This window comes from Blautia sp. AF32-4BH (assembly GCF_003460565.1).
In the GTDB taxonomy this organism is placed as follows: domain Bacteria; phylum Bacillota; class Clostridia; order Lachnospirales; family Lachnospiraceae; genus Fusicatenibacter; species Fusicatenibacter saccharivorans.
This window is the reverse complement of sequence record NZ_QTVL01000008.1, coordinates 172686-217630: the sequence shown is the minus strand read 5'-3', so window position 1 is coordinate 217630 and position 44945 is coordinate 172686. Positions and strand designations below refer to the sequence as shown.

Genomic DNA, 44945 nt, shown 5'->3' with positions numbered 1-44945 from the left:
CATGTGTTAAGCACGCCGCCAGCGTTCATCCTGAGCCAGGATCAAACTCTCTGATAAAAGATTTGTTCCAAGTTCAAAATCAACATACTAGCTAATTTATCCCTTTTACTGTTTTAAAGAATCTTTCGATCGTTTTGAATTACTTATTCAGAACTTTCGAGGATGTGTTTCATTGTTTAATTATCAAGGTTCTTCACTGTTCTCTCGGTCAGCAACTCGTTTATTTTATCAAACTCATTTGCATTTGTCAAGAACTTTTTTCAACTTTTTTTCAAAGTCGAGCGGAGAAGGAGGGATTTGAACCCTCGCGCCGCTATTAACGACCTACTCCCTTTCCAGGGGAGCCCCTTCAGCCAGCTTGGGTACTTCTCCATAGTTTGCCTGATTCATAATCAGATATTCAATTAACTGAGTTTTGAGCGGAGAGGGTGGGATTCGAACCCACGCGCCCTTTCGGACAAACGGTTTTCAAGACCGCCTCGTTATGACCGCTTCGATACCTCTCCGTGTGTGAATTCAAATCTCGGTAACTCCCGAAATCATCTCAGTTTTTGGCTTGTCAGCTTTGCGTTTTTATCTCTCTCGCTCAGCGACATTCGTTATTATATCAGCAGTGTTTCAGAATGTCAACCACTTTTTTGAATTTTTTTTACATTTTTTTCAATTTCTTTTTCGTTTTCGCTGTTTTTCCCCGTTTTGCAATTCACACATTTATTTTTATCTATTTATAGTTTGCTTTCTGTATTTTGCTTTTTTCTATTTTTCTGCCAGAAAGCTCTCTGCAACGAGCAGATCCTCCGGTGTTGTGATTTTTATATTTTCATAGCCGCCTTTTACCATCACTGATGCGATTCCCATCTCCTGCTCCACAACCATGGCATCGTCGGTGATTCCTTCTGTGGAATGCTGCATCAGTTTTTCGAATGCCGGAAACAGAAGCTCTGCTGCAAAGGCCTGCGGGGTCTGTGCCTGCCATACGAGATCTCTTCGCGGGCTTTCCCTGATTTTTCCGTTTTCATCGGTAAGCTTGATGGTATCCTTGACCGGCATGCCAAGGACACAGGCTTTTTCTTCTTTTACACATGCGCAGAGACGTTCCAGCATTTCCTGGTTTAAAAACGGGCGGGCGCCATCGTGAATCAGAACGTAATCGGTCTTCTGCTCCTGTTCGCTTTCCAGGCTTTTCAGCGTCTGCAATGCTTTCCAGACAGATTCATACCGTTCCCTTCCGCCTGCGCATACGGAAACAGTTTTCTTAATTCCATATTTTTCGATAATCTCTTTCTGACAGTATTCTATTTTATCCGCACCTGTCACAAGAATGATCTGGTCAATCTCCGGCGAATGTTCAAAAACCTCCAGCGCGTAAACCACGACTGGTTTTCCTCCGATTTCCAGAAACTGTTTTGCTACGCTTCCGCCCATCCGGGTTCCCTTTCCGGCTGCCAGGACAACCACAGTGTATTTTTCTTTCTTCTCGCTCATCTTTTCCTCCGTTTTCTACAAATGCAAAAACTCCGCAGCAGATCTCTCTTCTCCGTTCTGCTGCGGAAGTTTCTTTTTCTTATCGTTCTCCAAGCTTCAGGTTCGGTACGGCATTCAGGTCCCAGCCGTGGCGGGTTCCCTTCTGGTACTCGTAGTAAGCTGCCACACCGATCATGGCCGCATTGTCGGTACAGAAGATCGGGGACGGACGGTAAAAGCGGATGCCCTCTTTTTCACATGCTGCTTCCATCGCCGCGCGGAGTGCCCCGTTCGATGCAACGCCGCCGGCGATCGCCAGACGGTCCATATGGTAATCTTTGGCCGCACGGATGGCATTATCCACCAGAACGTCCACAACGGCCTGCTGGAAGGACGCAGCGATGTCTGCTTCGACAATTGGTTCGCCTGTCATCCGGCATTTGTTCAGATGGTTTAAAACGGCAGATTTTACGCCGCTGAAGCTGAAGTCATACGGCGCATCCTCCATGTGGGCACGCGGGAAGTCGATGGCGTGCGGGTTTCCTTCTTTTGCCAGCTTGTCGATCTTCGGTCCGCCCGGATAGCCGAGTCCGATGGCACGGGCTACCTTGTCGAAGGCTTCTCCGGCTGCGTCGTCTCTCGTTCTTCCGAGGATTTCGAAAGAACCGTAATCTTTTACAATGACAAGATGGGTATGGCCTCCGGAGATGATTTCACACAGGAACGGCGGCTCCAGATCCGGGTGTTCGATATAGTTCGCCGAGACGTGGCCTTCAATATGGTGAACGCCGACCAGCGGTTTCTTTTTTGCATAGGCGATCGCTTTTGCCTCTGCCACGCCGACGAGAAGTGCGCCGACAAGACCAGGGCCGTACGTAACACCGATCGCATCGATATCATCCAGAGTGACATCGGCTTCTTTTAAGGCCGCTTCTACAACCTGGTTGATTTTTTCGATATGTTTTCTGGATGCAATTTCCGGCACAACGCCGCCATACAGGGTATGGATGGCGATCTGGGATGAAATAATGTTAGACAGCACACATCTTCCGTTTTTCACGACGGAGGCTGCGGTTTCATCGCAGGAGCTCTCAATTGCAAGAATCAGGGTATCTTTTTCACTCATTTTTCGTTTCCTCTTCAAATAACAGTTCTACTGATCTTCCGTCTTTTCCAAGCTCTGCGGCCGGGAAAATCTTCTGTACCTCATCCATGTACCGCTGCGGGCCGACGAGCGACGGGGAAAAGTGGGTCAGCCACATTTCGGCAACCTCGGCATCTTTTGCCAGTTTTGCCGCCTCGTAGAAGGTCATATGCTTAAATTCTTTTGCTTTTGCCTGTTTTTCCGGCTCGCCGTACATTCCCTCGCAGATGAAAAGGTCGGAGCCTTTCGCATGTTCGGAGATCGACGGAATCGGGCGGGTATCGGTGCAGTAGGTCACCTTCAGTCCCTTTCTGGCAGGGCCGAGGACCATGTCCGGCGTATACGTCTTTCCATCCAGGGTGACAGTCTCGCCTTTCTGCAGCGGATTCCAGCATTTAATCGGAATTTCCTGTGCTTTAGCGCGCTCCACATCGAATTTTCCCTTGCGGGAGATTTCCAGCGAATAGCCGTAGCAGGTGATATTGTGCTGCACGCGGAAGGCTGTGATTTTGTAGCCGTTCATCTCGATCACTTCCTCCGGCGCTGTCACCTCGTGAAATACAATCGGGAACGGCAGCTCCGGGCAGATGACGCGCAGCGAATTGACGACGCGCTCCAGGCCTTTTGGGCCGATCATGGTCAGCGGTTCTCTCCGGTCAGTGTTTCCCATCGTCAGGAGAAGTCCTGGAAGGCCGCTGATGTGGTCTGCGTGGTAATGGGTGAAGCAGATGGCATCAATCGGCTTAAAGGTCCAGCCTTTTTCCTTGATGGCAACCTGGGTTCCCTCGCCGCAGTCGATCAGAAGGCTGCTTCCGTTGTATCGGGTCATCAGGGCGGTCAGGCGTCTGCCTGGCAGAGGCATCATACCGCCTGTTCCCAGTAAACATACATCTAACACGTTTTTCCTCCATATTCTATCCGGCTTTTTCGAAAGCCGGTCAGGTATTTTACGTTGAAAAAGCGTGTCCAAAACGGTTTGTTTCAGACACGCTCTCATCTTAACACAGTTTTTTCAAACACGCAATGACGCGGGTTTTATTTATTTGCTGTCATGACAGCTTCCTTCATCATGCGGACATACGTATAGATGTGCTGCTCCGCATGAGTGCCGTACTTCGCAATCATTTTGACGATAGCGCTTCCGACGATGACACCGTCCGCAATTTTTGCAATGTTGGCCGCCTGATCGGTCGTGTTGATGCCGAAGCCTACGGCTACCGGAATATCGGTTACTTTGCGGATTGCGGCGATCATGGAATCGAGGTCTGTCTTGATCTCGCTTCTGACACCGGTAACGCCCAGAGACGATACGAGGTAGATAAAACCTTCGGCGTCTGCGGCAATTTTCTGGATGCGCTGCTCAGACGTCGGCGCAATCAGGGAAATGACATCTACCTGATGGCTGCGCGCAATATCGTTTAATTCGCCTTTTTCCTCATACGGCATATCCGGGATGATGATGCCATTGATGCCGACTTCCTCGCATTTTGTAAAGAACGGCTCGTATCCGTAATGGAACACCGGGTTTAAGTAGGTCATAAACACCAGCGGAATGTCTGTTTTTTTGCGCACGGAGGCTACCATATCGAAAATTTTATCGGTGGTGGTTCCGGCTTTTAAGGAACGGAGGTCTGCCTCCTGGATGACAACGCCCTCGGCGATCGGATCGGAAAACGGGATTCCGATCTCGATCAGGTCTGCGCCTGCTTTTTCGAGCTCCAGAATATAATTCTCTGTTTTTTCAATGTTCGGATCTCCGGCTGTCAGAAACGGAATGAATGCTTTGCCGTTTGAAAATGCTTCTGTTACTTTACTCATGAAGGTCCCTCCCTCTGTATCTTGCAATGGCTGCTACGTCTTTGTCTCCGCGTCCGGACAGGCAGATGATGATGGAGTCTTCCGGATCAAATTCTTTTGCGATCTTCATCGCATGGGCTACTGCATGGGCACTCTCGATCGCACAGATGATACCCTCGGTTCTTGCGAGGTATTCAAAAGCTTCTACTGCCTCATCGTCCGTTACCGGAACGTATTCGGCGCGGCCGATGTCATGCAGATATGCATGCTCCGGTCCAATGCCCGGGTAGTCAAGGCCTGCGGAAATCGAGTAAACCGGTGCGATCTGACCGTATTTATCCTGGCAGAAGTAGGATTTCATACCGTGGAAGACGCCGAGTGTTCCGGTTGCAATGGTTGCTGCAGTCTCTGCGGTGTTGACGCCACGTCCTGCTGCCTCGCATCCAATCAGGCGGACATTTTTGTCATTGATGAAGTTATAGAACATACCCATCGCATTGCTTCCGCCGCCGACGCATGCCATGACGGCTTTCGGGAGTTTTCCTTCTTTTTCGAGGATCTGCTCTCTTGCCTCTTTGCTGATGACAGCCTGGAAATCGCGGACGATGGTCGGGAACGGATGCGGGCCCATAACGGAACCGAGAACGTAGTGGGTGTCATCGACACGTGATACCCACTCGCGCATCGCCTCATTGACGGCATCTTTTAAGGTCATAGTTCCGGTGGTAACGGCATTTACTTTTGCACCGAGAAGCTCCATCCGGTATACATTGAGGGCCTGACGGTCAGTGTCTTCTTTTCCCATGAAGATCTCACACTCAAGTCCCATCAGCGCTGCTGCCGTTGCGGTTGCCACACCGTGCTGGCCGGCTCCGGTCTCTGCGATGACACGGGTTTTTCCCATTCTTTTTGCGAGGAGGCACTGTCCGAGCACGTTGTTGATTTTGTGGGCTCCGGTGTGGTTCAGATCCTCTCGTTTGAGGTAAATTTTTGCTCCGCCGAGATCCTTTGTCATTTTCTCTGCGTAGTAGAGAAGGGACGGGCGGCCCGCGTAATTTTTCAGCAGGTCATCGAGTTCCTGGCAGAACTCCGGATCGTTTTTATAATAATTGTACTGTTTTTCCAGATTGATAATTTCATTCATCAGAGTTTCCGGTATGTACTGGCCTCCGTGAATACCAAATCTTCCGTCAGACATGTCTTATCCTCCTTATGCATTCTGTGATTTTTTTCGGGTCCTTTACGCCGTCTGTCTCGACACCGCTGCTGATGTCGACGGCGAAGGGATGTGTCTGTAAAATCGCCTGTTCCACATTTTCGGCGTTCAGGCCTCCCGCAAGGAAATACGGGCGGTCCATGTTTCTGATCAGTGACCAGTCGAACGATTCGCCGGTACCGCCTTTTCCGTGGTCGAGAAGGATGTAATCGGCGCTGCTTTTTTTCGCCTTTTCGACGTCCTCCCTGGTTTTGATGGAAAATGCCTTGATCAGTTCCCCGCCGGTGCGAAACCGGAGCGAATGGATATATTCTTCACTCTCATTTCCGTGGAGCTGTGCCAGATCGATGACGCCCTCTTCGAGGTATCCTGCGACAATCGCCGGAAGCTCGTTCACAAAGACGCCGACCGCCTGGATTTCGGGATCCAGATAGCGCCGCAGCGTCACGGCATGTTCTTTTGTAATCTGTCTGCGGCTTTTTGCAAAGACAAAGCCGACATATTCGGGCTTCAGCTCATTCACCGCATCGATGTCTTCCAGCCGTGTGAGCCCGCAGATTTTGATTCTGGTCTGTTCTTCCATAACGTTTGACTCCCCGTGCGCTCTGTTTTGTTTTGCGCACTTACGTTACCACTTTAACACATTGAAGAGAGTTTTTCAAGCTCTGCTTTTTTGTTGCTGCTCCGCATCAGCGTTTCGCCGATCAGAACGGCATCGGTTTTATTCTGATACAGTCTTCCGACATCCTCCGGCGTTTTGATGCCGCTCTCGGATACGAAAACAATGTTTTCCGGGACAAGCTCCCGCAGCCGCTCACTGTTGTGGATATCGACCGTGAAATCTTTTAAGTTGCGGTTGTTGACGCCGATGATCCTTGCTCCGGCGCGCATGGCCCGTGCAACCTCCGCCTCATCGTGGGCTTCCACAAGAGCGGAAAGGCCGAGGGAATGCGCTGTTTCCAGATATTCTTTTAAGGTTTCCTCCGGCAGCAGCGCACAGATCAGAAGGACAGCGGTGGCTCCGAGCACCTTTGCCTCGTAGATCATATAGGGATCCACGGTAAAATCTTTCCGCAGAACCGGGATGGATACGGTTTCTGCAATTTTTTTTAAATAACGCTTGTCGCCTTTGAAGTATTCCGGCTCGGTCAGGCAGGAAATGGCGGAGGCACCGGCCGTTTCATATTCCTTTGCGATCTCCAGATAGGGGAAATCTTCTGCGATGATGCCCTTCGATGGGGAGGCTTTTTTTACCTCGCAGATAAAGGACATGCCCGGCTTTTTCAGCGCCTGTTCAAATGGGAATCCGGTGTCCGGGTTCATCGCCGTTGCTTTTTCTTTCATTTCTGCAAGAGAACACTTCTCTTTTTCTGCAGCGACACGTTTTCTTGTGGCTTCTGCAATCGTTTCCAGTATCATATGTTTATTCCTCTTCTGCCAATTTGTTGGTGAGTGACACAAACTCTTCGAGTTTTTTCTGTGCTTTTCCGCTGTCGATCAGCTCCTCTGCCAGTTTTACAGCATCCTGCATCGGGATTTCTTTTGCTGCATGAAGGGCTGCGGCGGCATTCAGGACAACAGCGTCTCTTGCCGGGCCTTTCTTTCCTGCAAGAATTTCTTTCGTAATTTCAGCATTCTCCTGCGGAGTTCCGCCGACCAGCTCTTCTTTGGTGCAGCGGGTCATGCCGAACTCTTCCGGTGTGATGACGTATTCCTCAAACGTTCCGTCCTTGATCTCGCAGACGCTTGTCGGTGCGCTTAAGGAAATTTCATCGAGGCAGTCCTGGCCGTAGACAACCATGCCGCGTTTGACACCAAGATTGAAGAGAACTTCTGCCATCGGGCGGACAAGTGCTTCCTCGTAGACACCCATCACCTGCATCGTGGCTGCTGCCGGGTTGGTCAGCGGTCCGAGGATGTTGAAAATGGTCCGGATGCCGAGCATCTTGCGGACCGGTGCCACGTATTTCATGGACATGTGGTATTTCTGTGCGAACAGGAAACAGATTCCAAGTTTTTCCAGAACTTCTTTGTTTTTCTCCGGTTCCAGGTCGATTTTGACGCCGAGCGCTTCGAGACAGTCGGCTGCGCCGGATTTGCTCGATGCGGCGCGGTTTCCGTGTTTTGCAACTGCGACGCCGCCTGCAGAGATCACAAGGGATGCTGTTGTGGAGATGTTGAAGGAATTGGATTTATCTCCGCCGGTTCCGACGATTTCCAGAACATCCTTGTCATGTTCCATATGAACACCGTGCTTTCTCATGCCGTTGGCACATGCGGTGATCTCTTCGATTGTCTCGCCTTTCATCGTCATGGCAGTTAAAAATGCGCTGATCTGGATCGGATCGGCTTTTCCTCCCATGATTTCATCCATGGCGCCCTCTGCCATCTCGTAGGTTAAGTTCTCTTTATTTACCAGTTTTACAATCGCTTCCCGAATCATATTCTGTTCCTCTCTTTCTTTGCTGTCCTGTGATCTATCTTGTAATTTTTAAGAAGTTTTCTACCATCTGTCTGCCCTGCGGGGTCAGAATGGATTCCGGATGAAACTGGACTCCGTAGATCTTTTTCTCACTGTCCTCGACTGCCATGACCTCGCCGTCTGCAGTTCTTGCCGTTACCTTTAAGGTTTCCGGCAGTGTCGCTTCATCAGCTGCGAGGGAATGGTATCTTGCAACCGGAACGGTTTCCGGCAGCCCCTGGAATAATTCCGAGGTAAGATCCAGCGTTGTCTCGGACTGTTTGCCGTGCATCAGCTGTTTCGCATAGGTGACGGTCGCGCCGTACGCGGCACAGATTGCCTGATGGCCGAGGCAGACACCGAGGATCGGGATCTCGCCGCCTAATTTTTCTACAATCTCCATGCATCGGCCTGCCTGCTCCGGACGGCCCGGTCCAGGAGATAAAATGATGGATGCCGGTGCCAGTGCGCAGATTTCGTCGATCGTCATCTCATCGTTCCGGATGACCTTCATGTCCGGATTGATCGAACCGGCGAGCTGATACAGGTTATAGGAAAAACTGTCATAATTATCTACCAGCAGTATCATAAGTTACTTCCTCCTTCTGCCTCTGCAAGTGCGACCATCACGGCCTTTGCTTTGTTGATGCATTCCTGATACTCTTTTTCCGGTACGCTGTCGGCTACAATGCCGGCGCCGGAGCGGACGAACACTTTTCCGTTTTTCTTAAACGCAAGCCGGATTGCGATGCAGGTGTCCATATTTCCGGTGAAATCCAGATAGCCGATCGCACCGCCGTAAATGCCGCGCTTGTTGTTTTCCAGCTCGTTGATGATCTGGCAGGCACGGAGCTTTGGTGCACCGGAGAGGGTTCCGGCCGGGAGAACGGAATCGATGGCATCGACTGCGGTCTTGTCTTTCCGAAGCTGTCCTTTTACAGTGGAACCGATGTGCATGACGTGGGAGTAACGCTCGATTGACATGTATTTTTCTACTTCCACGGTTCCGAAATCACAGATCTTTCCGAGATCGTTTCTTCCCAGATCAACCAGCATGTTGTGCTCGGCACGCTCTTTTTCATCGGCGAGGAGTTCTTTTTCCAGCCGCTGGTCTTCTTCATAGCTCTTTCCTCTCGGCCGCGTTCCGGCAAGCGGGAAGGTCCGGACCTCTCCGTCCTCGACTTTTACGAGAGTTTCCGGGGATGCACCGGCGATCTCGACATCATCACTCGAGAAGTAGAACATGTACGGCGACGGATTCGTCGTGCGGAGAACGCGGTACGTATCGAGGAGGCTTCCCTCAAAATCAGCTTCGAGCCGGTTGGAGAGAACGAGCTGGAAGAGGTCTCCCTCGTGGATATAATGTTTGACCTGCTCGACTTTCTCACAGTACGCTTTCTCATCGAAGAGCGGGCGGAACTCGGATTTCAGGTGGCCGGCTTTCGTCTCGGCCGGTTTTCCGAAGCGGATCAGCTCTTCCATTTTTTCGAGTTCCTGTACGGCTTTTTCGTAATTTTCTTCGAGATTTTCGGTTTCGATATTAATCATCAGTACGATTTTCTGACGGTAATTATCATAGGCGATGACCTTATCGAACAGCATCAGGTCAACATCTTTGAAATGTTCCTGATCTTCTGCGTCCAGCTTTAAGGTCGGCTCGCTGTACTTGATGTAATCGTAAGAGAAGTATCCGACGAGGCCGCCAGTGAAGGTCGGCAGTGTCGCGATCTTCGGACTTTTATTTTTCTCAATCAGGGTTTTGATGACGGCTCCCGGATGGGCTGTCTTTGCGGTCAGCCGGATCTGTCCGGTCGGAAGCTGTTCTTTGCGGCTTTCCGGAATATCTTCTACTTTTTTCATCTCTGCCGCATCGGCGGTGATTGTCAGGTTTCCGTTGACACAGGTGAGTTCCAGCGACGGATCGTAGCCGAGAAAGGTGTATCTTCCCCACTGTTTTTTATCCTCCACGCTTTCGAGCATGTAGCAGTGGCTGCTGACGCCCTGCAGGACTTTCAGTGTTTCTACTGGTGTACGGATATCCGAATAAATTTCTCTGCTTACCGGGATTTTCCGAAAAGCTCCCGATGCGGCTGCTTTTGAAATTTCTTCTAACGTCATCTGTTTCATCTTGTTATCTCCTCTCCTTGTGTCTGCAAAGGCTGTCATCAACACTGGTCCTCAGAACCAATTTCTGATATACAAAAAACCGCCCCCGGCAAAGAATCACTTTGTTCTTTGCCAAGGGCGGGTATATTTTTATACTCGTGGTGCCACCTTGTTTTGCGATTGCTCACACGCTCTGCAGAATACGATCATATTCCTGGCAACTAACGTATGCCTGCACGTTACAGAATACTCAGACGGTTTCCCGCTTTTCCCTGTACCCTCCGTGGTCCATTTGCTGATCCGCTTTCTGTCCGGCTTCCACCTGCCCGGGCTCTCTGTGAGTGCGCTTCCAACGTTATCTCCACTTCATCGGTTTCGAAGTATTTATTTTTTTCTTATGGGCCGTATTATAGTCCCATTCTTTTTTGCTGTCAAGTAATTTTTTTGTTCTTTTTGTTCAAAGTCCGGTATTTTTATGATATTCCCGTGTCCACGCCGCAAGAGCTTCGTCCAGATCGCGCGGGAGCTCGACCTGCATTGCCTCGGTGATCTGGCGGTCCATCTCCCGTTTCGTCTCGGCATCCACTTTCCGCTCGGTGCACATCTGCTCATAGGCGTCCTGTCCTTTGCTCATGTAGACCGCAAACAGCCAGCTCTTTAACGATGCTTTCGTGTGCAGCTCTTCATTTGCTTTCTGAAAGCACATAAGTGCTTCATTCATCTGGAACAGACTTGCGTAGGCACAGCCCATGTTGTTGTAAATACTTCCGGTGAACTGGCTTCCCATGTTGGTTTCGTTTTCCTCGGTATCTTTCAGCGTTTCCTGGTAAACCTGGATCGCATTGATATATTTTTCGTGGTCGACAAGGTAATCTCCCTTGATTTTTTTCCGCACAATCTCCGGCTGCTCCTCGAACCGTTTCAGGCGCTCATTCATCTCACGGAACTGATCGTGGGAAAGATAATTGATCTCCTTAAAGATCGGCAGGATAAACTCACCGATGTTCTTTTTCTCCTCCAGAAGGACGTAGAGACGCTGGTACAGTCTTCTTAAGTGGAGTTCTTCTTTCATCCACACCAGCAGCTGCTCGTTAATGATGGTCTCGTCCAGCAGATAGATGTTGTGGTACAGATAATAGCACAGTTCCTCGATGGAATATATATTTGTGCTGATGTTGGAAATATAATACGGATTTTTCGCCCGTTTGACCTGACATAAAATATAACCGCTCATCGTTTACACCTCCCCCATCGTCTCGTGCCAGATTTTGTGACTTGCCGGGAACATATCGCCAAAACCTAAATCCTCTGCGGTGATCTGACACGTAACCGGAGAATCATACTCCAGACGCAGACGGATCCGTGTTGTCTTCGGCGGCCGTTTGGGCAGCCCGTCCAGCTTCATGGTATAGCGGTTTCGTTTTCCGCTTTCCATGGAACTTACAACAAATTCCAGCTCCTCCGTTCCGTCGAGGATCAGCTCACATTCTTTTTCTGCTTCATACCAGTTCACACCGGCTGCAATCAGCGCATAGTATGCCGGAGAACCATTGATCGTCATCTCCATGCCGATGTTGTAGCGCACGAGGTCATTTCCGAGGAAGAGATAGCCCTTTAAGCGGCGCTCCTCCACTTTTTCGCGCGCGGAAAAGCAGGCGCCCTGTGCAAACAGGTTCGTTCCGCCGAAGATTCTTCTCTGGTTTTTCTTTAACTGACGCAGAGAGTTGTCGGCCCAGGCAAGGTCGAACTCCTCGCTCACCAGAAATACGCTGGAATAAATTTCATTCCCCATCGCTTCTCCCATCAGATGGCAGAAATCGCGGTCGCGCTCCATCGGCTCGATCGAAAGTGCGGCTTTTGGCCCCCGTTTTACGGCCACAGTTGCCGGCTTCGTTTTACGGCTGATGGAAAGTTCAGAAAACGATGCTTCCTCATCTTTCAGGAAAAACAGACCGACTTTACGGCTCCAGAGCTCCGGCTTCTGGTTCAGCACATGGCAGTAAAAGCTCTCGTCATGCTCCTGCAGGTAGGCTCTGCCGCGCGGCAGTCCGATTATCTTGTATGCTTCACGCACATTTTCCACAAATGGACGGGTCAGATGGCCCGTGGTGATCATCATCGCCTGGATCTGCTGGTCCGGGCGCTCGATGCCGATCATCTTCAATGCTTCGCGAAGGAACGTGCCAAGGACTTCTCCCGGCGTATAATCCCGGTTTTCGATCTGGCAGATGCGGGATCCCATGCAGATCTCGTACAGATTGTCCAGCCAGATGCCGTTTTCCGCGTGAGCAGATTTTTCTGCATCCGGTCCTGTTTTCCACGTTTCCTCATTCCGTTTTTTGGCAATGGCGGTCGGAAATTCCACCGCCTCTTCTCCTTCTTTTACCGGGATGGAGACGGCCGTATGGGTTCCCCTGTCATAGCAGCAGAACTGGGAATATTTCTCTCCAAAATCAAATCCTAAAATTAAATTTTTCTGTTCCATGTCGTATCCTCCTGCTGCTTCTTTTCATCCACAAGTGCAAAACAGTTCCGAACCAGAGCCTCCTGCTGCAGATACTTTTGGAATGCTTCTTCTGCTTTTTCCGAATCTCCTGCCGCGCGCGCTGCTTTCATCTGATTCAAAAGCTGGTACCGCGTCTTTCCTGCTTTTGGTTCGCCGGTCATGGAGACGGTTTTCACCTCTGTTTTTCCCTCACCCTGACGGTTCGTAAAGGTCAGGTAATACTCCATTTTCTCGCCGTAGAACAGCAGAAACTCTTTCACAAAAATGCCCTGATACATATTGCGCATCGGTTCGCTCTTCCATGTTTCTTCGGCGTTTGTCCGGTAATGAATCGTCACCTTTGCCTCCGCTCTCTGGCGCTCCTCGATGAACATGCGGTCGCCGATCTGGAAGCCTTCGGTCAGGTGCTCCGGCAGATCCTTGTAGAAGGCAAAGCGGAGTCCCTGTTTCGTAAACGCCAGAAGCAGGGTATGCGCCTCTTTTTCTTCCTCCTCAGAAAGCTGCGGCTTCGTGGAAAGATGTTTCAACATCGCAAGATGGCAGATCTCGTCCAGCTCCCAGCCCTGTTTCCAGGCGCGGTCCAAGTAGTCAAACATCTGATCCGAAAGCGGTTTTCCGTCCATAAAATAGCCGATCGCAAGATACGTCAGGTATGCCAGAATGACATGCTCTTTTCCGCTCTGACGGATGTAGCTCTCCAGCATTTCCTGCTCCCACTTCGGGTGGCTGCGCACAAAGACGGACCAGGTCAGAATGCGCTCCTCCAGCTTGTCGCTCTCCATCTGGAAGCCGCGGATTTTATCCCATAAACTGCACATATCCTCAATAGAACCGGTGAAATAATCTCTCAGATAGCACAATACAATTTCATCGTAGATGCCCTGTTTTACCACGTAGGATGCCAGATAGAGAAGCTCCTCGTCCTCTGTAAACTCTTTTTCCAGAATCATCGCATGCGCCAGACGGAAGAGACACGACACCGGGATCTTTTCGTAGCCGTACCGATCCGTCAGGGCAAAGGCGCGGCTGTAACAGCCGTAGCGTACCAGAAGCTCGATCGTAGAAATACGGTCCACCTTTGCGTAAGCGCTGTCCTCCAGCTCTGCAACAGCCGCCTCAGTCTCACGCTCATCCGGATGGGCAAGATAGTATTCCAGCAGTTTCTGACGCACTGTTTTCCGGTAAGCACTGGAAAATGCGCTCGTGCGCGCTGCCTGCTGATACCAGGCAAGATTTTCTGCGGTAAGCTGCATCTCCTCTTCCTGCTCCCCGCACAGGTGCAGCAGCAGACCCGGATTTTCAATGGCAAAACCGCCGCAGGCACGGGCAAGCTCTTCATCCGTAAACAATGGCTCTACGCGGCAGGTTTCTGTCACCGCATATCTTCTGCGCTGCTCATCTTCGAGAAGAATCCGCGCTTTTTTGCCGTACAGACGGATATAAGCACCCCGTTCCGTCATCGGATAGGACGTTTCGCCCGCCATCGCCGGATGGCAGACGATCACACGCGTGATTTTCGGATTTTCACACGTTACATGATGGGTAAACAGCACATTTGCGATCGCTTTTGCGCTGTCGGGATCTTCCGGTTTTTTCAGAAAAGTCCGGTACAGTGCGGCGTATTCGCGGTTCATGCGGCCTTTCTGGATCTGTCTTGCCGTGAAAACCTCCATCGCCGGGCGGTAGCTCTGGAATGTATGGCGGTCTTTTTCGCGGTTTTTAATCACGTTGGCGTAGATCAGCGCTTTCTTCTGGCCTGCCAGTGTGTTGCTGTAGGAGAAATACATCCGGATGACCTGCGGAAGGACCTCGTCGAACGACGCATCCATCGTTTCAATATAGTACTCGTACAGGCGCGTGATACGGATGTTCCGCTCCACGGCTTTTGCATACCACGGGAAATATTCCTTCCGCACCGGGCGGCCCTTCATCACCAGTTTGCAGATGGCTTCGAGCACTTCATCGTATGGAAAACGCTCATAGCCCGCAGTCAGAATCTGATAGACATTCTCATCGAACGTTTTCATCGTCTCTGTAAGATAAGCGGCCCGTTTTAACAGTTCCCCGCTTAAAATGCCTTCTTTCTGCGCAAATTTCAGCACCTGAACGGTGAACGGCGAAATCCGGCGGAGCTGTCCCTCCTGGCGGAGATAGAGCTGTGTCGCATCCAGATACAGAAGCGGGCTCTTGCACCCGCACTCATAGCAAAGTTCCATCGCGTAGAGCTGACGGGTCAGCGACTGCTGCCAGGAATCGTCGGCATCAATGGCAAGCTTTAACAGAAAATAGCTTGCACTCTCCTGCCGCATCAGCGTTCCAAGGCGTGATACCAGCCCGGTATGGCCCACTTCCATTTTCAGCTTCCATGCCAGATACAGGTACGCTCCTTTTTTCTCCGCGGTGTCCAGCAGTTCCTGATGCTCTTTTACGTAAGAAAGCGTTTCTCTTGCTTTTCCGGTTTCCTCATGGCTCTCGTACAGCCATGCTTTTCCCAGCGTCACCCACGCCATGTCTCCGCCGGCTTTTTCGAACTGCTCGATGGCCTCCCAGGTGTCCTGATACCAGGTACGGTAGTCGCGTTTATGGACTGCCAGATCGAGATAGCCGCGCGCGATGGCAGTTATCTGACGGTCGCGCTCCGTATTTTTCCTGCTAGTCACATGCTTTTCGCTGTTTGTCACTTCCAGTTCAAAGCGAAGCTCCTGTTTTCCCTGACGCACCGTAATTCTGCCGTAATGGCGGCCGTTTCCGATTTTCTCCTGATGGATAATGTATTCCACACCGTAGACGCTTCCGATGAAATCTTCTGAAGTGACGACTTTCTTTTCCACTTCCAGAAAGTCTCCCTGCACCTCGATTTCCATGCGGACGTAGCCCCAGGTATTTTTATACAGATACAGTGTTTCCTTGCGCGGCTGGTCCACGGTAAGCACAGTTTTCTCCGGCTGTTCCGCCGAAAGCATCACCGGCTCTTTCTGACCGAGGGCAACCAGAAATTCCTCCAGATGCTGAAATGTCACCGGCTTGTGGGACAGTCCCTGATAAAGTGCCATCTGCTCCGGTGCCTCTTTCTGAAGAAGACGTGCAAACTCTTTTTTTACAAAGAAGCGGTACGCTGCGCCGAAATCATGACTTGCCAGATGCACAAAATCTGCCAGGGAATGAATCTCCTGTCCGGAAATGTTCATTGTCTTTCCCGCAATCGAGACGTGTACCCGCACGCAGCGTTCCTCCAGATTGCTGCTGACGGTGATGTTTCCACAGATTTCATCGCCTGCTTTTAATCCGCTGGTATCCACGCCGTACTCAATCGTACTCGCCGTTCCCTGGAACTGATTTTTCGCCAGAACGATTCTCTGATGATCTGTGGTCACAATTCCTTTTACTCTTCTCCCGTCTTCCGCTCCGATATTCAGCTCTCCGCGGAAATTCTGCCCCTCGTCCAGCGTCAGGGCCACCTCCGTCTCGGACAGCAGCAGATGGGGAACCTCATATTCAAATCTGCCGTTCAGCAGTTGTTCCAATCTTCTTCTCAATGTTTTTCACCTTATTTTATCTAAATCGTTTTCGTTCTTTTCCACAACGTCTGATTATACCCCAAGACGCACGGGATTGCAACGGAAAGGGGACGCTCCTTTTAATAGTCGAACAGCGAAAACTGATTGCTTTCGGGCAGATCTCCGAAGACACCGAGGTCCGCCATAAAGTCGATAATCGTCTTGCTGACCTTGGTGCGGTCGCGGAAATCATCTTTCGAGAGGAATTTTCCGTTTCGTGCCGCAAGGACAACGGCGTCGGCCGCCTTGTCGCCCAGACCCTCGATCGAGTCGAGCGCCGGCATCAGATGTTTGTCATCGTAGACCTGGAAGCGGTGCGCCTGTGCCTTATAGAGGTCCACCGGCACGAAATCGAAGCCGCGGGCGTACATTTCCTGGACAATCTTCATATCCTTGACGGTTGCCTGCTCCTTCTGAGTCAGCGTGTCTTTCCGTTTTTCGTAATCTTTCATATAATATTCCAGCCGGTCGCGTCCCATGCACATGAGCTCGTAGGAGAATGCGGACGCACGAATGGAGAAGTACGCCGCATAGTACGCCAGCGGATAGAAAATTTTATAGTAAGCGATGCGGTACGCCATCATGACGTACGCCGCCGCGTGGGCTTTCGGGAACATGTACTTGATCTTTTTACATGACCAGATGTACCAGTCCGGCACATCGTGGGCCTTCATCTCCTCTTCCCACTCCGGTTTTAAGCCCTTTCCTTTTCGCACACTCTCCATGATCGTAAAGGAAAGCTCACTTTCGAGTCCCTTGTCGATCAGGTAGATCATGATATCGTCCCGGGTACAGATGGCGGTGGAAATCGTCGCCTTGCCCTCCTCGATCAGGGTCTGCGCATTGCCGAGCCATACGTCGGTTCCGTGCGACAGACCGGAGATACGGATCAGGTCAGAGAACGACTGCGGCTTCGTGTCCAGAAGCATCTGGATAACGAAATCGGTACCGAACTCCGGCACGCCAAGGCATCCAAGCGGGCAGCCGCCGATGTCCTCCGGCTTGATGCCGAGCGCCTCGGTGCTCTTGAACAGCGACATGACCTCCGGGTTATCGAGCGGAATCGTCTGCGCATCAAGATGCGTGATATCCTCGAGCATACGGATCATGGTCGGATCATCGTGTCCGAGAATGTCGAGCTTTAAGAGGTTGGCATCAATGGAGTGGTAATCGAAATGGGTCGTAATAATGTCGGTTGTCATATCGTTCGCCGGATGCTGCACCGGGGTGAAGGAGTTGATGTCCTCACCGAACGGCAGAACGATGATACCGCCCGGGTGCTGGCCGGTGGTACGGCGGATGCCGGTGCATCCTTCCACGATACGGTCGATCTCGCAGTTCCGTTTGTGCTGGCCGCGCTCTTCGTAATAGTTCTTCACGTAACCGAACGCTGTTTTATCCGCCAGCGTACCGATGGTTCCCGCACGGAACGTCTGACCGGCGCCGAAAATAACCTCTGTGTATTTGTGCGCCTTACTCTGGTAATCACCGGAAAAGTTCAGGTCGATATCCGGCTCTTTGTTTCCCTTGAATCCAAGGAACGTCTCGAACGGAATGTCAAATCCGGCTTTTTTCAGCGGCTTGCCGCAGTTCGGGCAGACGGCGTCCGGCATATCGCATCCGGCACGGCCGACGTACTCTTTGACGCGCGGCGAATCGAACTCGCTGTAATGGCACGACTCGCAGTAGTAATGCGGGCTCAACGGGTTTACCTCCGTGATTCCCGCCATCGTCGCAACGAACGAGGAACCGACGGAACCACGCGATCCTACGAGGTAGCCGTCCTCGTTCGACTTCCACACTAGTTTCTGTGCGATGATGTACATAACGGCATATCCGTTGGAAATAATGGAGTTCAGCTCCCGTTCGAGGCGCGCGGAAACGATCTCCGGCAGCTCCTCGCCGTAGATTTCATGCGCGCGGTCGTAACAGATTCTCCGCAGTGTCTTGTCGGAATCCTCGATGACCGGCGGGAATTTTCCGGCACGGATCGGGGAGATTTTCTCGACAAGGTCGGAGATTTTGCGCGGATTGGTGATGACGACCTCCTCCGCTTTCTCACTTCCGAGATACGAAAACTCTTCAAGCATCTCCTCGGTGGTGCGCAGGAACAGCGGTGCCTGCTCATCCGCGTCGTCAAAACCTTTTCCGGTCATGATGATGCGGCGGTAGATCTCGTCCTGCGGATCCATGAAGTGGACGTCGCACGTTGCCACAACAGGCTTATGGAACTGCTCGCCAAGTTTGACGATGCGCCTGTTGATCTCCTTTAAATCCTCCTCGCTCTCTACGGCAGAAACGTCCTCTTTTTTGATCATGAACGCGTTGTTGCCGATCGGCTGGATTTCCAGATAATCGTAGAAGTCCACGAGACGCGCAATCGCCGCATCCGGTTCACCGCGCAGGATTGCCTGGTAGAGTTCGCCCGCCTCGCAGGCAGATCCGATCATCAGACCGTCCTGGTATTTCAGGTAGACGCTCTTTGGCAGCTTCGGCCGGCGGTTGTAGTATTTCAGGTGGGATTCCGACACGAGGCGGTACAGATTGACACGTCCCGTCTCGTTCTTTGCCAGAATGATCGCATGGTACGATGGAAGCTTGCGCACAGCCTCCTCCGATACTTTTCCCTGCGCATTCAGATCATCCAGAGTCAGAATATTGCGCTCCTCCAGCATTTTTACGAATTTCACGAAAATTTCCGCCGTACAGCCGGCATCGTCCACCGCACGGTGATGGTTTTCCAACGATACGCCGACCGCCTTCGCAACGGTATCCAGCTTGAAACGGTTCAGGCCCGGCAGCAGGAAACGCGCCATGGCGACGGTGTCCGCCGTTGTAAATTCCCGCTCGATCCCCTGCAGGACGCAGTTGTGCTCGATAAAGCTCATATCGAACGAAGCATTGTGGGCAACCATAACGGCTCCCTCACTGAACTCCAGGAATTTCGGCAGCACCGTTTCGATGTCCGGCGCGTCAAGAACCATGTTGTCGTTGATGCCGGTCAGATTCTCAATCCGGAACGGGATCGGGACTTTCGGATTGACGAAGGTGGAAAACTTATCGACAATCGCTCCGTTTTCCACACGGACGGCGCCGATCTCAATGATTTTGTTGACAACCGGGGAAAATCCCGTCGTCTCGATATCGAAAACAACGTAGCTTCCGTGGATGTCCTGTCCTTTGCTGTTGACAACGATATCTTTCAAGTCGTCGACGAGATAAGCCTCCATGCCGTAGATGACCTTGAACGGAGCCGAAACTTTTTTCAGCTCATCTTTTGTCGCATCCGGGTGCTCTGCCTGGTATTTTTTCCGGTAAGCGCCGTCGATCGCCTCGATCGCATGGTTTGCCTCCGGGAAGGACTGCACCACGCCGTGATCGGTGATCGCGATCGCCGGATGGCCCCACTCGTAGGCACGCTGTACCAGACGGGCAGCATCGGTGACACCGTCCATATCGCTCATCTTTGTATGGCAGTGCAGCTCCACACGCTTCACCGGACTCGTATCCTGACGGCCGGTACGGAAATCGGTGATCTTCTTGATGCCCCAGACAGACATAACCGTCAGATCGTGGTCAAATGCATCAACCGTCGTTTTTCCTTTTACTTTAATGAACGCGCCTTTTTTGATCGCATCCTTTAATTCCGGCACTTCCGCGTTCTGGACGAAAATCTTGACGCCGATGGTATCTGTAAAGTCGGTGATCGTGAACATGAAAATCGTACGCTCATTCCGGATTTCGCGCATATCCACACTCTGGACTCTTCCTCGGATGACAACATCACCGATCTCATCGCCGATTTTCAGAATCTCCACGCTCTCATCCTCGAAATCTCTTCCGTACAGCACATCCGGATTGGAGGATTTGCGCGGCTGATTGTCCGCATTCCGGCCGAAACTGCCCTTGCCTTTTTTGAAGGAACCGCGTCCGCCGCCGGAAAAACCTTTTCCCCTTCCGCCGTCTGCTGCTTTTTCTTTTTTCGCCTCGCCGTCCTTGGCTGCTGCGGCTGCTTTTGGCTGTTCGCCTGCTGCTTCCGCCTGCTCTTCCATCCGGTTCTGCTCTTTTTCGCCGAGCATCTCACCGTAATGGGTATGCGCCAGAACGTGGCGCACTTCCTCCCGGATGCGGAGCTCGGAATTTCTCATGGCGCGGCTCTCGCCCTCCGGCTTTCTCATCTCGGTTTCCACGATCAGGTCGAAGCCGCACCGCTCACAGAAGATTTTCTCGAGAATGTGGACCAGCTCCTCCTCGCGCTCCTTTGCCACAACGGAATCCACGAGCACCAGGTGCATTTTGTTCGTCTCCGGGAAGGTAATCTCGGCAGTCGAAAACAGATGATTCAGAAAGACACTGTGGTTTTTCAGCTCGAGCAGGATACTCGGACGGTACACCTCCAGAAAGTTTTCCGGCGTATACTGGCGCGACAGATAGAACCGCTCAATAATCTTCACGCGCAGCGGCACGTTGGAAAAGAGCTGCTCCTCGATCTGGCGCTCCAGCTGATAAATATATTTTTTGTGAATCCACTGATGGCTGACCACATAGATCCGCAGCAGATCTTTTTTCTTATTGATCGATACCCGCGAAACCTCCACGGTATCGAGAAGCTCTGCCATGCCCCCTTCGATTCTCAAATCCGGAAATACTTCCTGAAACTGTTTTTCCATTCCTATTCCTGCTTTCTTTTCTACTTGCCCCAGTGATCCAGCTCGTCCTTTAAGACGGACAGCAGCTCGCTCTCCGGTACTTTTTTCACGATTTCACCTTTTTTAATTAAAATGCCGACGCCTTTTCCGCCTGCAACACCAAGATCCGCCTCTTTTGCCTCGCCCGGTCCGTTGACCACGCAGCCCATGACGGCAACCTTGATATCAAGATCGTAGCCCTGCACCAGTGTTTCCACCTGGTTTGCCAGTCCGATCAGATCAATCTGGGTCCGTCCGCAGGTCGGACACGATACGACCTCAATGCCGCCTTTTCGAAGTCCCAGGGTCTTTAAGATCCGTTTTGCGGATTTGATTTCCTCGAGCGGATCGCCGGTCAGGGAAACACGGATCGTATCTCCGATGCCCTGATATAAAATAATACCGAGCCCCACTGCCGATTTGATGTTGCCGGAATACAGCGTTCCTGCCTCCGTAATGCCGACATGAAGCGGATGATCCGTCTGGTTCGTGATCAGCTCATGCGCTTTTGCACACATCATCACATCAGACGATTTGATACTGATGACGAGATTGTCATAGCCCATCTCCTCGATGATCCGCACTTTGTCGAGCGCGCTCTCCACCAGGCCCTCTGCCGTTACGCCGTTGTATTTTTCCACCAGCTCTTTTTCGAGTGAACCGCTGTTGACGCCGACGCGGATCGGAATCTGGCGTTCTTTTGCTGCATCTACAACCGCCTGGATCCGGTCGCGGCTGCCGATGTTGCCCGGGTTGATGCGGATTTTATCGGCTCCGTTTTCGATCGCGGCGATCGCCAATCGATAGTCAAAATGAATATCTGCTACAAGCGGAATCGAGATCTGCTTTTTGATCTCGGACAGCGCCCTGGCTGCCTCCATGGTCGGGACGGCGCATCGGATAATGTCACATCCGGCTTCCGTGAGCGCCTGGATCTGCTTTACGGTTGCCTCCACATCTTCTGTTTTGGTATTCGTCATGGACTGGATCAGAATCGGATTTCCGCCTCCGATGACCCGGTCGCCGATTTTCACAACTCGTGTATTTGCTCTGCTCATTGTCTTTCCTCCATTTATTTTCTCCGTGATGGCATAAAAATCTTATTTTATTATAAGACAATTTTTTCTCTGGCACAACCGTCTTTTCTCTTGCAATTTTTTCCCAAATTTTCTATAATGCTAGGAGTGATTTTTTTTGATTCAACTGGAAAGGAAGACATACAAACGATGAAAAAGATGATCCTCGTAACCTCGCCGCCGGCGTGCGGAAAGACATACATTTCAAAACAGCTCGCCAAGGAGCTGAAACACGTTGTTTATCTCGACAAGGACACGGTCATTCCGCTGTCGAACCGCGTTTTCAAAGCGGGCGGACAGGAAATCAACCGCAGTTCTGATTTCTTCGAGGAGAATATCCGCGATTATGAATATGAAGTAACGGTCAATTTCGGACTGGAAGCACTCGAGTATGACGATATTGTGCTGATCAACGCACCATTCACACGCGAAGTGCATGATGAGAAGTTCCTGAAAGACTTCTCCAAAAAGCTCGCTGACCATGGGGCAAAGCTTGTTGTGATCTGGGTTGTCACAAAACCGGAGATCTGCCACCAGCGCATGATCGACCGCAACTCCGTGCGCGATACGTGGAAGCTGGAGCACTGGGATGAATATGTGAAAACGATCGACTACTCCATCCCGGAAGCACTGAAGAAAATGAGCAGCTGCCTCGATCTGATGCTGTTCTACAATTCTTCGGATGAAGAATATCAGAAATCCATGGAGATGGTTATCTCCCGTCTCGAAGACGAATAACGACTAAACGAAAAAAGAGAATTTTGCCGGACCTCATTTTTACAGTCTGCAAAATTCTCTTTTTATTTATAGAAACTATTTTCACATCCGATACAAAAGATAATCCGCCGCTGCCGCCCACAGCACCCAGGAAACGCAGAGAACTGCGAACACACTCTTATATCCGAGTACGGCAAAGTGGACGCGCCATTTTTCCTTCTGCGTGAATTTCTCCGGGTTTTTGCCTTTTACCATCAGCATTCCGGCGATCACGAACATGCCGAGGGCCGCGATCAGCAGCAAGCCGTCTTTCGCCGCCTCAAGGGCAGCGCGGAACGTGAATCCCCCAAAGAGGAATCCTCCCAGCAGCAGCACAGCTGCCGCAGCGCCGCCGGAGAGCAGGCCGATTGTAAATGCTCTGCCGAGATCACAGCAGATGTTCTTTATCTTTTCCATGTTTTACAATTCCTTATTTTCTTCTAACGCATCACAGAAATGACATGCCACAAAGTGATTGTTGCCCACGTCTTTTAATTCCGGCATCTGCTGTCGGCAGATGTCTTTTGCGTACTTGCATCTTCCCTGGAATTTGCAGCCCGGCTTCGTGTTGATCGGGCTCGGCACCTCGCCTTCGAGGCGGATTTTTTTGCGGTCGCGCTCTGCCTCTACTTTCGGGTCCGGAATCGGAATCGCGGAGAGCAGTGCCTGTGTGTACGGGTGGCGCGGGTTGGCGTACAGCTCCTCGGATGTCGTCAGCTCGACGAGCGTTCCCAGATACAGAACCGCCACACGGTCGGAAATATGTTTGACCATCGACAGATCATGGGCAACGAAAAGATAGGTCAGTCCCATCTTTTTCTGCAGATCCACAAGAAGATTGACGATCTGTGCCTGGATCGAAACATCGAGTGCGGAGATCGGCTCATCGAGAACGATGAACTCCGGCTGCACGGCAAGCGCACGCGCAATACCGATTCGCTGGCGCTGTCCGCCGGAAAACTCGTGCACAAAACGGTTCGCATGCTCGCGGTTCAGTCCGACCAGTTCCAGATATTTGTAGATCATCTCCTGGCGCTCTTTCTTATTCTTTGCCAGATGGTGAATGTCGATGCCCTCGCCGATGATGTCGGCAACGGTCATACGTGGGTCGAGTGATCCATACGGATCCTGAAAGACCATCTGTACCTGTTTTTTGAAGGCAAACCGCTCTTTTCCGTTTAACGCATGGACATCGGTTCCCTTGTAGAGCACCTGTCCGTCGGTCTTGTCATACAGGCCGATGCAGGTACGGCCGCACGTTGTCTTTCCACATCCGGACTCGCCAACCATTCCAAGTGTCTCACCCTTGTAAATTTCGAAGGAGACATCATCCACGGCCTTTAAGGTCGCATGGTTTCCGACCTGAAAATATTTTTTCAGATGGGAAACGGAAAAAAGCACTTCTTTTTCGTTATTTTCCATTACAGTTCTCCTCCTTCCAGATTTGGCATTTCTACTTTTGGTGCCATCGGGTGATGGAGCCAGCAGGCAGCTTTATGCTCGCCGCCGAATTCCGTTGCCTCCGGCATCTCTTCCTTACAGATCGGCATACAATAGCTGCACCGCGTGCAGAACGGACATCCGACCGGCGGGGTTAAAAGATCCGGCGGAGTTCCCGGAATTGTCGCGAGTTCCTGCTTGTTTTTCAGATCCAGACGCGGTACGGAACGGATCAGCGCCCAGGTATACGGGTGACGCGGACGATAGAAAATATCCTCACACGTTCCGCTTTCCACGATAATACCGGAATACATGACAGCAATCTTCTGTGCGATATTCGCCACAACACCAAGATCATGTGTGATCATGATAACGGACGTCTGGTTTTTCTTCTGCAGATTCTTGATAATATCGAGAATCTGTCCCTGAATTGTCACATCGAGTGCGGTCGTCGGCTCGTCACAGATCAGAATTTTCGGATCACAGGCAAATGCAATCGCGATCATAACACGCTGACGCATACCGCCGGAAAATTCGTGCGGATACTGTCTGACACGTTTTTCCGGCTCCGGGATGCCGACCATGCGCAGCATCTCGACAGCCTCCTTTGCCGCTTCCTGTTTTGTCATGTTTTTGTGGCCCATCAGATTTTCCATAATCTGTTTTCCGACACGCATCGTCGGATTTAAGGAAGCCAGCGCATCCTGGAAAATGATTGCACACTCGCCGCCTTTGTAATGCTGCCACTGTTTTTTGTTGTATTTCAGAATATTCTCTCCATGATAGAGAATTTCACTGTTCTCTTTAATCTCACCCTGCGGGGCCTTGATGAGGCCCATGATGGATTTCGCCGTTACAGATTTTCCGCAGCCGGATTCGCCCACAATTGCGAGCGCCTGACCTTTCTCGAGAGAAAACTGTACACCGCGGACTGCCTTTACTTCACCGGCATAGGTGTGATAAGAGACTCTTAAGTTTTTTACTTCCAGAATCGGATTGTTTTGTTCGTTCATATCGTTATCTCCCACTTATTACTGGCGAAGTCTCGGATCCAGGGCATCGCGCAGGCCGTCTCCCAGAAGGTTGAATGCCATAACGATGATACAGAGCACGAGACATGGGAACAGAAGCTGTGACGGATAGAAATCCATGTTCTGCTGTCCCATCGAAATCAGGACACCAAGGCTGATCGATGGTGCCTTGAGGCCGATGCCGAGGAAGCTAAGACCTGCCTCCGTAAAAATAAACATCGGGATTGCCGTCGCCGTATCCAGAATCAGGATACCCAGCATATTCGGTACATAGTGTTTTAAGATGATGCGGAGCGGTTTTGCACCGAGCACCTCCGCCGCGTAAACGTATTCCGTCTCACGGAGCTGTTTGATCATACCGCGCACCTGACGTGCCGTGTTACACCATGCGGTGACACTAAGCGCGACCAGAAGTGCAAACAGGTTATTTCCAAGAATCATCATGATCAGAATCGTAAGAAGCAGAGACGGAATCGAGTTGATAACCTCGATGATCCGCATCAGAACCTCATCGACCCAGCCGCCGAAATGTGCCATCAGCGCGCCATATACCGTTCCGATGATGAGTTTGATTGCCGTTGCAACGATCGCGATGATCAGTGATGCCCGCGCGCCGACCCAGACTCTTGAGAAGAGGTCACGTCCCAGGTTGTCGGTTCCAAACCAGTATTTTGACGATACGCCCTGGTTTTTCTCGGCGATATTCATGGATACATAATCATATCCTTTGATATGCGGTCCGATGATGACCATGACAAGCAGAATACCGAGCACAACAAGAGATCCCATTGCGATCGGGTTTTTGCGGAGCCGTCTCCAGGCGTCCTGCCAGTAGGAAATGGTCGGGCGGTCAATCCGGTTCGCATCTTCCTCGGTGTATCCTATTACTTTAAATTTTTCCGGTGTTAATGCTGCCATAATATCCTCCTTATCTGCTCTTTCCTGTCAGACTGATTCTCGGGTCAACGACCACGTACAGCAGGTCCGTGATAAAGAGAACACCGATGTAAAGTGCTGCGATAATAACCGTCTCTCCCATGATAATGGAAAGATCCTGGTTATTGACCGCCGTCACATAATACTGTCCGATTCCCGGGATGGAAAAGATGCTCTCGATGAAGAAGGAGCCTGTGATACACATGGCAACCGACATCGGAAGCTGTGTGATAACCGGGATAAACGAGTTCCGAAGGATATGGCGGCGGATAATCTGTCCGCGGCTTAAGCCCTTCGATTCAGCAGTCAGCACGTAATCCTGATTGATCACATCGAGCATCGAGGTTTTCAGCAGACGCGCATACGTTGCGATATAAGAAAAGCATCCTGTCAGGGTCGGAAGAATCGTGTATTCCCATCCTCCGAACCACAGATCCTTTCCCGCAGGCCAGCCGATCGTCGGCAGAACCTTCAGGTTACCTGCGAAAATTTTCTGAAGCATCAGACCAAAGATCAGGTTCGGAATGGAAATCAAGAGGACCGACAGGGCGATCACCATATAGTCCCAGAAGCTTCCCCTCCTCATTGCCGCAAGAATTCCAAGCAGCAGACCGATCGTGATACCGGCCAGCACCTGCTGGATACCAAGGCGGGCGGATACCGGAAGACGGTCATGAATCAGCTTCTGTACCGTCTGTCCCGCATAGACAACAGATTCCCCGAACTCTCCCTTGCAGATTCCCTTCATTGTGATCACATAGCGCTCCATCATCGGCTTGTCGAGGCCGTAGCGCTTATAGAGGTTTTCCTTTACGGTCGGCGAGAGCTTGCTCGCACGCTCCGTCAGCGGATCTCCCGGAACCGCTTCCAGAAGGAAAAACGTGGCCGTTGCAATCAGAAACAGTGTGATCAGCATTTCCGCGAAACGGCGCAGTAAATATTTTGGCATAAAAATCCTCTCCCTGTCCGGTCTTTTTCGACCGGAATTTTATTATGATAGCGAAAGAAGAGCCTATTGTTTCATAAGCCCTTCTTCCCTCATTTCTTCTGTTTTGCTGCTTTTTTTATTTCTCTACAGTTGCTCTGTAAAGCTCCTGGCTTGCGCCGAAGGAGGATGTGTAGAAATCTTTTACCCAGTTCTGATAATAGTAATGTTTATCAGAGTAGTACAGCGGTGCAACACCACAATCCTGTGCAACCAGCAGATCTTCCAGCTTCTGGTAAATCTCAAGGCGTTTTGCGTTGTCGTTCTCTCCGGTCAGAGAATTGATCAGGCTGTCGTACTCGCTGTTGCTATAGAGGCCGTAGGAATCATAAACGCCTGTCTTCATGATGTTCAGGAAATCCAGCGGATCGTTGTAATCGCTGAACCATCCGCCTACAAAGATATCGTAGTTCTTGTTATCGCGCTCGTTTGCAAACATCTGGTAATCGCCAACGGTATTCAGCTCTACCTTTACGCCCAGATTCTGGGAAATGGACTGCTGCAGGTACTCTCTCTCGAGCTGATTCTCGGTAGCAGAACCCTGGGACAGCAGTGTAATGGTGATGTCTTCCGGTTTATCGGTGATACCAAGCTCATCAAGGCCTTTCTGGAACAGTGCTTTTAACTTGTCTGCATCTCCTGCATACTGCTCATATTCCTTTTTCATCGTCTCCGACGCCTGCTTGCGGTAGGAAGTTCCGTCGAGCGTGATCGCCGGGGAAACGAAGCCGTAAGCTGCGGTGTATCTTCCGTAAACAGCTGATACCATCTCCTCACGGTTGATGGAGTAGGAAATTGCCTTGCGGATGTTTACGTTTTTCATCAGACCGGATTTTCCGCCCTCAGACTGCTCGTAGCACAAAACCATAGTTCCCGGGTACTCGGTGGTCATGGTCTGCATATTGCCTGCTTCTACTTCTTTGTCATATTTTGCAATGTAATCGCCTGCTGCATCGAAAACGTCCAGCTGTCCGTTATCGAACATGGTTGCTGCTGTTGCGTTCTCTGCTACACAGTACCAGTTTACCTGATTCAGTTTTACGTTGTCCTTATCCCAGTACTGGTCATTCTTTACCCATGTCATGGAGTTATCTTCTACCAGGTTGGTCATGGCAAACGGTCCGTTGTAGACACACTTTGTCCAGTCTTTTCCCCACTGGTCTCCGGCTGCCTCTGCGACATCCTGACGGGTCGGGTAAAGCGGAGTTGCTACCAGCTTGGACTGGAAGGTCGGATCCGCTACCTTTAAGGTAACCTCGAAGGTGTAATCGTCAACTGCTTTGATTCCGATCTCATCGGCAGAACCCTGTCCGTTATAATACTCCTCTGCTCCTACTACGTTAAACAGGAAGAAAGAATAGGAATATCCGTATTCCGGATTTAACAGACGTTTCCAGCCGTACTCATAATCTGCTGCGGTAACCGGCTGTCCGTCGGACCATTTTGCATCCTTTCTCAGATGGAAGGTATAAACCAGTCCGTCGTCGGATACGTCCATGGATTCTGCACCGGCGTACTCGAAACGGTCTCCGTTCTCATCTGCTACGTCACGCATCAGTCCTTCGTAGCACTCTGCCATCATCCAGCGCCATCCCATATCCTGTACATCGAAGTTGTTTCCAAAGGATACCGCGCGAAGATTGATCTGTCCGTCCACTTCACCTGCAGTCTCCGGTGCTGCAGAATCCGCTGCTCCAGTACTGGTTGATGCCGCTGTAGCATTGTCAGCAGTTGCTACCTGTGCCTCTCCGCTGCTTCCGCATCCGGCCAGAAGACCGGCTGCCATGCATCCTGCCAAAAGCAGAGAAACGACTTTGTTTCTTTTTCTCATTGGTGTTCCTCCTTTGTTTTCCGCAGACCCTCCCCGGCTGATCCGGCTATGTCTGCACACGGGCCATTGTTTTTCATATAATTATCCTGAATTTTTTCTCTTATTCGGACAATAGCACGAAATAATACCTTGTTTTTTCAATCTTTTCACGTGATTTTAGCCCAACTTTTATCAGAATATCGAAAAATATCTTTTTTGTCAATCTTTTTTCCTACACATTTTGTATTTTTTAAGTGCGCAACAATTCGGTATCAAAAGGAAAAGAAGGAGGCTGCCGTCGCACACAGCATTCTCCTTCTTCTTTTTCTTTCTTTTTCTTGCTTTTTCTTGCTTCTTCTTTTTCTTTGCTTTTTCTCTTTTATTCCGCTTTTGCATCCATCTGCCGCAGGCTGTGGATCAGCTCCTCACAGATCTCCAGCTCGCTCTTTCCGTCCGTCTCGATGATAATGTCGGCTGCGGCCTCATATTTCTCACGGCGCTTGCTCATCAGATCTGCGATAAACGGAACGGTTTTGTTGTTCTCGATCAGCGGTCTGTCGTGGCTGTCTTTGACACGGTCTAAAATCGTCTCCGGCTTTGCAGTCAGAAGAACAACGCGGCCGTTCTTTTTCATCTCCGCAACGTTGCACTCACGCATCGGAGTTCCGCCGCCGCACGAAATGACAACGTTTGTTCTCGACTGCATTTCAATCAGAAGATTCGTCTCGCAGTCACGGAAATACTGTTCGCCGTAAGTCTCAAAAATATCGGAGATGCTCATACCGGCACGCTCTGCGATGATCTGATCCATCTCGATGATATCCATGGCAAACACGGTTTTGAGATAATCGGAAATGGTGCTCTTTCCGGCTCCCATGAAGCCAATCAGTACAATATTATAATTGAACAGCTTTCTTGCCTGAATCTTTTTACTGTTTCTTGTGATGCTCTCGAAAACATCCGCCACTTCGTTTTTATGGCGTTTTTCCTGCATCCGGCGTTCCAGCCATTCCTTCTGTTTTGCTTCCTGCTCCGGCTGGAGAATCGGCACGTTATTTGCTTCTTTATATACCATAATGTCCTCGACAATACGGTTTCTCATCAGCAGCGCATCCAGAATAATCTCATCGCACTGTCCAAGGCTCTCTCGTAATACTTCCAACTGATTCATGATATTTATCCTTTCCAGACTTGTGTGTACTTGTTCGCACAGCCCTCTTCCGGTATTTTTGTCGTATTTTTTGACATTTTCTGTTATTATAGCAGTTGTCCTCCGGAATCACAACAAAAATTTGCACAAAGGTGCGAAAAGCCCATGGAATCTTTTCAGAAATCCATGGGTTTTGGTATATTTTTATTTAAGATCGTCTTTCGAATCCGCATGATACCTGTTCTCCCAGGCATCTTCTGTGGATAACTTCTCATCAGAGTTCAGAAAACTCAGCTCTGCCCCCCCCCGATTTCAGATTTTTTTCAGCTTTTCAATCTGAATCGAAGTCTGTTTTTCTTCGGATATGGTGTTCAGCTCCTCGCAGATGGCATCTTTGATATCGAGCAGACACTCGAGCATCAGCGGGCTGAAGGCACCGCACTCGCCGTTCAGGATCATCTCGATGGCTTTCTCGTGCGTGTATGCCGATTTGTAGACACGCTCGCTTGTCAGCGCATCGTAAACATCGGCAATTGATACAACCTGGGCTGCAATCGGGATCTCCTCACCTTTTAAGCCGTCCGGGTAACCCTTTCCGTCGTACCGCTCATGATGCCAGCGACAGATCTGGTACGCAATCTGTACCAGCTTCTCGTCCTGATACAGTTCCAGGCTCTTCAGCATGGACGCTCCGATCAGGGTATGTTTCTTCATCTCCTCGAACTCTTCTTTCGTCAGCCTTCCCGGCTTATTTAAAATGTTCTCGTCAATGCCCATCTTTCCGATATCGTGCAGCGCGGATGCCGTTGTGATCATCAGCTGATCGGACCAGCTTAAGTGGTAGCGGTCTGTCTTCTGTACCAGACGCTCGAGGAGCATACTGGTCAGAACGTTGATGTGGTGGACATGAAGTCCGCTCTCGCCATTCCGGAATTCCATGATATGACTCAGGATACTGATCATCATCTGATTGTTTTTCTCTTTTTCGTAAATCTGCTCGGTGACGAGCGTCACGAGACGGCGCTGTTTTGCATATAATTTGATCGTATTGAAGACACGCTGGTAAACAACTTTTGCATCAAACGGACGACTGATATAATCGGATACGCCCTGCTCATACGCACGGCGCACAAATGTGGTGGAATCCTCGCTCGATATCATGATGACCGGAACCTCTTCGATCCAGTGGTTGCGGTTCATGTAGTCAAGCACTCCGAAACCGTCCATGCCCGGCATGACGATATCCAGAAGGATCAGCGCAAGGCCTGTTCCGTATTCTTCCAGCAGACGCAGGCACTCTTCGCCGGTGGAAGCCTCGATGATATCGTATTCATCCTGCAGAATCTCCGAGAGGATGATACGGTTCATCTCGGAATCATCCACGATCAGGATGCGCTGTTTTTCTCTGCGGTTTTCCTGACGGACAACATCGTCCTGACAACCCAGGATCTGGTCTTTCTCGGTGACAACCATGTTTTTCCGTTGTTTTGCAAGATACATCAGCTGGTCGGCACGCATCGCAGCTTCGCCGATCGTCTCATCTCTTGTCAGAACACCTCCTACGCTGACGGAAAGACGCATCTTCGAGTAGCCCGGCACCTGTGCCTCATGGATCTGTGACTGAATCTGTTTTAATTTCTGTACAAAGTTTTCCTCATCCATCTCCGGCAGAACCAGCAGAAATTCGTCTCCTCCTAAGCGGATCAGACGGTCGGTACGTCGGGTGCAGCGCTTGACGGTCTTTACAATGGTGTCAAGCGCCATATCTCCGGCATTGTGGCCGTATGTATCGTTGTATAATTTGAAATCATCGAGATCGATCATGGCTACGCCGCAGCAAAAGCTGGCGTCCCGGATCTGGTCTTCGAAGTAGCGGCGGTTGAATACTCCGGTCAGCGCGTCACGATACAGCTCTTCGCTGTAGCTGTTCAGCTTGCTTACCAGATTCTGGCGTCCTTCGGAGTCCATCAGTGTTTCATCGTCGAGACGGTTGATCATCTCGATCACGCATGGTTCTCCTTCGATCTCCACGTATCTTGCAATGACCTGATACACATTCGACGCAATGCATTCCATTTTTGATTTCTGCGATTTCTCCCGCAGGGCTTTTTCGGAAATACAGTTAAGGCACGGCATCGCTTTGTTCCATACTGCGTAGCATTCACACAGCTTGCCATTCTCTTCATCGATAATAAAATCTCCGATCTCATCCGGACGGAGAACCCGCACATACATGAAAATATTCTTCAGATGTTCCACCAGACGTTCTGCCTGTTTCTGTGTCATCTGAACATCCTTAGAAGGCTCTTTCTTATTTATTTTTTCACATTCCGGCAATTCGGTCTGATTCATCTGTTTCCCTCTCTTCTCCCCGGTACACACAAAACTTCATTACCCCTTTGTGTGCTTCCGCGTTTTGCTACATTTTCCCATTTTAATTACAGTTATACATAATAGTGTAACGATTGTTTCCCGTTTCGTCAAGAAAAAAGTGTACAAAAACCGTCCTGTAATGGAAATTTATTCAAAAAAACCGACCGGTTTTACGCGGTCGGTTTTTTCTTCTTATCATAGAAGACACGGCTGTATAACTGCGGATAGATGTTGCTGCAGGAGAGCGCCGGTCCTTCAATATAGCGGTAATGATCGAAATCGTAAACACCGTAATCCGGCTCGGAGTTATCCAGCCAGAAAGCATTGATGCCGTAATCGTAGTAGTTCTTCTTGCATACGTCCCAGACATATTTTCTTGTCTCCGGATTGAACACGTCGATCTCAACGCAGTCACCCTGGAAATCGTATGTCTACTTTTTCGCGCAGACTATCCCTGTATGTTTTTCATTTTATTAGATTTTTTTGTCTGTTTCTTGAAGTTTTTATCCGATTTCTAACACTATTTTGATCTTTTTACCAAATTTGCGGAATGGGCTTTATTTTTAACTGCACAAATTCCATTTCTTATGATAGAATATTTACGAAAAAATAAAGTATCTGATTCACTATACTTTGATTCACAATAAAATGAGGGAGTAATCCATGATTCAAACGAAAGATTCGAACTTAACCTTCCGCCCGCTGACCATCGACGACGCAGAGCAGTACAATGCACTTCTGCGCTACGCCTTTCAGGTTACAGAGCAGGAGCTTTCCGAAAGCGGATGGAAAGACGATGAAATCAAGCAGTCCAAATTCCCGGTTCTCGTCCGTGCCGATGTGCTCGGCTGTTTCTGCGAGGAGGATCTGGTATCACAGTTCGCGGTTTATCCGCTGGACATGAATATCTACGGTGTCCGCTATCCCGTCGGTTTTGTCACCAGCGTCTGCACCTACCCGGAATACACCGGCCAGGGCATCATGAAAAAGCTGATGATCCGGAGTCTCACGCGCATGCGGGAAAACCACCGTTCCTTTGCGCTTCTCTATCCCTACTCTATTCCGCTCTACCGGAATCTCGGATGGGAAATCATTTCCAATAAGATGACGTACACCATCAAGGACACGCAGGTGCCGCGGAAACTCAAAGCCCCTGGCTATGTGCGCCGCGTAGCATGGGATGACAAGGATTTTAAGGAACTACATACCAAATTTGCTTCGAAGACGCACGGCTGCCTCTACCGCAACAATCTGGCGTGGGAAGAATATTTCCGCTGGGATGAGGATGATACCGTCGTTGCGATCTACTATTCCGCTGATGATGTGCCGTACGGCTACATGGTCTATCTGATCAGCTCCGATATCATGCATATCAAAGAGATGATCTATCTGAACCGCGAAGCGCAGCTGGGACTCTGGGAGTATATTCATGCGCACGATTCCATGATCGATGAGGTCAAAGGAAATAACTACTACAGTGAACCCATCGCGTTCGAGCTTGAGGACAGCGATATCAAAGAAACGATTCGCCCGTACTCGATGGGGCGTATCATCGATGTCGTGCAGTTTATGGAACATTACGCCTGCGACCCGGACGAGCCGGATGTGTGTATCCGTTTTGAGATCGAGGATGAGCTGCTTCCGTGGAACAATGACAGCTTCACATTCTTCTTTGAAAAAGGACACTGTGTGCCGACCGACCGCGAGCCGGACCATGTGATGAAAATGACGATCGCATCGCTCACGACACTGCTGCTCGGCTACAAGACGGCTTCCAAGCTGTATGAGATGGCGCGCATCGAAACGACGCCACAGACTGTGGAATGCCTGGACGACCTGCTCTTCCACCATATTCCATATGTTTCGGACTATATTTAATTTATTTTACGCATTGCAAAAGAGGGACTCCCGTGAAAGGAATCCCTCTTTTTCTATGTAACATTTTTTAGTTTTCTTCCAGTTTGATTTTCTCCTGCAGCACAACGCAGCCTGCCATATCGCCGATGACGTTGACGCATGTGGCACCCATGTCACACAGTGTATTGATACTGATGTAAACGCCCATGACGCCGGCCGGAAGACCTGCCATCGTGGCGAGTGCTGCGAACGATGCGATCGCACCGCCCGGGATACCCGGTGTTCCGACAGAAAGCAGGACGTTGGCAAGCAGAATGATCACCATCATCGAAATGCTGACGCTGATGCCGCAGGCATTTGCGAAGAACATGATCATAAACGACATCAGGATCGATACCGCATCCATGTTGACGGTGGCACCGAGCGGGATTGCGATACTGCTGATCTGGTTCGAAACGCCGAGTTCTTTCTCGACACAGCGCTTGCTGATTGGGATCGTCGCGGAACTGGAACATGTTCCGAATGCATTCAGGGCTGCCGGCATGATCGCCTTAAAGAACTTGACCGGACTCGTCTTTCCGATGAGTTTTACAGCGCCGCCGTAGACGACGATCGCAAATCCATAGAATGCCACATACAGAATGATGAGCTGGGTTGCCAGGGAAACGATGGTTTTGGTTCCGTTTGCCTCGACAACCGGCACGATCGTACAGAAGACACCGATCGGGGTGAAGTACATAACGGTGCTGATGACTTTTAAACAGACCTCATTCAGGGAGTCGATCACGTTTAAGAGCGGCTGTCCCTTCTCTCCGACCGCAATCAGCGTAAAGCCGACAACGACAGCGAACACGAGTACCTGGAGCATGTTGCCCTCCGCAAATGCTTTCACCGGATTGGACGGAATCAGGTTTTTGATCGTGTCGAGGATGCTGGTCATCTCGGTCGCCTGGATATCGGAAGTTGCCATCTCAAAATGGACTCCCTTTCCGAGGCGGATCAGTCTTGGAATGATAATGCCGACTGCACTTGCAATCGCGGTGGTGCACAGGAAGAAAATCATCGAGTAGCCGGTGATCTTACCTGTCGTTTTTGCATTTCCGATGCTGCAGATGCCCATGACAATTGAGCAGAATACCATCGGGAAAATCATCATATTCAAGGCGTTCATGTAGATGCCGCCGATGACGCCGGTTACGGTCAGAATCGGCGTAAAGCGGTCCGCCAGAAGAAGTCCGGTTAAGATACCGAGAAGCAGTCCGGTAAAGATCGCACCTGTAATATGCTTCTGATACCATGCATAAAACTTTTTCATATGTTCTCTCTTCTCTCCTTTTTCACAGAGTAAGAGGCAGGTGTCCCTGTATCTTCTACCTGCCTCTTCGCATACAGTCATCTTATCACACAACCGCGGATAATTCCACCTAAAAATGGATTTATCCGCGGTTTTTCTGGCTTTTTGTCTTTTTTCTCTTTTTTATACGGCTGCTGCCCGGCTGTAGACTTTCTTCCGCATAATCAGATAGCAGATCACCTGCATGATAATCGTGATGATCCACGATCCCGGATACGAAATGAACAGCACATACAGCGAGCGGTGCTGCGGGAAAATGCCGAAGATCCACACGATTCGCGTTCCGACCGTTCCGATGACGGACAGAATCATCGGCACCGCCGAGCATCCCATACCGCGCAGGGCTCCCGGGAAGAGGTCCATGATGCCGCAGAGGAAATACGGAACCGTCGTGATCGACAGAATTTCCATACCGCAGCGGATAACCTCCGGGTCCCCGGTGTAAATCTGCAGGATTTCCGTACCGAACAGATACGCGCCGCCACCCATCACCAGTGCGATGCCGCTGGAGAGAATCAGGCAGTCGATCAGCACCTTATCCATTCGTTTGTATTTTCCGACACCGTAGTTCTGGCTTGTGAAGCTCATGCACGCCTGGGTGACGGAGTTGACTGAGGTGTATAAAAATCCCAGCACATTGTTGGCCGCCGTGTAGCCTGCCATTGCAATCGAACCGAAGGAATTGACGGATGACTGCAGCAGCACGTTCGAGAAGTTGATGACGGTACTCTGAATACCCGCCGGGATGCCGACCTGGAAAATCGGGATGATGTAATCCTTTTTCAGGCACAGCTTCGAGAACCGGAGCTGATAACTTCCCTCGCTCTTATAGAGGCACCGCAGAACCAGCACGCAGGAGATCGCCTGCGAAACCACCGTTGCAATCGCCACACCTGCCACGCCGAGACTGAACACGATCACGAGGAACATATTCAGACCAGCGTTGATCACACCCGATACAATCAGGAAATACAGCGGCCGCTTCGTGTCGCCGACGGCACGCAGAATCGCCGCACCGTAGTTGTACAGCATGAAAAACGGCATTCCCATAAAGTAAATTCTCATATACAATGCCGACTGATCAATGACATCCGCCGGTGTATCCATCAGCTCCAGCGCGCCTTTTGCAAAAAATACGCCCACAAACGCCATCACAACGCCGCTGATCAGCGCCAGCATGATCGATGTATGTACCGTTTCCGACATCTCCCGGTCGCGCCCCGCCGCATAATACCGCGCCGCCAGTACATTCGCACCGAGTGAAATTCCCATAAACAGGTTGATGAACACGTTGATGAGTGCCGTTGTCGATCCGACAGCCGCAAGCGCCTGGCTTCCGCTGAACCGTCCGACTACAATAATATCAACCGCATTGAACATGAGCTGTAAAATTCCCGACACCATCAGCGGCAGCGAAAAGGAAATCAGCTTATCCATAATCGTGCCGTTGCACATGTCGATTTCATATTTGTTCTTTTTCAAAAATACTCCTCCTTCTTTTGTAGCAGATATGCAGTCTTACACTGCAGACATATACAGAAATGATACCACTTTTTTCCGGTTCTGCACAGAGACTTTCCATAATTTATTGACTTCTGTAAAGTCCACAGGTAAAATAAATACAATTACAGTTTTTCTGTATATAAATCAAGGACAGGAGAGAACCTATGAAAAAAATATGGATTACAGGTGCCGAAGGCCACATCGGTACTGCCCTTCTGGAACTGCTGGAGGGTGTGGAATATCAGCTTCTTCCAACGGATATTCACGAGGTTGATATTACCAAAATCGATGAAGTCACACAGTTCGTTTATGTCAACCGTCCCGACGTTATCATCAACTGCGCCGGTATGACCGACGTTGCCGAGTGTGAAAAAAACATCGACGAAGCCTATCGTGTCAATGCCATCGGTGTGCGCAACGTAGCGCTTGCCGCCAATGATATCGACGCAAAGGTTATTCAGATCTCAACGGATGACGTTTTCGACAAGGAATCCCGCATCCCGTACAACGAGTTTGATACCGTGCATCCGCGTACGATCTACGGAAAATCAAAAGAGGCCGGAGAGAAAATCCTGACACAGCTTTTGAACCGCTTTGTCATCATCCGAAGCTCCTGGATTTACGGGATCGGCCGCGATTTTGTGGACGAAGTACTCCGCAATGCGGCAAAGGGCGGCACGATGGAGGTTCCAAACAACCAGTATGCGGCTCCGACCAGTGCTTTTGAGCTTGCGCGCGTGATCTGCCACTTTATCGACAGCGAGGAGTATGGTCTGTACCACGTTGTCTGCCCCGGAAGCTGCAGCCGCTATGAGTTTGCAAGAACCATCCTCGAGTATACCGGAAAAACCGGTGACCTTGATCTCTACCCGGTTGTCGCACGCGATGATGTCCGCCCGACCTATTCTGTTCTGGACAACATGATGCTCCGCCTGACCGGTATTCCTGAGCCGCTCGACTGGAAAACGGCACTGAAAGAATATCTCGAAGAAACCGGAGGAATCGAATAATGGTCCGAAACAGAAAAGAAACAACGGAAAAGTCAAAAAAGAAGCCCGGGCTTTCCACCCAGATTTTTATTGCCCTGCTGGCCGGTGCGCTGCTCGGCGTGGTGATTCACTATTGGATCCCGTCCAGCTATATCAAGGACACCGTCATCGTAGAAGGTGTGCTGTATGTCATCGGACAGGGCTTTATCCGCCTGATGCAGATGCTTGTCGTACCGCTTGTCTTCTGCTCCCTCGTCTGCGGAAGTATGTCCATCGGAGACAGCAAAACCCTCGGAAAGGTCGGCGTAAAAACGATCGGCTTTTACCTTGTTACCACAGCACTTGCCGTCTGCATCGCACTTGGAACCGCCCTGCTCATTCACCCGGGTCTCGGACTTAACATGAGTGCGGTTCAGAAAGCCGACCTGTCCTCGACAGCAGCAGATTCCAGCGTCAGCCTGGTGGATACACTGCTCAACATCATCCCGAAGAACCCGATTGGTTCCATGGCAAACGGCGATATGCTTCCCATCATCGTATTCGCCCTGTTTGTCGGCGTAATGCTGGCAAAGCTCGGAAACCGCGCTTCGGTCGTTTCCAACTTTATCAGCCAGTTTAACGATGTCATGATGGAAATGACCATGACGGTCATGAAGGTGGCCCCGGTCGGCGTTTTCTGTCTGATTGCACGTACCTTTGCAACGGTCGGCTTTTCTGCGTTCGCACCGATGCTGAAATACATGGGAAATGTAACACTGGCGCTGGCACTGCAGTGCTTCGTCATTTATCAGGTTCTTCTGTTCGTATTCACACGGCTGAATCCGATTAAATTCGTGAAGAAATTCCTTCCGGTTATGGGATTTGCATTTTCCACCGCAACCTCCAACGCGACAATCCCGATGTCGATTGATACACTGAACAAAAAGATGGGTGTCTCGAAGCAGATTTCTTCGTTCACCATTCCGCTCGGCGCAACCATCAACATGGATGGTACCTCCATTATGCAGGGTGTCGCTGTCATCTTCATCGCAGAGGCGTACGGTATTCATCTGACCCCGGCAAACCTCGCAACGGTTGTTGTTACCGCAACACTGGCTTCCATCGGTACCGCCGGTATCCCAAGCGTCGGACTTGTTACCCTGGCTATGGTACTGAATTCCGTCGGACTGCCAACGGAGGGTATCGCTCTTATCATGGGTATCGACCGTATTCTCGATATGCTGCGTACCGCCGTCAACATCACAGGCGATGCTGTCTGCACAACGATTGTCAGCCATCAGGAAAAGGCGCTCAACCGCGAAGTGTTCAATCGCGATTAACCGCAAGGAACCGCTTACGCGCTTACGAAAAGCCCTTTTCAGGCATGCCTACGGCAAGAAAGAATCCTGTAAATTACAAAAACGCGTTCCCGTTTTCGGAAACCCCTGTGGTTTCCGGCGGGAACGCGTTTTTATTATCTTATTTCTCTGTTACAGTTCAAATGCCTGGCGGATGCTGTCGTAATGCAGGAATTTACCTTCTGCGGCGTACCCTTTGATTTCGTCCAACGTAGCAAAACGGTAGCCGTCTGTTTCTTCCTCCTGAAGATGGAGATCTTCGTCTTTGACATCCATCACGAAGCGATAGACATCGACAAAGTAATTGTCTCTCTCATCCGGGTTGATGCGCCGGTAGGTAAAGAGATAACCGCCGTCAGCCTTGCTCACATCGAGTCCGGTTTCCTCTCTGACCTCACGGCGCACGGCCTCCCAAGAGCTCTCTCCTGCCTGTGCCGCGCCGCCGGAAACCTCCCACCAGCCCGGTGCCCAGGCTTTCGTCATGACACGTTTTGTGATAAGGAAGGTTCCGTCCGGTCTTGCGATTACGCCGAGCACCGTCAGGTGAAACTCGTCCGGCTTCATATGCCAGTCATTCCGCTTCATCGTGCGGCCGGTCGGCTGTTTGTTTTCATCATAGATATCCCAGAGTTCCATATCGTGTTTTCTCCTGTCGAACTTCTTCCGAACCCCATCGCGATTTTTCTTCCCTTTCGCATGGTTCTGAATCATTACAGATACTGTTTAATCTCTTCCATCACATTTTCCAGCGGAATCTGTGTTTTCAGAGTCTTATCGCGGGATGCAACCTCGACAACGCCCTGTTTCATATTTTTCGGGCTTACGATGATGCGAAGCGGAATGCCGAGCAGGTCGGCATCGGCAAACATTACGCCGGCTCTGACGCTTCTGTCGTCGTAGATCACTTCGATGCCTGCGTTCTGCAGATCCTCGTACAGCTTGTCCGCGTATGCTCTTACTTCCTCGTCATCGACGCGGACCGCACAGAGGTGTACCTGCCACGGAGCGATAGCTTTCGGCCAGATCGGGCCGTACTCATCGTGATGTGCCTCGCAGACCGATGCTGCCAGACGGCCGACACCGATACCGTAGCATCCCATGATCGGGGTCTTGCTCTCGCCGTTTGCATCGACATAGGTCATATTCATGGATTTTGTATATTTGGTTCCAAGCTGGAAGATATTTCCGACCTCGATACCCCTGGAAATCTTCACGGTCTTTTTGCCGCATTTCGGGCAGATGCCGCCCTCCTGGATTTTTGCAAAATCGTGATACTCGGCATTCGGAACGTCGCGCTCCATGTCGAGTCCTTTGTAATGATGCTCTGCCTCGTTGGCTCCGCAGGAAAGGTTGTTTCTTCCCTCGAGGGATTTATCATAGAGAACAACGGCATCTCCGTTCACCTTCAGGTTCACAGGTCCGATATAGCCTGCGTTCAGTCCGCATTCTTCGGTGATCACGGCTGCGTGAACCTGCTCGCCGAGGAAGTTGACCAGCTTCGTCTCGTTGACTTCGAGATCACCGCGGATGAAAAGGACAACGTATTTATCATCAACATTCTGCTGATAAACAACGGCTTTGCAGGAGTTCTTTGTCTCGTCTCCGAAGAAATTGCAGACGTCTTCAATGGTGTGGACGTTCGGTGTATAAACCTTTTCGAGTGCAGCGGATTCTGCGTCTCTTGCGATATCGGAAATGTTCTCAGCTGCCTCCATGTTGGCTCTGTAATCGCAGGAATCACACAGAACGATGGAATCCTCTCCGACCGGAGTCAGAAGCATGAACTCATGGGAGATGTTTCCGCCCATCATACCGGAATCGGATTTGACAGATACCACCTCCGGCACGCCGACACGCTCGAAGATGCGCTCGTATGCTGCGTGGCATTTCTCGTAATACTGCTCCAGATCTTCCTGGCTGGTATGGAAGGAGTAAGCATCCTTCATCGTAAACTCACGCACACGGATCAGTCCGGCTCTCGGACGGGCCTCATCACGGAATTTTGTCTGGATCTGATAGATCATAAACGGATATTTGGTGTAGCTCTGTGCATACTCGCGTACAAGGTGTACGGCTGCCTCCTCGTGGGTCATGCCGAGTACCATTTTGGCATTGTTGCGGTCGGTGAAACGCAGCAGTTCATCGCCGATGCTATCGTAACGGCCGGACTCATCCCACAGAGAAGCCGGCATGACAACCGGGAACTGCACTTCCTGGCCGTCGATTTTGTCCATCTCCTCGCGCAGGATCTGCTCGATTTTGCGCACAATGCGGCGCAGCGGCAGATAGGAAGAATAGATTCCGTTTGCCATATATTTGATGTATCCGCCTTTTACCATAATAGCATGGCTGTCGATGACACAGTCAGCAGGTCTTTCTTTGAAGCGCTCTCCTACTAATTTTTCAAGTTTCATTTTCTGATTTCCTCCTTATTCTTTGGGTTTTCAACATCTGAAGTCTTCCAGACGCGAGAACATTCCAGCCTGTCCGATTTTAAGCTTTTAGTCAACATTTTACGCATCTAACTCATCACTGAAGTAACGAGTTAGATGCTTCGTTTTCAAACAGAAAAAAGCCCTAAACCGCAAGCTGCAGTTTAGGGCGAATTTTTTTATCCGCGGTACCACCTAAATTCAGGAAAACTCCTGCACTCTGACACAAAGCATTTGTACCCCACGATTTTGTATTTTGTAATACGTGTGATCTCTGCTCTCTGTACCTTCTCTGTAACGGGAGATCCCGGTGCAGCCTACGAAATAAAGTTTCCCTGATGGATTTTCTTCTCTTCGGTGCACAGCTCCAAGACCGGTTCACGATAGATTCTGCAAAAAGCTTTCACCTGCCGCTTTCTCTCTGAATGCGCTCTGTCGCTACTGTTTCTTTTCGTCGCTTTTTCACTGCACTGATTGTAGCAGAAACCGGAAAAGAATGCAAGCCCGTTCCTTCCGCTTTTTCTGCATAAACGCCCGCCCAGGTTACAGGCCTTCCCGATACATTCTGCTGATTGCCGCCTGGGCTTCCTCAGACTGTTTTTTCTCAATCCATGCTTTGCGGTCACTCAAAATAGCCAGCATCTCATCGACAACGTCCTCGGCGCGCGGGCTTGTGACGCGGTAGAGATAGCCGAGCATCCGCGTGGCGGTAAAGTCCGTGTTCATCTGGCGGTATGCAATTTCCCGGCAGAAGTCGTCCGGGTAACCGTTGTGTTTTAACGCACGGTACAATTCGTCATTTCTCGTTTCTGGCATTGCCTGTCTCCCTTTTTCCTTTAAACATTTACGTTTCCGCTGTTCAGGCCTTCCGTCTTTTCCTCAAGTGGCAGCCAGTCCAGTGCCTTTTTGATCCATTCATCCCAGAAATCCCATTCATGGCCACCCTTGCTCTCATAGTAGACAATGTCCATGCCGCTCTCTTCCATCCGTTTATGGTAGAGACGGTTTACTTCCAGAAGTCCGTCCTCTGTTCCGCACGCCTGGAATACGGTCGGCACATTGACAGACGGATCTTTTTTCCGTGCTTCCTTTAACTGCTCGATAAGAACAGCCGGGTTTTTGTCACTCTTTGCTGCTTCGACCAGATTTCCGAAATAACCTTCTTCATGTGCAAAGCTGTCCGCTCTGCTCTCTTCCGGATTTTCCAGCACATGAAGTGCACCGGACAGGCAGATCACAGCCCCGAAGGTATCGTGATATTTCAGGCCATTTCTGAGTGCGCCAAAACCACCCATGGAAAGGCCTCCGATAAAGGTGTCTTCTCTTTTTCTGGACAGCGGAAACATTTTTCTTGTAATCTCAACCAGTTCTTCTCCGATAAACTGTCCGTGCATGGCACCGATGGACGGCTGATCCACATAAAACGCATTCTCACCGGCCGGCATGACAACGGCAAGGTTTTTCTCCTCTGCCCATCTTTGGATTCTGGTTCCATGAACCCAGTCTGTCTCATTCCCAAAAATGCCATGCAGCAAATACAGCGTTTTAAACGGTTTTTCCTCGCGCTCCGGCTGCCCAAAGGTAAATTTGTCGACCGGCAGAATAACCTGCAGCGGTACGGTGCGCATTAAAGTTTTTGACATGAAGCTTACCTGAATAAATGCCATAATAAAAATCCCCCTGTGGATATATATTTTTCTTTATTTTACGCCTTATTTCTGCGTTTCGTCAACGTGGAGTTTTGCGTTCCTCCGGTTCCGGCTTGCACCCCGAAGCAATTCACGATATAATCATGTTTATAGCAATCCCAGAAAATAATGCAAAAAATTCAGCACTGCAGAACGTGAATTACTGCGTCACGGATTTTCGTCGTACCCCGGTACGCCTTCAAATCCGTTCCTTGTAATTCGCGCCCTGCAGCACTGCCTTTTTTGCGTTATTTTCTGGTCTTGCTGTAGTTTGAATTTTTTCTGTGACAAGATAAGGAGATTTTCTATTATGATAAAGTTGATTGCAACCGATGTCGATGGAACGCTCGTCAAAGACGGCACACTTCTGATCGACCCGGAATATATGACTGTTGTTTCCAGGCTTGTCGACCAGGGCATCCATTTTGTTGTCTGTTCCGGCCGCCAGTTTTCCAGTGAACAGAAGCTTTTCGCTCCGATCAAGGACCGCCTGCTCTACATCTCCGATGGCGGAACTGTCGTGCGCACACCGGAAAAGATTCTGAAAACATATCCGATGGAAACGGCACTCTGGAAATCCATGTGCCGCATGGTACACGACGAACTTCCGTCCTGCGACTGCTTTGCCGCCACCCCGGACTACTGCCTCGCCGAAGATGCCGGAAGCCGCATGTTTCACTGGCTCCGCGACTCCTACGGCTTCGATGTCCGCGAAGTACCGGATCTGTCGAAGGTAGAAAACGAGGACATTATCAAATTCACGATCTACCATCCAACCTCCTGTGAAGAGCTTTGCTCCCCAAATTTCATCCCGGCGTGGAAACATCAGGCAAAACTCGCTGTCGCCGGTAAGGAATGGTTGGACTGCAACGCCCGCGGCGTCAGCAAATGGACCGGTCTCTCATTTCTGATGAACTACTTTGGCCTTACCCCAGACGAAGTCTGCTGCTTCGGCGACAACCTAAACGACATCGAGATGCTTCAGAACGCCGGCGAAAGCTACGCCGTCTCCAACGCCCGAGCGGAAGTCATCGCCTCAGCAAAACACACCTGCCCGCCGTACTGGGAGAACGGGGTGCTGCAGGTTTTGAAAACGTTTTTGAAGGAAACGACAAACCCGTTTTGATTTAAAAAATCCAGGCATCCTATACGGATGCCTGGATTTTTAATTCTCTGTTTCTTTACAGTACCCCATGCGGCGCAATGCCGATCGCAAATTCGACTGCAATCGCTACCAGGACTACCAGCAGCGAAATGATGAATCCGTGCAGCATCGGCTTTGCGCCGGA

General features: G+C 50.4%; 35 protein-coding genes, 2 tRNA genes, 1 rRNA gene, 1 pseudogene and 1 other annotated feature (2 of these 40 cut by a window edge). Of the genes and pseudogenes, 5 read left to right on the top strand and 34 right to left on the bottom strand.

Annotated elements, in window-relative coordinates:
* The 18 genes from DWZ44_RS11975 to ispG all read right to left on the bottom strand — a co-directional run.
* Positions 1–57: ribosomal RNA gene (locus DWZ44_RS11975) — 16S ribosomal RNA — on the bottom strand (it extends 1524 nt beyond the left edge of the window).
* Positions 58–282: 225 nt separating this feature from the next.
* Positions 283–372: transfer RNA gene (locus DWZ44_RS11970), tRNA-Ser, on the bottom strand.
* Positions 373–420: 48 nt separating this feature from the next.
* Positions 421–506: transfer RNA gene (locus tag DWZ44_RS11965), tRNA-Ser, on the bottom strand.
* A gap of 250 nt (positions 507–756) precedes the next feature.
* Positions 757–1485 carry a 2-C-methyl-D-erythritol 4-phosphate cytidylyltransferase gene (gene ispD / locus DWZ44_RS11960; RefSeq protein WP_117761648.1) on the bottom strand — a complete coding sequence of 243 codons (729 nt, stop codon included), beginning with the start codon at positions 1483–1485 and terminating at the stop codon, positions 757–759.
* 79 nt (positions 1486–1564) lie between these two features.
* On the bottom strand, positions 1565–2590 hold the full coding sequence (gene tsaD, locus DWZ44_RS11955) for a tRNA (adenosine(37)-N6)-threonylcarbamoyltransferase complex transferase subunit TsaD (RefSeq protein ID WP_022462650.1): 1026 nt from the start codon (positions 2588–2590) through the stop codon (positions 1565–1567).
* Entirely contained in the window at positions 2583–3506 is a 924-nt protein-coding gene (locus DWZ44_RS11950) for a ribonuclease Z (protein ID WP_117761647.1), read from the bottom strand. Before DWZ44_RS11950 ends, tsaD begins: the two co-directional genes overlap by 8 nt.
* A 137-nt stretch (positions 3507–3643) precedes the next feature.
* Positions 3644–4426, bottom strand: a complete 783-nt coding sequence (trpA, locus tag DWZ44_RS11945; protein ID WP_117804941.1) for a tryptophan synthase subunit alpha — start codon at positions 4424–4426, stop codon at positions 3644–3646.
* Positions 4419–5603: a tryptophan synthase subunit beta gene (trpB, locus tag DWZ44_RS11940; RefSeq protein ID WP_022462653.1), complete on the bottom strand. Its 1185-nt coding sequence runs from the start codon at positions 5601–5603 to the stop codon at positions 4419–4421. Before trpB ends, trpA begins: the two co-directional genes overlap by 8 nt.
* The gene (locus tag DWZ44_RS11935; RefSeq protein WP_055228636.1) at positions 5596–6204 is read right to left on the bottom strand and encodes a phosphoribosylanthranilate isomerase; all 609 of its coding nucleotides are present in this window, start codon (positions 6202–6204) and stop codon (positions 5596–5598) included. The genes trpB and DWZ44_RS11935 overlap by 8 nt, the downstream gene beginning before the upstream one ends.
* 53 nt (positions 6205–6257) lie before the next feature.
* The gene (gene trpC, locus DWZ44_RS11930) at positions 6258–7040 is read right to left on the bottom strand and encodes an indole-3-glycerol phosphate synthase TrpC (RefSeq protein WP_117804940.1); all 783 of its coding nucleotides are present in this window, start codon (positions 7038–7040) and stop codon (positions 6258–6260) included.
* A 4-nt stretch (positions 7041–7044) separates the two neighbouring features.
* A complete protein-coding gene (gene trpD / locus DWZ44_RS11925) occupies positions 7045–8064 on the bottom strand; it encodes an anthranilate phosphoribosyltransferase (protein ID WP_117804939.1) in 1020 nt (339 codons plus the stop codon).
* Positions 8065–8098: 34 nt separating this feature from the next.
* Complete coding sequence (locus tag DWZ44_RS11920) at positions 8099–8671, bottom strand: anthranilate synthase component II (protein WP_022462657.1); 573 nt, start codon at positions 8669–8671, stop codon at positions 8099–8101.
* Positions 8668–10209: an anthranilate synthase component I gene (gene trpE / locus DWZ44_RS11915; protein WP_117804938.1), complete on the bottom strand. Its 1542-nt coding sequence runs from the start codon at positions 10207–10209 to the stop codon at positions 8668–8670. The genes DWZ44_RS11920 and trpE overlap by 4 nt, the downstream gene beginning before the upstream one ends.
* Before the next feature lie 436 nt (positions 10210–10645).
* Positions 10646–11422, bottom strand: a complete 777-nt coding sequence (locus DWZ44_RS11910) for a hypothetical protein (protein ID WP_117804937.1) — start codon at positions 11420–11422, stop codon at positions 10646–10648.
* Between the two features lie 3 nt (positions 11423–11425).
* Complete coding sequence (locus tag DWZ44_RS11905) at positions 11426–12673, bottom strand: DUF5716 family protein (RefSeq protein ID WP_117804936.1); 1248 nt, start codon at positions 12671–12673, stop codon at positions 11426–11428.
* Positions 12655–16230 (bottom strand): DUF5717 family protein, encoded by a 3576-nt coding sequence (locus tag DWZ44_RS11900; RefSeq protein WP_147342479.1) that lies wholly within the window; start codon positions 16228–16230, stop codon positions 12655–12657. Before DWZ44_RS11900 ends, DWZ44_RS11905 begins: the two co-directional genes overlap by 19 nt.
* 101 nt (positions 16231–16331) lie before the next feature.
* Entirely contained in the window at positions 16332–20921 is a 4590-nt protein-coding gene (locus DWZ44_RS11895) for a PolC-type DNA polymerase III (RefSeq protein ID WP_117509873.1), read from the bottom strand.
* Between the two features lie 20 nt (positions 20922–20941).
* Entirely contained in the window at positions 20942–21997 is a 1056-nt protein-coding gene (gene ispG, locus DWZ44_RS11890; RefSeq protein ID WP_117509872.1) for a flavodoxin-dependent (E)-4-hydroxy-3-methylbut-2-enyl-diphosphate synthase, read from the bottom strand.
* 168 nt (positions 21998–22165) lie between these two features.
* On the opposite strand from ispG, the gene DWZ44_RS11885 reads away from it, so the two are divergent.
* Complete coding sequence (locus DWZ44_RS11885) at positions 22166–22753, top strand: AAA family ATPase (protein ID WP_117509871.1); 588 nt, start codon at positions 22166–22168, stop codon at positions 22751–22753.
* 81 nt (positions 22754–22834) lie between these two features.
* Here DWZ44_RS11885 and DWZ44_RS11880 read toward each other — a convergent pair whose 3' ends face one another.
* From DWZ44_RS11880 to DWZ44_RS11840, 9 genes and pseudogenes are all read right to left on the bottom strand, one after another.
* Positions 22835–23188: a hypothetical protein gene (locus DWZ44_RS11880; protein WP_022462665.1), complete on the bottom strand. Its 354-nt coding sequence runs from the start codon at positions 23186–23188 to the stop codon at positions 22835–22837.
* A gap of 3 nt (positions 23189–23191) precedes the next feature.
* Positions 23192–24193 carry an ABC transporter ATP-binding protein gene (locus DWZ44_RS11875; protein ID WP_022462666.1) on the bottom strand — a complete coding sequence of 334 codons (1002 nt, stop codon included), beginning with the start codon at positions 24191–24193 and terminating at the stop codon, positions 23192–23194.
* Positions 24193–25224 (bottom strand): ABC transporter ATP-binding protein, encoded by a 1032-nt coding sequence (locus tag DWZ44_RS11870; protein WP_117804934.1) that lies wholly within the window; start codon positions 25222–25224, stop codon positions 24193–24195. Before DWZ44_RS11870 ends, DWZ44_RS11875 begins: the two co-directional genes overlap by 1 nt.
* An 18-nt stretch (positions 25225–25242) precedes the next feature.
* Complete coding sequence (locus DWZ44_RS11865) at positions 25243–26160, bottom strand: ABC transporter permease (protein ID WP_022462668.1); 918 nt, start codon at positions 26158–26160, stop codon at positions 25243–25245.
* Positions 26161–26170: 10 nt separating this feature from the next.
* Positions 26171–27127, bottom strand: a complete 957-nt coding sequence (locus DWZ44_RS11860) for an ABC transporter permease (RefSeq protein ID WP_117509869.1) — start codon at positions 27125–27127, stop codon at positions 26171–26173.
* A 115-nt stretch (positions 27128–27242) separates the two neighbouring features.
* Positions 27243–28994, bottom strand: coding sequence for a peptide ABC transporter substrate-binding protein (locus tag DWZ44_RS11855; RefSeq protein ID WP_117804933.1), 1752 nt, complete (start codon positions 28992–28994; stop codon positions 27243–27245).
* 358 nt (positions 28995–29352) lie between these two features.
* The gene (locus tag DWZ44_RS11850) at positions 29353–30144 is read right to left on the bottom strand and encodes a shikimate kinase (RefSeq protein WP_117761637.1); all 792 of its coding nucleotides are present in this window, start codon (positions 30142–30144) and stop codon (positions 29353–29355) included.
* A 291-nt stretch (positions 30145–30435) separates the two neighbouring features.
* Positions 30436–32475 (bottom strand): diguanylate cyclase, encoded by a 2040-nt coding sequence (locus tag DWZ44_RS11845; protein ID WP_243110730.1) that lies wholly within the window; start codon positions 32473–32475, stop codon positions 30436–30438.
* A gap of 191 nt (positions 32476–32666) precedes the next feature.
* Positions 32667–32903 (bottom strand): annotated as a pseudogene (locus DWZ44_RS11840) (TIM-barrel domain-containing protein); the annotation flags it as partial.
* A 256-nt stretch (positions 32904–33159) separates the two neighbouring features.
* Between DWZ44_RS11840 and DWZ44_RS11835 the strand changes: the two are divergent.
* The gene (locus tag DWZ44_RS11835; RefSeq protein WP_022462381.1) at positions 33160–34374 is read left to right on the top strand and encodes a GNAT family N-acetyltransferase; all 1215 of its coding nucleotides are present in this window, start codon (positions 33160–33162) and stop codon (positions 34372–34374) included.
* Positions 34375–34441: 67 nt separating this feature from the next.
* Here the strand turns inward: DWZ44_RS11835 and DWZ44_RS11830 are convergent, their stop codons facing one another.
* Positions 34442–35668: a dicarboxylate/amino acid:cation symporter gene (locus tag DWZ44_RS11830; RefSeq protein ID WP_117802377.1), complete on the bottom strand. Its 1227-nt coding sequence runs from the start codon at positions 35666–35668 to the stop codon at positions 34442–34444.
* Between the two features lie 162 nt (positions 35669–35830).
* Positions 35831–37162 (bottom strand): MATE family efflux transporter, encoded by a 1332-nt coding sequence (locus DWZ44_RS11825; RefSeq protein ID WP_117804950.1) that lies wholly within the window; start codon positions 37160–37162, stop codon positions 35831–35833.
* A 212-nt stretch (positions 37163–37374) separates the two neighbouring features.
* Between DWZ44_RS11825 and rfbD the strand changes: the two genes are divergently transcribed.
* On the top strand, positions 37375–38220 hold the full coding sequence (gene rfbD / locus DWZ44_RS11820; RefSeq protein WP_117509864.1) for a dTDP-4-dehydrorhamnose reductase: 846 nt from the start codon (positions 37375–37377) through the stop codon (positions 38218–38220).
* Positions 38220–39518: a dicarboxylate/amino acid:cation symporter gene (locus tag DWZ44_RS11815; protein WP_022462385.1), complete on the top strand. Its 1299-nt coding sequence runs from the start codon at positions 38220–38222 to the stop codon at positions 39516–39518. The genes rfbD and DWZ44_RS11815 overlap by 1 nt, the downstream gene beginning before the upstream one ends.
* 150 nt (positions 39519–39668) lie before the next feature.
* Here DWZ44_RS11815 and DWZ44_RS11810 read toward each other — a convergent pair whose 3' ends face one another.
* The 4 genes from DWZ44_RS11810 to DWZ44_RS11795 form a co-directional block, all read right to left on the bottom strand.
* Positions 39669–40172, bottom strand: a complete 504-nt coding sequence (locus DWZ44_RS11810; RefSeq protein WP_117804932.1) for an NUDIX hydrolase — start codon at positions 40170–40172, stop codon at positions 39669–39671.
* 74 nt (positions 40173–40246) lie between these two features.
* On the bottom strand, positions 40247–41950 hold the full coding sequence (locus tag DWZ44_RS11805; RefSeq protein WP_022462387.1) for a proline--tRNA ligase: 1704 nt from the start codon (positions 41948–41950) through the stop codon (positions 40247–40249).
* Between the two features lie 180 nt (positions 41951–42130).
* Positions 42131–42432, bottom strand: a binding site (T-box leader).
* Between the two features lie 79 nt (positions 42433–42511).
* Positions 42512–42784: a hypothetical protein gene (locus DWZ44_RS11800; protein ID WP_022461797.1), complete on the bottom strand. Its 273-nt coding sequence runs from the start codon at positions 42782–42784 to the stop codon at positions 42512–42514.
* 20 nt (positions 42785–42804) lie between these two features.
* Positions 42805–43635: an alpha/beta hydrolase gene (locus DWZ44_RS11795; protein WP_055219937.1), complete on the bottom strand. Its 831-nt coding sequence runs from the start codon at positions 43633–43635 to the stop codon at positions 42805–42807.
* Between the two features lie 331 nt (positions 43636–43966).
* Between DWZ44_RS11795 and DWZ44_RS11790 the strand changes: the two genes are divergently transcribed.
* On the top strand, positions 43967–44782 hold the full coding sequence (locus DWZ44_RS11790; protein ID WP_117804931.1) for a Cof-type HAD-IIB family hydrolase: 816 nt from the start codon (positions 43967–43969) through the stop codon (positions 44780–44782).
* Between the two features lie 55 nt (positions 44783–44837).
* Here DWZ44_RS11790 and DWZ44_RS11785 read toward each other — a convergent pair whose 3' ends face one another.
* A protein-coding gene (locus tag DWZ44_RS11785; RefSeq protein WP_117802372.1) for a YeiH family protein crosses the window boundary here: on the bottom strand, positions 44838–44945 show its 3' portion. The gene runs 933 nt beyond the window's last position; only the last 108 of its 1041 coding nucleotides appear in the window; its start codon lies off the right edge, out of view — the gene reads right to left on this strand; its stop codon occupies positions 44838–44840.

Excerpts from the sequence above, each read along its gene's own strand:
- ispD (WP_117761648.1), bottom strand. The coding sequence starts at position 1,485 with ATGAGCGAGAAGAAAGAAAAATACACTGTGGTTGTCCTGGCAGCCGGA.
- tsaD (WP_022462650.1), bottom strand. The coding sequence starts at position 2,590 with ATGAGTGAAAAAGATACCCTGATTCTTGCAATTGAGAGCTCCTGCGAT.
- trpA (WP_117804941.1), bottom strand. The coding sequence starts at position 4,426 with ATGAGTAAAGTAACAGAAGCATTTTCAAACGGCAAAGCATTCATTCCG.
- trpB (WP_022462653.1), bottom strand. The coding sequence starts at position 5,603 with ATGTCTGACGGAAGATTTGGTATTCACGGAGGCCAGTACATACCGGAA.
- DWZ44_RS11935 (WP_055228636.1), bottom strand. The coding sequence starts at position 6,204 with ATGGAAGAACAGACCAGAATCAAAATCTGCGGGCTCACACGGCTGGAA.
- trpC (WP_117804940.1), bottom strand. The coding sequence starts at position 7,040 with ATGATACTGGAAACGATTGCAGAAGCCACAAGAAAACGTGTCGCTGCA.
- trpD (WP_117804939.1), bottom strand. The coding sequence starts at position 8,064 with ATGATTCGGGAAGCGATTGTAAAACTGGTAAATAAAGAGAACTTAACC.
- DWZ44_RS11920 (WP_022462657.1), bottom strand. The coding sequence starts at position 8,671 with ATGATACTGCTGGTAGATAATTATGACAGTTTTTCCTATAACCTGTAT.
- trpE (WP_117804938.1), bottom strand. The coding sequence starts at position 10,209 with ATGAAACAGATGACGTTAGAAGAAATTTCAAAAGCAGCCGCATCGGGA.
- DWZ44_RS11910 (WP_117804937.1), bottom strand. The coding sequence starts at position 11,422 with ATGAGCGGTTATATTTTATGTCAGGTCAAACGGGCGAAAAATCCGTAT.
- DWZ44_RS11905 (WP_117804936.1), bottom strand. The coding sequence starts at position 12,673 with ATGGAACAGAAAAATTTAATTTTAGGATTTGATTTTGGAGAGAAATAT.
- DWZ44_RS11895 (WP_117509873.1), bottom strand. The coding sequence starts at position 20,921 with ATGGAAAAACAGTTTCAGGAAGTATTTCCGGATTTGAGAATCGAAGGG.
- ispG (WP_117509872.1), bottom strand. The coding sequence starts at position 21,997 with ATGAGCAGAGCAAATACACGAGTTGTGAAAATCGGCGACCGGGTCATC.
- DWZ44_RS11885 (WP_117509871.1), top strand. The coding sequence starts at position 22,166 with ATGAAAAAGATGATCCTCGTAACCTCGCCGCCGGCGTGCGGAAAGACA.
- DWZ44_RS11880 (WP_022462665.1), bottom strand. The coding sequence starts at position 23,188 with ATGGAAAAGATAAAGAACATCTGCTGTGATCTCGGCAGAGCATTTACA.
- DWZ44_RS11875 (WP_022462666.1), bottom strand. The coding sequence starts at position 24,193 with ATGGAAAATAACGAAAAAGAAGTGCTTTTTTCCGTTTCCCATCTGAAA.
- DWZ44_RS11870 (WP_117804934.1), bottom strand. The coding sequence starts at position 25,224 with ATGAACGAACAAAACAATCCGATTCTGGAAGTAAAAAACTTAAGAGTC.
- DWZ44_RS11865 (WP_022462668.1), bottom strand. The coding sequence starts at position 26,160 with ATGGCAGCATTAACACCGGAAAAATTTAAAGTAATAGGATACACCGAG.
- DWZ44_RS11860 (WP_117509869.1), bottom strand. The coding sequence starts at position 27,127 with ATGCCAAAATATTTACTGCGCCGTTTCGCGGAAATGCTGATCACACTG.
- DWZ44_RS11855 (WP_117804933.1), bottom strand. The coding sequence starts at position 28,994 with ATGAGAAAAAGAAACAAAGTCGTTTCTCTGCTTTTGGCAGGATGCATG.
- DWZ44_RS11850 (WP_117761637.1), bottom strand. The coding sequence starts at position 30,144 with ATGAATCAGTTGGAAGTATTACGAGAGAGCCTTGGACAGTGCGATGAG.
- DWZ44_RS11845 (WP_243110730.1), bottom strand. The coding sequence starts at position 32,475 with ATGAATCAGACCGAATTGCCGGAATGTGAAAAAATAAATAAGAAAGAG.
- DWZ44_RS11835 (WP_022462381.1), top strand. The coding sequence starts at position 33,160 with ATGATTCAAACGAAAGATTCGAACTTAACCTTCCGCCCGCTGACCATC.
- DWZ44_RS11830 (WP_117802377.1), bottom strand. The coding sequence starts at position 35,668 with ATGAAAAAGTTTTATGCATGGTATCAGAAGCATATTACAGGTGCGATC.
- DWZ44_RS11825 (WP_117804950.1), bottom strand. The coding sequence starts at position 37,162 with ATGTGCAACGGCACGATTATGGATAAGCTGATTTCCTTTTCGCTGCCG.
- rfbD (WP_117509864.1), top strand. The coding sequence starts at position 37,375 with ATGAAAAAAATATGGATTACAGGTGCCGAAGGCCACATCGGTACTGCC.
- DWZ44_RS11815 (WP_022462385.1), top strand. The coding sequence starts at position 38,220 with ATGGTCCGAAACAGAAAAGAAACAACGGAAAAGTCAAAAAAGAAGCCC.
- DWZ44_RS11810 (WP_117804932.1), bottom strand. The coding sequence starts at position 40,172 with ATGGAACTCTGGGATATCTATGATGAAAACAAACAGCCGACCGGCCGC.
- DWZ44_RS11805 (WP_022462387.1), bottom strand. The coding sequence starts at position 41,950 with ATGAAACTTGAAAAATTAGTAGGAGAGCGCTTCAAAGAAAGACCTGCT.
- DWZ44_RS11800 (WP_022461797.1), bottom strand. The coding sequence starts at position 42,784 with ATGCCAGAAACGAGAAATGACGAATTGTACCGTGCGTTAAAACACAAC.
- DWZ44_RS11795 (WP_055219937.1), bottom strand. The coding sequence starts at position 43,635 with ATGGCATTTATTCAGGTAAGCTTCATGTCAAAAACTTTAATGCGCACC.
- DWZ44_RS11790 (WP_117804931.1), top strand. The coding sequence starts at position 43,967 with ATGATAAAGTTGATTGCAACCGATGTCGATGGAACGCTCGTCAAAGAC.